54 protein-coding genes and 1 tRNA gene (2 of these 55 only partly in view) are annotated in these 54788 nt (G+C 73.4%); 23 read left to right on the top strand and 32 right to left on the bottom strand.

Going from position 1 to position 54788, the window contains the following annotated elements; translation table 11 throughout:
- A protein-coding gene (locus ACFWRT_RS11035; protein ID WP_380950712.1) for a FadD3 family acyl-CoA ligase crosses the window boundary here: on the bottom strand, positions 1 to 1533 show its 5' portion. 24 nt of this gene lie to the left of the window's left edge; only the first 1533 of its 1557 coding nucleotides appear in the window; its start codon is at positions 1531 to 1533; the stop codon falls past the left edge of the window.
- A gap of 104 nt (positions 1534 to 1637) precedes the next feature.
- Here ACFWRT_RS11035 and ACFWRT_RS11030 point away from each other — a divergent pair, with 104 nt between their 5' ends.
- The 3 genes from ACFWRT_RS11030 to ACFWRT_RS11020 are packed head-to-tail and all read left to right on the top strand — an operon-like array spanning position 1638 to position 4049.
- A complete protein-coding gene (locus ACFWRT_RS11030; protein WP_380950555.1) occupies positions 1638 to 2786 on the top strand; it encodes a lipid-transfer protein in 1149 nt (382 codons plus the stop codon).
- Between the two features lie 30 nt (positions 2787 to 2816).
- Positions 2817 to 3269: a Zn-ribbon domain-containing OB-fold protein gene (locus ACFWRT_RS11025; protein ID WP_380950556.1), complete on the top strand. Its 453-nt coding sequence runs from the start codon at positions 2817 to 2819 to the stop codon at positions 3267 to 3269.
- Between the two features lie 3 nt (positions 3270 to 3272).
- Positions 3273 to 4049 (top strand): enoyl-CoA hydratase/isomerase family protein, encoded by a 777-nt coding sequence (locus ACFWRT_RS11020; RefSeq protein ID WP_380950557.1) that lies wholly within the window; start codon positions 3273 to 3275, stop codon positions 4047 to 4049.
- A gap of 16 nt (positions 4050 to 4065) precedes the next feature.
- On the opposite strand, the gene ACFWRT_RS11015 is transcribed toward ACFWRT_RS11020, so the two are convergent.
- Positions 4066 to 4593, bottom strand: coding sequence for a hypothetical protein (locus tag ACFWRT_RS11015; RefSeq protein ID WP_380950558.1), 528 nt, complete (start codon positions 4591 to 4593; stop codon positions 4066 to 4068).
- A 234-nt stretch (positions 4594 to 4827) separates the two neighbouring features.
- On the opposite strand from ACFWRT_RS11015, the gene ACFWRT_RS11010 reads away from it, so the two are divergent.
- Positions 4828 to 5505, top strand: coding sequence for a hypothetical protein (locus tag ACFWRT_RS11010; protein WP_380950559.1), 678 nt, complete (start codon positions 4828 to 4830; stop codon positions 5503 to 5505).
- 133 nt (positions 5506 to 5638) lie between these two features.
- On the opposite strand, the gene ACFWRT_RS11005 is transcribed toward ACFWRT_RS11010, so the two are convergent.
- Together ACFWRT_RS11005 and ACFWRT_RS11000 are read right to left on the bottom strand one after the other, a co-directional pair.
- A complete protein-coding gene (locus tag ACFWRT_RS11005; protein WP_380950560.1) occupies positions 5639 to 8059 on the bottom strand; it encodes an outer membrane protein assembly factor BamB family protein in 2421 nt (806 codons plus the stop codon).
- A gap of 230 nt (positions 8060 to 8289) precedes the next feature.
- Positions 8290 to 9099 carry a VOC family protein gene (locus tag ACFWRT_RS11000; protein WP_380950561.1) on the bottom strand — a complete coding sequence of 270 codons (810 nt, stop codon included), beginning with the start codon at positions 9097 to 9099 and terminating at the stop codon, positions 8290 to 8292.
- A 433-nt stretch (positions 9100 to 9532) separates the two neighbouring features.
- On the opposite strand from ACFWRT_RS11000, the gene ACFWRT_RS10995 reads away from it, so the two are divergent.
- Entirely contained in the window at positions 9533 to 10180 is a 648-nt protein-coding gene (locus tag ACFWRT_RS10995) for a TetR family transcriptional regulator (protein WP_026241229.1), read from the top strand.
- A gap of 147 nt (positions 10181 to 10327) precedes the next feature.
- Here ACFWRT_RS10995 and ACFWRT_RS10990 read toward each other — a convergent pair whose 3' ends face one another.
- Positions 10328 to 10813: a nitroreductase family deazaflavin-dependent oxidoreductase gene (locus ACFWRT_RS10990; protein WP_380950562.1), complete on the bottom strand. Its 486-nt coding sequence runs from the start codon at positions 10811 to 10813 to the stop codon at positions 10328 to 10330.
- Positions 10810 to 12021, bottom strand: a complete 1212-nt coding sequence (locus tag ACFWRT_RS10985; RefSeq protein ID WP_380950713.1) for an acyl-CoA dehydrogenase family protein — start codon at positions 12019 to 12021, stop codon at positions 10810 to 10812. The genes ACFWRT_RS10990 and ACFWRT_RS10985 overlap by 4 nt, the downstream gene beginning before the upstream one ends.
- 236 nt (positions 12022 to 12257) lie before the next feature.
- Between ACFWRT_RS10985 and ACFWRT_RS10980 the strand changes: the two genes are divergently transcribed.
- The 4 genes from ACFWRT_RS10980 (at position 12258) to pspAB (ending at position 15858) form a co-directional block, all read left to right on the top strand.
- Positions 12258 to 13448, top strand: a complete 1191-nt coding sequence (locus ACFWRT_RS10980) for a thiolase C-terminal domain-containing protein (protein WP_380950563.1) — start codon at positions 12258 to 12260, stop codon at positions 13446 to 13448.
- Positions 13449 to 13492: 44 nt separating this feature from the next.
- Positions 13493 to 14251, top strand: coding sequence for a pyridoxine/pyridoxamine 5'-phosphate oxidase (locus tag ACFWRT_RS10975; RefSeq protein ID WP_380950564.1), 759 nt, complete (start codon positions 13493 to 13495; stop codon positions 14249 to 14251).
- A 90-nt stretch (positions 14252 to 14341) separates the two neighbouring features.
- Positions 14342 to 15250 carry a zinc metalloprotease HtpX gene (htpX, locus tag ACFWRT_RS10970; RefSeq protein ID WP_018510731.1) on the top strand — a complete coding sequence of 303 codons (909 nt, stop codon included), beginning with the start codon at positions 14342 to 14344 and terminating at the stop codon, positions 15248 to 15250.
- 23 nt (positions 15251 to 15273) lie between these two features.
- Positions 15274 to 15858, top strand: a complete 585-nt coding sequence (pspAB, locus tag ACFWRT_RS10965; protein WP_380950565.1) for a PspA-associated protein PspAB — start codon at positions 15274 to 15276, stop codon at positions 15856 to 15858.
- Between the two features lie 25 nt (positions 15859 to 15883).
- On the opposite strand, the gene ACFWRT_RS10960 is transcribed toward pspAB, so the two are convergent.
- From ACFWRT_RS10960 to fepB, 5 genes are all read right to left on the bottom strand, one after another.
- The gene (locus ACFWRT_RS10960; protein ID WP_380950566.1) at positions 15884 to 16306 is read right to left on the bottom strand and encodes a Zn-ribbon domain-containing OB-fold protein; all 423 of its coding nucleotides are present in this window, start codon (positions 16304 to 16306) and stop codon (positions 15884 to 15886) included.
- Entirely contained in the window at positions 16303 to 16755 is a 453-nt protein-coding gene (locus ACFWRT_RS10955; RefSeq protein ID WP_380950567.1) for a DoxX family protein, read from the bottom strand. The genes ACFWRT_RS10960 and ACFWRT_RS10955 overlap by 4 nt, the downstream gene beginning before the upstream one ends.
- An 84-nt stretch (positions 16756 to 16839) precedes the next feature.
- Positions 16840 to 17904: a FecCD family ABC transporter permease gene (locus ACFWRT_RS10950; RefSeq protein ID WP_380950568.1), complete on the bottom strand. Its 1065-nt coding sequence runs from the start codon at positions 17902 to 17904 to the stop codon at positions 16840 to 16842.
- Positions 17901 to 18932 (bottom strand): FecCD family ABC transporter permease, encoded by a 1032-nt coding sequence (locus ACFWRT_RS10945; RefSeq protein WP_380950569.1) that lies wholly within the window; start codon positions 18930 to 18932, stop codon positions 17901 to 17903. Before ACFWRT_RS10945 ends, ACFWRT_RS10950 begins: the two co-directional genes overlap by 4 nt.
- Before the next feature lie 2 nt (positions 18933 to 18934).
- Positions 18935 to 19945, bottom strand: a complete 1011-nt coding sequence (gene fepB, locus ACFWRT_RS10940) for a Fe2+-enterobactin ABC transporter substrate-binding protein (protein WP_380950570.1) — start codon at positions 19943 to 19945, stop codon at positions 18935 to 18937.
- 226 nt (positions 19946 to 20171) lie between these two features.
- Here fepB and ACFWRT_RS10935 point away from each other — a divergent pair, with 226 nt between their 5' ends.
- Together ACFWRT_RS10935 and ACFWRT_RS10930 are read left to right on the top strand one after the other, a co-directional pair.
- Positions 20172 to 21365 carry a flavin-containing monooxygenase gene (locus tag ACFWRT_RS10935; RefSeq protein ID WP_380950571.1) on the top strand — a complete coding sequence of 398 codons (1194 nt, stop codon included), beginning with the start codon at positions 20172 to 20174 and terminating at the stop codon, positions 21363 to 21365.
- 307 nt (positions 21366 to 21672) lie between these two features.
- Positions 21673 to 23283: a M28 family peptidase gene (locus tag ACFWRT_RS10930; protein ID WP_380950572.1), complete on the top strand. Its 1611-nt coding sequence runs from the start codon at positions 21673 to 21675 to the stop codon at positions 23281 to 23283.
- Between the two features lie 66 nt (positions 23284 to 23349).
- On the opposite strand, the gene ACFWRT_RS10925 is transcribed toward ACFWRT_RS10930, so the two are convergent.
- Positions 23350 to 24210, bottom strand: coding sequence for an NAD(P)H-binding protein (locus ACFWRT_RS10925; protein ID WP_380950573.1), 861 nt, complete (start codon positions 24208 to 24210; stop codon positions 23350 to 23352).
- Between the two features lie 122 nt (positions 24211 to 24332).
- Between ACFWRT_RS10925 and ACFWRT_RS10920 the strand changes: the two genes are divergently transcribed.
- Positions 24333 to 25295, top strand: a complete 963-nt coding sequence (locus ACFWRT_RS10920; protein WP_380950574.1) for an AraC family transcriptional regulator — start codon at positions 24333 to 24335, stop codon at positions 25293 to 25295.
- A 94-nt stretch (positions 25296 to 25389) separates the two neighbouring features.
- On the opposite strand, the gene ACFWRT_RS10915 is transcribed toward ACFWRT_RS10920, so the two are convergent.
- From ACFWRT_RS10915 to ACFWRT_RS10905, 3 genes are all read right to left on the bottom strand, one after another.
- On the bottom strand, positions 25390 to 26544 hold the full coding sequence (locus ACFWRT_RS10915; RefSeq protein WP_380950575.1) for an NAD(P)-dependent oxidoreductase: 1155 nt from the start codon (positions 26542 to 26544) through the stop codon (positions 25390 to 25392).
- A gap of 142 nt (positions 26545 to 26686) precedes the next feature.
- Positions 26687 to 27565, bottom strand: a complete 879-nt coding sequence (locus tag ACFWRT_RS10910; protein ID WP_380950576.1) for an NAD(P)H-binding protein — start codon at positions 27563 to 27565, stop codon at positions 26687 to 26689.
- Between the two features lie 139 nt (positions 27566 to 27704).
- Positions 27705 to 27778: transfer RNA gene (locus ACFWRT_RS10905), tRNA-Met, on the bottom strand.
- A 230-nt stretch (positions 27779 to 28008) separates the two neighbouring features.
- On the opposite strand from ACFWRT_RS10905, the gene ACFWRT_RS10900 reads away from it, so the two are divergent.
- Together ACFWRT_RS10900 and ACFWRT_RS10895 are read left to right on the top strand one after the other, a co-directional pair.
- Positions 28009 to 30237, top strand: coding sequence for an acetate--CoA ligase family protein (locus ACFWRT_RS10900; protein ID WP_380950577.1), 2229 nt, complete (start codon positions 28009 to 28011; stop codon positions 30235 to 30237).
- Positions 30228 to 31094 (top strand): enoyl-CoA hydratase/isomerase family protein, encoded by an 867-nt coding sequence (locus ACFWRT_RS10895; RefSeq protein WP_380950579.1) that lies wholly within the window; start codon positions 30228 to 30230, stop codon positions 31092 to 31094. The genes ACFWRT_RS10900 and ACFWRT_RS10895 overlap by 10 nt, the downstream gene beginning before the upstream one ends.
- A 19-nt stretch (positions 31095 to 31113) precedes the next feature.
- Here ACFWRT_RS10895 and ACFWRT_RS10890 read toward each other — a convergent pair whose 3' ends face one another.
- The 4 genes from ACFWRT_RS10890 to ACFWRT_RS10875 form a co-directional block, all read right to left on the bottom strand.
- Positions 31114 to 32328 (bottom strand): NAD(P)/FAD-dependent oxidoreductase, encoded by a 1215-nt coding sequence (locus tag ACFWRT_RS10890; RefSeq protein ID WP_380950580.1) that lies wholly within the window; start codon positions 32326 to 32328, stop codon positions 31114 to 31116.
- Positions 32325 to 32516 (bottom strand): ferredoxin, encoded by a 192-nt coding sequence (locus tag ACFWRT_RS10885; protein ID WP_380950581.1) that lies wholly within the window; start codon positions 32514 to 32516, stop codon positions 32325 to 32327. The genes ACFWRT_RS10890 and ACFWRT_RS10885 overlap by 4 nt, the downstream gene beginning before the upstream one ends.
- Positions 32517 to 32584: 68 nt before the next feature.
- Entirely contained in the window at positions 32585 to 33532 is a 948-nt protein-coding gene (locus ACFWRT_RS10880) for a pyridoxamine 5'-phosphate oxidase family protein (protein WP_380950582.1), read from the bottom strand.
- 47 nt (positions 33533 to 33579) lie between these two features.
- On the bottom strand, positions 33580 to 34035 hold the full coding sequence (locus ACFWRT_RS10875) for a VOC family protein (RefSeq protein WP_380950583.1): 456 nt from the start codon (positions 34033 to 34035) through the stop codon (positions 33580 to 33582).
- A 160-nt stretch (positions 34036 to 34195) separates the two neighbouring features.
- Here ACFWRT_RS10875 and ACFWRT_RS10870 point away from each other — a divergent pair, with 160 nt between their 5' ends.
- Both ACFWRT_RS10870 and ACFWRT_RS10865 read left to right on the top strand, forming a co-directional pair.
- Positions 34196 to 34780, top strand: coding sequence for a CGNR zinc finger domain-containing protein (locus tag ACFWRT_RS10870; protein WP_380950584.1), 585 nt, complete (start codon positions 34196 to 34198; stop codon positions 34778 to 34780).
- A 78-nt stretch (positions 34781 to 34858) separates the two neighbouring features.
- A complete protein-coding gene (locus ACFWRT_RS10865; protein ID WP_380950714.1) occupies positions 34859 to 35461 on the top strand; it encodes a flavin reductase family protein in 603 nt (200 codons plus the stop codon).
- Between the two features lie 37 nt (positions 35462 to 35498).
- On the opposite strand, the gene ACFWRT_RS10860 is transcribed toward ACFWRT_RS10865, so the two are convergent.
- On the bottom strand, positions 35499 to 36839 hold the full coding sequence (locus ACFWRT_RS10860) for an MFS transporter (RefSeq protein WP_380950585.1): 1341 nt from the start codon (positions 36837 to 36839) through the stop codon (positions 35499 to 35501).
- Positions 36840 to 37030: 191 nt separating this feature from the next.
- On the opposite strand from ACFWRT_RS10860, the gene ACFWRT_RS10855 reads away from it, so the two are divergent.
- Positions 37031 to 37363 carry a hypothetical protein gene (locus ACFWRT_RS10855; RefSeq protein WP_380950586.1) on the top strand — a complete coding sequence of 111 codons (333 nt, stop codon included), beginning with the start codon at positions 37031 to 37033 and terminating at the stop codon, positions 37361 to 37363.
- On the opposite strand, the gene ACFWRT_RS10850 is transcribed toward ACFWRT_RS10855, so the two are convergent.
- On the bottom strand, positions 37317 to 37754 hold the full coding sequence (locus ACFWRT_RS10850) for a ribosomal maturation YjgA family protein (RefSeq protein ID WP_380950587.1): 438 nt from the start codon (positions 37752 to 37754) through the stop codon (positions 37317 to 37319). The genes ACFWRT_RS10855 and ACFWRT_RS10850 overlap by 47 nt on opposite strands.
- Positions 37751 to 39073, bottom strand: coding sequence for an MFS transporter (locus ACFWRT_RS10845; RefSeq protein ID WP_380950588.1), 1323 nt, complete (start codon positions 39071 to 39073; stop codon positions 37751 to 37753). The genes ACFWRT_RS10850 and ACFWRT_RS10845 overlap by 4 nt, the downstream gene beginning before the upstream one ends.
- Before the next feature lie 83 nt (positions 39074 to 39156).
- Between ACFWRT_RS10845 and ACFWRT_RS10840 the strand changes: the two genes are divergently transcribed.
- Positions 39157 to 40149: a GlxA family transcriptional regulator gene (locus ACFWRT_RS10840; protein WP_380950589.1), complete on the top strand. Its 993-nt coding sequence runs from the start codon at positions 39157 to 39159 to the stop codon at positions 40147 to 40149.
- Positions 40150 to 40158: 9 nt separating this feature from the next.
- Here the strand turns inward: ACFWRT_RS10840 and ACFWRT_RS10835 are convergent, their stop codons facing one another.
- Entirely contained in the window at positions 40159 to 40830 is a 672-nt protein-coding gene (locus ACFWRT_RS10835; protein ID WP_380950590.1) for a TetR/AcrR family transcriptional regulator, read from the bottom strand.
- Between the two features lie 145 nt (positions 40831 to 40975).
- Here ACFWRT_RS10835 and ACFWRT_RS10830 point away from each other — a divergent pair, with 145 nt between their 5' ends.
- Positions 40976 to 41611, top strand: coding sequence for an SRPBCC family protein (locus tag ACFWRT_RS10830; protein WP_380950592.1), 636 nt, complete (start codon positions 40976 to 40978; stop codon positions 41609 to 41611).
- A 1-nt stretch (position 41612) separates the two neighbouring features.
- Here ACFWRT_RS10830 and ACFWRT_RS10825 read toward each other — a convergent pair whose 3' ends face one another.
- The 3 genes from ACFWRT_RS10825 to ACFWRT_RS10815 form a co-directional block, all read right to left on the bottom strand.
- A complete protein-coding gene (locus ACFWRT_RS10825) occupies positions 41613 to 42662 on the bottom strand; it encodes a Zn-dependent alcohol dehydrogenase (protein WP_380950593.1) in 1050 nt (349 codons plus the stop codon).
- Complete coding sequence (locus tag ACFWRT_RS10820) at positions 42659 to 43822, bottom strand: acyl-CoA dehydrogenase family protein (RefSeq protein WP_380950594.1); 1164 nt, start codon at positions 43820 to 43822, stop codon at positions 42659 to 42661. The genes ACFWRT_RS10825 and ACFWRT_RS10820 overlap by 4 nt, the downstream gene beginning before the upstream one ends.
- 245 nt (positions 43823 to 44067) lie before the next feature.
- Complete coding sequence (locus ACFWRT_RS10815) at positions 44068 to 45006, bottom strand: SDR family oxidoreductase (protein ID WP_380950595.1); 939 nt, start codon at positions 45004 to 45006, stop codon at positions 44068 to 44070.
- 84 nt (positions 45007 to 45090) lie between these two features.
- On the opposite strand from ACFWRT_RS10815, the gene ACFWRT_RS10810 reads away from it, so the two are divergent.
- The gene (locus ACFWRT_RS10810) at positions 45091 to 46017 is read left to right on the top strand and encodes a cyclase family protein (RefSeq protein ID WP_380950596.1); all 927 of its coding nucleotides are present in this window, start codon (positions 45091 to 45093) and stop codon (positions 46015 to 46017) included.
- A 28-nt stretch (positions 46018 to 46045) separates the two neighbouring features.
- Here ACFWRT_RS10810 and ACFWRT_RS10805 read toward each other — a convergent pair whose 3' ends face one another.
- From ACFWRT_RS10805 to ACFWRT_RS10790, 4 genes are all read right to left on the bottom strand, one after another.
- Positions 46046 to 46558: an ATP-binding protein gene (locus ACFWRT_RS10805; RefSeq protein ID WP_380950597.1), complete on the bottom strand. Its 513-nt coding sequence runs from the start codon at positions 46556 to 46558 to the stop codon at positions 46046 to 46048.
- A gap of 438 nt (positions 46559 to 46996) precedes the next feature.
- Positions 46997 to 48034 (bottom strand): acyl-CoA dehydrogenase family protein, encoded by a 1038-nt coding sequence (locus tag ACFWRT_RS10800; protein WP_380950598.1) that lies wholly within the window; start codon positions 48032 to 48034, stop codon positions 46997 to 46999.
- A gap of 6 nt (positions 48035 to 48040) precedes the next feature.
- Positions 48041 to 49198, bottom strand: a complete 1158-nt coding sequence (locus ACFWRT_RS10795) for an acyl-CoA dehydrogenase (RefSeq protein ID WP_380950599.1) — start codon at positions 49196 to 49198, stop codon at positions 48041 to 48043.
- A 10-nt stretch (positions 49199 to 49208) separates the two neighbouring features.
- Entirely contained in the window at positions 49209 to 50408 is a 1200-nt protein-coding gene (locus tag ACFWRT_RS10790) for an amidohydrolase family protein (RefSeq protein WP_380950600.1), read from the bottom strand.
- A 169-nt stretch (positions 50409 to 50577) separates the two neighbouring features.
- Between ACFWRT_RS10790 and ACFWRT_RS10785 the strand changes: the two genes are divergently transcribed.
- On the top strand, positions 50578 to 52161 hold the full coding sequence (locus tag ACFWRT_RS10785) for a class I adenylate-forming enzyme family protein (RefSeq protein WP_380950601.1): 1584 nt from the start codon (positions 50578 to 50580) through the stop codon (positions 52159 to 52161).
- Between the two features lie 66 nt (positions 52162 to 52227).
- On the opposite strand, the gene ACFWRT_RS10780 is transcribed toward ACFWRT_RS10785, so the two are convergent.
- Positions 52228 to 52755, bottom strand: a complete 528-nt coding sequence (locus ACFWRT_RS10780; protein WP_380950602.1) for an EF-hand domain-containing protein — start codon at positions 52753 to 52755, stop codon at positions 52228 to 52230.
- A 125-nt stretch (positions 52756 to 52880) separates the two neighbouring features.
- Entirely contained in the window at positions 52881 to 53255 is a 375-nt protein-coding gene (locus tag ACFWRT_RS10775; protein WP_073877301.1) for an STAS domain-containing protein, read from the bottom strand.
- A gap of 341 nt (positions 53256 to 53596) precedes the next feature.
- On the opposite strand from ACFWRT_RS10775, the gene ACFWRT_RS10770 reads away from it, so the two are divergent.
- Together ACFWRT_RS10770 and ACFWRT_RS10765 are read left to right on the top strand one after the other, a co-directional pair.
- Positions 53597 to 54190, top strand: a complete 594-nt coding sequence (locus ACFWRT_RS10770) for an RNA polymerase sigma factor (protein ID WP_380950603.1) — start codon at positions 53597 to 53599, stop codon at positions 54188 to 54190.
- On the top strand, positions 54187 to 54788 hold the 5' portion of the coding sequence (locus tag ACFWRT_RS10765; RefSeq protein ID WP_380950604.1) for a zf-HC2 domain-containing protein. The gene runs 937 nt beyond the window's last position; only the first 602 of its 1539 coding nucleotides appear in the window; the start codon lies at positions 54187 to 54189; its stop codon lies off the right edge, out of view. Before ACFWRT_RS10770 ends, ACFWRT_RS10765 begins: the two co-directional genes overlap by 4 nt.

The raw sequence follows: 54788 nt of genomic DNA, 5'->3' as shown, positions 1-54788 counted from the left end.
CTTCACCACCTTGCCGCTCGCGTTGCGCGGCAGTTCCGGGACGAATTCCACCGCTCTCGGGACCTTGAAGTTCGCCATCTCGCGGCGGGACCAGGCGATCAGGTCGTCCGCCGTCACCGTGGCGCCCCGGCGGCGGACCGCGTACGCCTTGCCGACCTCGCCGAGGCGGGGGTCGGGGACGCCGACGACCGCCACGTCGGCGATGTCCGGGTGGAGGCCGAGGAGCTGTTCGATCTCGGCCGGGTAGGCGTTGAAGCCGCCCACGATGAACATGTCCTTGATCCGGTCCGTGATCCGCAGGTTGCCCGCCTCGTCCAGGACGCCGACGTCGCCGGTGCGGAGCCAGCCGTCCGGGGTCAGCGCGTCGGCCGTGGTCTCGGGGTCCTCGAAGTAGCCGCTCATCACGGTGAAGCCCCGGACCTGGATCTCGCCGGGTTCGCCGGGGCCGCCGAGGACGCGGACCTCGGTGCCGGGGATCGCGCGGCCGGACGTGGTGGCCACGGTCTCCGGCGCGTCTCCCCGGCGGCACATCGTGACGATGCCGCTCGCCTCGGAGAGGCCGTACGCCGTGAGGACCGTGGCGATGTGCAGCTCGCCGCGCAGCCGCTCCACCAGGCGCAGGGGGACCACCGCCGCGCCCGTCACCACCAGGCGCAGGGCGGAGAGGTCGTGGGCGTCGCGGGCCGGGTGGTCCAGGAGGGACTGGTGGAGGGTGGGCGGCCCGGGCAGGACGGAGATACGTTCCGCCGCGATGTTCGCCAGCACCGTGTCCACGTTGAACACCGGCTGCGGAACCATCGTGGCCCCCCGCATCAGGCAGGCGATGATCCCCGCCTTGTAGCCGAAGGTGTGGAAGAAGGGGTTGACGATGAGATAGCGGTCGCCTTCGCGCAGGCCCGCCAGCTCGCTCCAGATCGCGTACGCGCGCAGCGTCTGCGCATGCGTGATCACCGCACCCTTGGGGGCGCCCGTGGTGCCCGAGGTGTAGACGATGTCGGAGGGGTGGGAGGGGCGGATGGCGGCCGCCCGTTCCCGTACGGCGGTGGACGGCACCCCCTCCCCCGCCGCCAGGAACTCCGGCCAGCTCGTGTAGTCCTCCGGGGCCGTCTCCGCCAGCACCACCACCCGCTCCAGGTCCGGCAGCTTCACCTCCGACCGGCGCAGGGACGCCACGTACGAGGTCCCCAGGAACGTGCCGGTGACGAAGAGCAGCCTGGCCCGGCTGCGGCGCAGGATGTGGGCTGCCTCCGTCCCCTTGAAGCGGGTGTTCAGGGGCACCAGCACCGCTCCGGCGCTCACGGCCCCGAGCGCGGCGACGATCCAGTCCAGGGTGTTCGGGGCCCAGATCGCGACCCGGTCTCCCGGCACCACCCCGGCGGCCATGGAGGCGGCGGCGGAGCGCTCCACCCGGTCGCCGAGTTCCGCGTACGTCAGGCGGGTGCGGCCCTCGACCACCGCCTCCGCCGGGCCGTACCGCCGTGCCGCCTCCCGTACCAGCCCCGGGATGGAGCCCCACTCCTCGTCGCCTCGCATCACGCGCCCGCCTTCCCTGCCGCCGCCGCAGTAGCTGACTATCCGTCAGATTAGCGGTAGCCTCTGCCGCTGTCAGCAGGCGCGGGACTGCGGGAGGTTGGCGGATGGCGACACTCAAGGACGCGACGGCGATAGCCGGGATCGGGCAGACGGCGTTCGCGAAACGGCTCCCCGAGTCCGAGAAGACGCTCGCCTGCCGGGCGATCCTGGCCGCCCTCGACGACGCGGGCATCGCGCCCTCGGAGGTCGACGGCTTCGCCTCGTACACGATGGAGGAGACCGACGAGGTGGAGGTCGCCAAGGCCATCGGCGCCGGGGACGTCACCTTCTTCAGCAAGGTGGGGTACGGGGGCGGCGGCTCCTGCGCCACCCTCGGCCATCTCGCCGGCGCCATCGCCACCGGGCAGGCCAGTGTCGGGGTGGCCTGGCGGTCACGGAAGCGCGGGTCAGGCCCGCGACCGTGGAAGAACACCGCCGTGCAACTCCCCACCCCCGCCCAGTGGACCCGCCCCTACGGGCTCCTGCGCCCCGCCGACGAGATCGGGATGCTGGCCCGTCGCTACATGCACGAGTACGGGGCCACCCGCGACCACCTCTTCAACGTCGCCCTCGCCTGCCGCAACCGGGCCAACCAGAATCCGGCCGCGATCATGTACGACCGCCCGCTGACCCGCGAGATGTACATGACCTCCCGCTGGATCAGCGAACCCCTCTGCCTCTTCGACAACTGCCTGGAGACGGACGGGGCGTTGGCCTGTGTCATCGTCTCCGCCGAGCGGGCCCGCGACTGCCGGCAGCGGCCCGTCTACCTCCACTCCGTCGCCCAGGGCCTGCCCGCCCAGCACCACGGGATGGTCAACTACTGGAACGACGACCCGCTCACCGGACCCGCCTGGACAGCGGCCCGACAGCTGTGGAAGCAGGCCGACTTCGGGCCGGACGATGTCGATGTGGCCCAGATCTACGACGCGTTCACCCCGCTCGTCCCGCTCTCCCTGGAGGGGTACGGCTTCTGCGGGCGCGGCGAGGGCGGCGCGTTCACCGAGGGCGGGGCGCTGGAGAGCGGGGGCCGGCTGCCGGTGAACACGGGGGGCGGCGGACTGAGCGAGGCGTACGTCCACGGGTTCAACCTCATCACCGAGGGCGTCAAGCAACTACGCGGCACCTCCACCGCGCAGGTGCCGGACGCCGCGACCTGCCTGGTCACGGCCGGTGAGGGCGTACCGACGTCGGCCGTCCTGCTGCGGAACTGAGGAGTTGAGGAGTTGAGGAGGGTGGAGGAGATGAGCGTGAACGATTCCTTGCTGCTTCCCGTCGCCGACGAGGACGGTGCGCCCTTCTGGGAGTACGCCGCCCGGGGCGAGCTGCGCGTCCAGGCCTGCGCCTCCCCCGCCTGCGGCGAACTGCGCTTCCCGCCACGGCCCTGCTGCCCGCACTGCGGCTCCTTCGACAGCGAGTGGCGGGCGATGAGCGGACGTGGCCGGCTCTGGTCGTACGTGATCCCGCACCCGCCACTGCTCCCCGCCTACGCCGAACAGGCCCCGTACAACGCCGTGTTGGTGGAGCTGGTGGAGGCCCCGCACCTCCGGCTGGCCGGGAACGTCGTCGCCTCCGCCGACGCGCCGCTGAACTCGGTGGACCCGGGCCGGCTGCGGATCGGGGCGCCGGTGCGGGCGGTGTTCTGCCCGGTGGGACCCGACGGTTTCCCGCTCGTACGCTGGCTGTTGGAGCGGTGAGCCGTGGCCCTGCGCATCGAGCGGGACGGGGAGCGCGGGGTCGCGCTCGTCGTCCTGGACCGGCCTACGAGGCTCAACGCGATCGACCTGGAGACGGCCGGGGAACTCGCCTCGCTGTGGGGGGAGTTGCGGTACGACGAGTCGGTGCGGGCCGTGGTCCTCACCGGGGCCGGCACCCGCGCCTTCTGCACCGGGATCGACCGGGGCGTGGAGGTCCCGCAGCCGCCGTCCCCGTACGCCATCGATGATCCTCTCCTCCGGATCGGGCCGAAGGCGAACGACCTGTGGAAGCCGGTGGTCGCGGCGGTGGAGGGGATGGCGTGCGGCGGGGCGTTCTACCTGTTGGGCGAGGCGGAGTTCGTCGTCGCCTCGCGGGAGGCGACCTTCTTCGACCCGCACACGACGTACGGGATGGTCTCGGCGTACGAGGCGATCGCGATGGCCCAGCGGATGCCGTTCGGGGAGGTGGCCCGGATGGCCCTGATGGGCACCGCGGAACGGGTGAGCGCCGAGCGGGCGTACGCGGTCGGGCTGGTGAGTGAGGTGACGGAGCCGGGCGGCGCGGTGGCGGCGGCGCTGCGGGCGGCGGCGGTGATCGCCTCGTACCCGACGGAGGCGGTGCAGGGGACGGTGCGGGCGGTGTGGTCGGCGAAGGAGGCCGCCCGTGCACAGGCGATGGCCCAGGCCCCGGCGCTGATCTCCCTGGGCAACCTGCCCCCGGACCAGCAGGCGGAGCTGTTCGGGGCGCGGCGCGGGGGCGGGGAGCCTCGGGTGCGGTGAGCGGGTGATCGAGCGGTCAGACCGCCCTGGCGGTCACTTCGCAGCGCTTGACCCGGGACACCTTGCCGGGGCTGTCCATCCGCACGGTGAGGGTGTCCTCCTCGCCGACGTTGAGGATCGTGGTGGCCTCGGCCGTGTCCACGGTGTTGCCGCGGGCGTCGACGAACCGCACGTCGATCTCGTACGCCTGCGTGCCCGGGTAGTTCGAACGCACCTCGAGCAGCGACGAGGTGACCGCCTTGCGCTTGCCCTTGCGCGGGGCGGCACAGCGGATGACCCGGACGACGAGGGCTTCGTCGGACGCGGTGGGCGTCGGGGTCGAATAGGAGCCGGACGAACCGGACGAGCCGGAGGACGAGGAGTCGTCCGTGTCGTCGTCGCTGTAGTCGCGGTAACCGCTGTTGCTCTTCTTGGAGTTGGAGCAGCCGCCGCCGCCCGAACTGCTGCCCTTGCTCTTGCCGCCGCTGGTGGACGTCGAGAACCCGGTGAGCGCGAGCACCACCACGACCAGGACCGCCGCGAGCTTCATCTGTCGCCGCATCATGGATGCAGCCCCCCTTGTTGTCGTTGCTCATGTGTTGCCGTACCTCGTGCCCGGCGTCCCCCAGCATGACGGATGGCCTCGGCATGTAAGTCATGGCCCTGTCACGGTCCGGTCATGGTCTGCGGGGCGGGGCATCCTCACGGCGGTCGGCGGCGTCCGCGTGGCGGGGGTGATCGTCCGGGCGTAGCGTCGGCCGTGCGGGGGGTGTTCGCCGTACGCCGTTGGAGGCTGACGATGATCCGCAACATCCTCGGCTCACTCGTCGCCCTCGCCGGGGCGGCTTCCGCCGTGCTGAGCCCGTTCCGCGACTGGTACGACGGGCGGGCGGGGCGGGACTACCGGGTGCGGGACCTCTTCGAGGGCATCACCGCCACGGAGTCGGGGGTGCTGGTCTCGATCCTGCTGCCGTTCCTGTTCGCGGCGCTGCTGGTGATCGCGGGGGTGGTGCTCCGGTCGCGGATCGCGGTCGCGCTCGCGGGGTTGGTGGTGCTGGGCTTCACGATCCTGTGGATGGTCCGCCAGGGGCAGGCGGCGGGGTCGCTCACGGTGGGTGGGGACGGGGCGGGGGTGCAGGTGGGGGTGGTGAACGCGGCTGCGGGTGGGGTGCTGATGTTGTTGGGGGCGGTGTTGATGACGGGGCGGGGCCGGGGTCGGGGGCGCCGGGGGCGGGAGCGGGCGGCGGTGGAGCCGTATGCCGCGCCGCCGGCGGATCAGGTGGACACGTGGCCGCCCACGCAGGAGCCGGGGATGTCGACGAACACGTCGCCGTGGCCGGAGCCGGAGGTGGACCCGTACACGGGGCCCGATCCCTATGACCCCCGTACGCGGTCGTATCCGCAGGCCCCGCCGCCGGGGCGGCCCGGGGACCCTCGGGATCCGGTGCATCCGCCGCGCCGGCCGCCGGAGGGGTGACGGTCGCCCCGTCGAGGGTTCCGTCCTCAAACGCCGGACGGGCTGGGATTTCCGGGGCGCCGGCCCCCTTCGAGCTGACCGGCCACCCCGTCAACGGTTCCGTCCTCAATCGCCGGACGGGCTGGGTGGCCGCTCAGGTGCGGGCCCTGTTCCCCGTTCCCGTGCCCTTCAGGGCGTCCAGCGCGTACACGCAGCGGTCCTTGCTGCACGCGTACACCACCCCCGCCCGCGCCACCGGCGAACCCGTGATCTCGCCGCCCGTGGCCAGCTTCCAACGGAGTTGGCCGCCCGCCGCGTCCAGCGTGTAGAGCACGTGGTCCGCCGAGCCGAAGTGGACCCGGCCGTCCGCCACGACCGGCGCGCCCACCACGTCGCCGCCCGCCGCGAAGCGCCACTTCGGGGTGCCGGTCACCGCGTCCAGGGTGTAGAGCGCGCTGCCGCTGCCCACGTGGACGTTGCCCACCGCGACCAGCACCGGCTCGATCGAGGCGCGGGCCTCCGTGGCGATGCGCCAGCGGTCCTTGCCGGTCGTCGCGTCGAGCGCGTACACCGTGCCGAGGTAGTCCGCGAGGTAGACCCCGCCCCCGGTCACCGCCGGGCCCGGCGCGAACGCGGGCGGGGACAGGAAGACCGCCGGGGACTCGAAGTGCCACCGCACCCGGCCGGAGACGATGTCCACGGCCAGCACCCGGGTGCCCGCCGCGATGTAGACGTAGCCGTCGGGGGCCGGGGTCACCCGGACGGGGACGCCGCCGCAGGAGGCCGCGTCGCCGATCGGGTACGACCAGCGCTCCAGCCCCGTACGGGCGTCAAGGGCGCGCAGCCGGGCGTCCTGCCAGACGTAGACCGTGCCGTCGTGGATGACCGGCGCGGCCTCCGGCGTCTCGAAGTCGCTCTGGGCCCCGGTGATCTCCCACAGCTTGTCGCCGTTGGACGCCTCCCACCCCTGGACACCGCCGCCCCGGGTCGCGGTCAGCACCGTGCCACGGTCGGCCTTGAGCGCGTACACCCAGGCGTCCGTCCGGACCCGCCACTGCTCGGTGCCGCCCGCCGCGTCCAGCGCGTACAGGGACGGGCCGTCCGAGGCGTGGATGCGGCCGCCCTCGACGGCCATCGCCCACGCCACGTCCCGGGTCTTGAACTGGCGGCGCCCGTTGCCGACGTCCAGCGCGTGGATCTCGAAGGAGGTCACGTACAGCAGGTCACCGGAGACGACGGGCGTCCCCCACACGTCGTTGGACATGCGGAAGCGCCACGGCCGCCACCGGTCGGGCGCCGCGGGTGCGGTGTCCGGGGCCGGTCCCGGAGCCGGTACGGGTGCCGTGGGCGCCGTGGACGTGCCGGCCGTACCGGCGGCCGCGCCGTTCAGGCCCGCGGGCGGGCGGACCCAGCCCGTCGCGGCGGCCGGATGCGCGGCGGCGGGTCCCCGGACCTCCCCCGCACGCGGTCCGGGCCCGATCGGCGCCTTCGCCCCGGGCAGGTGGACGGGCCCGCTGTCAGGTGCCGGGGGCGAGGAGGAGAGCGGGGACGGCGAGCGCAGGTCGTTGCCACCGCGCCATTCGGGTCCACGATCGGGACCTCGGTCCGGCGCGCGCTCCGGGGCGCGTGGGGGCTGCGAAGGGCGCGGCGGGGGCGCGGAAGGCACGGGCGGTGCGGTGCGGCCGCCTCCCCGGCGCCGTTCGATCATGGCGGTGGCCGACGTGGGCAGCCAGGCCGACGCCGTACCGCTGTCGTCGCTGCCGGAGGCGAAGAGGTGCGGGGCGAGCTGGGCCTGGAGGTCGGCGGGGCTGGGCCGCTGGGTGGCGTCCATCTGCATGCAGGACTCGATCAGCGGCCGCAGGTCGGCCGGCAGCCCCTCCAGGTCGGGCCCCTCGCGCAGCAGCATGAACACCGTCTCGACCGGATTGGCCCCGTGGTAGGGGGCGTGGCCGGTGGCGGCGAAGACGAGGGTGGAGCCCAGCGAGAAGATGTCGCTGGCCCCGGTGACGCTGCGGGAGTCCCGGGCCTGCTCGGGCGACATGTACGCGGGCGTGCCGACGGCCACGTTGGTCATGGTCAGGCGGGTGTTGGAGACGCCGGAGGCGATGCCGAAGTCGATGACCCGGGGGCCGTCCTCGACGACGAGCACGTTGGACGGCTTCAGGTCGCGGTGGACGAGCCCGGCCCCGTGGATGGACTGGAGGGCCTCGGCGATCCCGGCGGCCAGCCAGCGCACGGCCTGGGTCGGCATCGGGCCGCACTCGTTGACGATCTCTTCGAGCGAGGGCGCGGGCACATAGGCGGTGGCCAGCCACGGCACGGCGGCCCGGGGGTCGGCGTCGACCACGGCGGCCGTGTAGAAGCCGCTGACCGCGCGGGCCGCCTCGACCTCGCGCGTGAAGCGGACCCGGAAGAGCTGGTCCTCGGCGAGCTCGGTCCGCACCGTCTTGATCGCCACCCGCCGGCCCGACGCCGACCGGGCGAGATAGACCAGCCCCATGCCGCCGGCCCCGAGCCGTCCCAGCACCTCGAACGGGCCGATCCGTCTCGGGTCGTGCTGCGTCAGCTGCTCCATCACGTGCCTGCCACCTCCCCGTACGGACCTCAGGAACGAAGCCCGCGAATGTCCCGCCCGTTACCGCCCGGTGCGATTTCCGGCCTGCGCGGCGTCTCACCGCTGGGCACCACCTGGCGGTGCGCACCCTGATTCTTCCTGGCTCGGGCGCCGGTTGCGAACCCGGGGGCGGATGTGGGTGTCTCATGTCACTTCGGCCGATTCTCGCCCACAACGGGTACGCGACGGGGTCAGGGAAGCAGTTCGCTCGGCTGGAGCACCGCGAAGAGCGCTCCCTGGTCGTCGACGAGGACCGCCATCCGCCCGTACGGGATGTCGAAGGGCGGCGCGGAGACCCGGCCGCCGAGCTGGACGGCGAGTTCGGCCGCCGCGTCGCAGTCGGCGACGGTGAAGTAGGTGAGGAAGTAGCTGGGCAGCTCGGCGGGGAACGCGTCCGTGATCACGCTGCGGCCGCCGACGGCGGTGTCCGGGCCGGGTTCCGCGCCCTCGGGCGACCACATCCGGAAGTCGACGAGCGCCTCGGCGTCGCCGGAGACGTCGTTGCCCGCCTCGTCCAGGTCGGTGCCCCGGAAGCCGAAGACCTTCTCGTAGAAGGGGTCCACCGTCTCCGGCTGCCGGGTGTGGACCTCGGTCCAGCAGAAGGAGCCGGGTTCGTTCTGCTTCTCGAAGCCTTCCCGCTCCTCCGGCTGCCAGAGCCCGAAGACCGCGCCCCCGGGATCGGCCGCCTGCGCCACGATCCCGGCCTGCCCGGCCCGTACCGGGTCGGTGATGATCTGGCCGCCGTGCTCGCGGATCGCGGCGACGGTGGCCCGGATGTCGTCGGTGGCGAAGTAGACGCCCCAGGCCGTCGGCATCCGCCCGTCCTTCTTGGCGGCGAGCGCGGCGACGAGCCTGCCGCCGCTCAGGGCGTCCGCGAAGGGCATGCCGTCGCCCGCGCGGAAGGTCCAGCCGAAGAGGCCGCCGTAGAAGCGCTTGCCCGCTTCGAGGTCGGAGAGCTGCACGTCCACCCAGCACGGCGCCGAGTGCGCGAATGCGGCCATGGGGCCCGGTCCTTCCGTCGCAGTGACGCCTGTCACAGTCAACGTAACGGCGTGCCCGGTCCGCCGCGCCCCGAGCGCACCCCGAGCGCACCCCGAAGCCCCCCATAGGGAACATTTGCTCGGATAATGAAGGTGTGGTCACCATGTGGACGAAAGTTGTCCACCGAAGTTGTCCACAGGCTGTTGATAACACTATTGCCGGGGAGCGGTGACGGGCCGCGCGGCCGGAAAGCGGCCCCGGTCCTGTCCCGGGGCCGTCCTGGGACAGGACCGGGACAGGACCTCGTACGCACCGCCACCACATCGGCCGAAAATGGTCGCCCCCCGACCCCCCGCACCCCGCCGGACCTCGCCGGACCCCGCCTTTCCTGCGGCGTTCCCCATTTGCAGTCGGCCGAATCGCGCTCCCATCGGCCCTCGGTAAGCTGACGGCATGACAGGACAAGTACGTACCGTCGACGGCCGCGTGGCCGGTCGACGCGGTCAGGCGACGCGGCAGAAGCTGCTCGACTGCCTCAGCGAGATGCTCAGCTCCTCGCCGTACCGGGACGTCAAAGTCATCGACGTCGCCCGGAAGGCCGGGACTTCACCCGCGACTTTCTACCAGTACTTCCCCGATGTGGAGGGCGCCGTCCTCGAAATCGCCGAGGAGGTCGCCAAGGAGGGTGCCGGACTGACCGAACTGGTCGCCGGACGCCCGTGGGTCGGCAAGGCCGGCTGGCAGACGGCCGAGGAACTCGTCGAGGGGTTCCTCGACTTCTGGCGCCGCAACGACGCGATCCTCCGCGTGATCGACCTCGGCGCGGCCGAAGGGGACAAGCGGTTCTACAAGATCCGTATGAAGATCCTGAACTCGGTCACCAACTCCCTCACCGATTCGGTGAAGGAGCTCCAGGCCAAGGGCAAGGTCGACAAGGACATCAGCGCCGCCGCGATGGCGGGCTCCCTGGTCGCGATGCTGGCCGCGGTCGCCTCGCACCAGAAGGGGTTCACCACCTGGGGCGTGAAGCAGGCCGAACTGCGCCCGAACCTGGCGCTGTTGGTGCACCTGGGCATCACCGGCAAGAAACCGACCAAGTAGCCGACGGCCTCATACGTCATACGTCGTACGTCGTACGTCCTACCGGCACGTCCTGTCTCACCGACGGCGGACCACCACGCACTCTGCCGGTGGTCCGCCGTCGGTGTTCCCGGACACCACGGCGGAACGGCTCCGGTGAACGGCGAACTACCGCCGCTCCAGCCGGAAGAGCCGGATCTGCCGCTCCAGCCGCGCCTGGTACGCCGCGTACGGCGGCCAGAACGTCAGCGCCACCCGCCACACCTCCTCCCGCTCCGCCCCCTCCAGCAGCCGCGCCCGCACCGGGATGGACCGGCCCCGCCAACTGATGACGGCCTCCTCCGGGCGGGCCAGCAGATTCGCGGTCCAGGCCGGATGCCCGGTCCGGCCGAAGTTGCTGCCGATGAGGATCCAGGTGCTCTCGGACTCCCCCTCCGGCATGCAGGCCAGCGGGGTCACCCGGAGCCGCCCGCTGCGCGCCCCCGGCACCGTCAGGACGAGCCCCGGCAGCATCCGCGCGCTGGGCAGCACCTTGCCCCGGGTGAGCCGGTGGACGGTGCGGTCCAGGACGGGGACGACGTGCGGGGCGATGCGGGCGAAGGCGCGGGTCGAGGAGACCTTCTGGATGAGCCGGGCGCCACGGGTACCGGTCATCGGACGGCCACCCCGTGCGCCAGACCCTCCGGCGTCACGTCCCCGAACAGCCCGGCCTGCCCCGCCGCGTGGTCGCGCAGCCGGTGTACGGGCCCGAAGAGCAGCTCGTCGCCCGCCGCCCGCTTCACGTACAGGTGCGCCTCGTGCTCCCAGGTGAAGCCGATACCGCCGTGCAGTTGTACGGCCTCCCCGGCCACGGTCCGGGCCGCCTCCAGCGCCTGGGCCAGTGCGAGCGGCCCCGCCGCCGGGTCCCAGGCGGCGTGGTACGCGGCGGAGCGGGCCGCCTCCACCCGTACGTACAGGTCGGCGAGGCGGTGTTTGACGGCCTGGAACGACCCGATGGCCCGGCCGAACTGCTCGCGCTCCTTCACGTACGCCACGGTCCGCTCCAGCGCGCCCGCCGCCGCCCCGACCGCCTCGGCGGCGAGGACGGCGGCGGCGGTGCGCCCGGTGGCGGCGAGCGCGCCGCAGACGTCCGGGGCCACCCCGTCCTCCCCCAGGAGCTCGGCCGGAGTGTCGCGCAGTTCGACGCGGGCGACGGGCCGGGTCTCGTCCATGGAGGTCAGCCGGGTACGGGTGAGCCCTTCGGCCTCGGCGTGGGCGAGGAAGAGGAGCGTCCGGCTCCGCGGGTAGCCGCCGGTGTGGGCCGCGACGAGGAGGAGTCCGGCGCTGTGGCCGTCGAGCACCCGTTCGGCCTCCCCGTAGAGCCGCCAGCCGCCGCCTTCGGGGTCCCGCCGGGCCTGGACTCCCCCGGCCCGCCCGCCGCCCGCCCAGCCTCCGATGCTGTTGTCGGCGGTGAGGCCGAGCGCGGCGGCCATGGACCCGCCGGGGGCGACGAGGGCGGCGGTGAGGGCCCCGTCGGCGATCCGGGGCAGCAGGCCGGCGCGCTGGGCCGGGGTGCCGAGCGCGGTGATCAGGGGGGCGGCGAGTACGGCGGTGGCGAGCAGCGGGGAGGGCAGCAGGGCGCGGCCCGTCTCCTCGCAGGCGAGGGCGAGCTCGGTGGCCGTGCAGCCGGCCCCGCCGTACTCCTCGGGCAGCGCGAGCCCCGGCAGCCCGAGCTCCTGGGCGAGCCGGCGCCACAGGGCCGGGTCGTGGCCCTCGGCGGTCCGCACGGCGGCGCGGACCTCGCCGGGACCGCTGTGGCGGGCGAGCAGGTCGCGCAGGGTGCGGCGGATCTCGTCCTGTTCCGCGGTGAAATGGGCCGGCAAGGTGCAGTCGGCGTTCGCGGTGAAGTCGGTGTGCGCGGTGAAGTCGGTGTGCGCGATGAAGTCGGCGTCCATCGTCGGACTCCTCCCTTCAGGAACCGGAGCGGCCCCCGATCTGACGGCTCGTCATATTAGGTCCAGGGCAAGCCGATTCCCAGAGTCCCGCACGCACGCGGAGGTACGGAAGTCACGCGTACGAGCCGGTTGCGGGCACCCTTATCTGATGTACCGTCAGATTCATGCCTGCCTCCTCCTCCCCCTCGCCCGGCCTCCCCCGCAAGGTCGCTGTCGTCGGCATCTCCCTCGCGGACTGCGGACGCGTCGACGACGCCACCCCGTACGCCCTGCACGCCCAGGCGGCCCGGCGTGCGCTGGCCGACTCCGGCCTGGACCGCTCGGTGGTCGACGGCTTCGCCTCGGCCGGGCTCGGGACGCTGGCGCCGGTGGAGGTCGCGGAGTACCTGGGGCTGCGGCCCACCTGGGTCGACTCCACGGCGGTGGGCGGCGCGACCTGGGAGGTGATGGCCGCCCACGCGGCGGACGCGATCGCGGCGGGTCGGGCGCGGGCGGTGCTCCTGGTCTACGGCTCGACGGCCCGGGCCGACATCAAGGCGGGCCGGCGTATGTCGAACCTGTCGTTCGGCGCGCGGGGGCCGCTCCAGTTCGAGGTGCCGTACGGGCACACGCTGATCGCCAAGTACGCGATGGCCGCCCGGCGCCACATGCACACGTACGGCACGACCCTGGAGCAGCTCGCCGAGGTGGCGGTGACGGCCCGGGCGAACGCGGCGGCGAACCCGGAGGCGATGTTCCGGGACCCCATCACGGTCGACGAGGTCCTCTCCGGCCCGATGATCGCGGACCCGTTCACCAAGCTGCACTGCTGCATCCGCAGCGACGGGGGGTGCGCGGTGCTGCTGGCGTCGGAGGAGTGCGTACCGGACACCGCGAAGGCGCCGGTGTGGATCCTGGGCACCGGGGAGTCCGCGTCCCACTCCACGATGTCGGGGTGGGAGGACTTCACGGTCTCCCCCGCCGCCGTCTCGGGCCGCCTGGCCTTCGAACGGGCCGGGGTGCGGCCGGCGGACATCGACCTGGCGGAGATCTACGACGCGTTCACGTACATGACGCTGGTGACGCTGGAGGACCTGGGGTTCTGCGCGAAGGGGGAGGGCGGCGCGTTCGTGGAGAAGGGCCGCACGGGCCTGCGCGGCGAGCTCCCGGTGAACACGGACGGCGGCGGCCTCTCCGCCTGCCACCCCGGGATGCGCGGCCTGTTCCTGCTGGTGGAGGCGGTACGCCAGTTACGCGGCGAGGCCGGGGAGCGCCAGGTCCACAAGGCCGGGGGCCGCCTCCCGGAGCTGGCCGTGGCGTCGGGGACGGGCGGCTGGTTCTGCTCGTCGGGGACGGTGGTGCTGGGGCGGGGGTGAGTCCGGCTGGCTCTCCGTAGCCGGAGACCGATGGAATGGGCTCCATGAGCGACACCTCCACCCCGCGCCCCTTCACCGACCTCCTGCACGCCCAGCGCGTCTGGGACACCGAGCTGCCGGGCTTCGACCCGGCCACCGCACCGCCCGCGCCCCTCCCCCTCTTCCACGCCTGGTTCGCCGGCGCCGTGGCGGCCGGGCAGGTCGAGCCGCACGCGATGAGCCTGGCCACGGCGGACGCCGACGGCCTGCCCGACGTACGCACCCTGCTCCTCCACGGCGCCGACGAGCGCGGCTTCCACTTCGCCTCGCACGCCACCAGCGCCAAGGGCCGCCAGCTCGCCGCCCGCCCGTACGCCGCGCTCGGCTTCTACTGGCCGGCACTGGGCCGCCAGGTACGGGTCCGGGGCCCCGTCCTCCGCTGCACCCCCGCCGAGAGCCACGCCGACCTGCACGCCCGGTCCGCCGGAGCCCTCGCCGCCGCGCTGACCGGGGCCCAGAGCGAGGTCGTGGAGTCCGTGGACACCCTCCACCGGACGGCGGACGCGGCCTGGGAGCGGGCCCAGGCGGAACCGGACGCCGAGGCTCCGACCTGGACCCGCTACGTGGTCGAGCCGGCCGAGGTGGAGTTCTTCCAGGGCGACGCCCGGCGCCGCCACATCCGGCTCCGCTACCGCCGCACGGAGACCGGTGCGGGGGCCGGTCCGGAGGCCGGTGCGGGGACCAGTCCGCAGGCCGGCACGGCAACCGGATCGTCGGCCGGCCCGGAGACCGGCGGCTGGACGCGTGAGCTGCTCTGGCCCTGAGGCGGCCCCGCCGGCACCCCGCCGACCCCTTAACCCGGTTTCAACAAGAAAAGGGCACTATGGGAGGAAGGCGAGTCGCTGGAGGTACCGATGCCACGAGCCCGTTCCCGCTACGCCCCGGACCGGGGCCTGACCGGTCGCATGGTCACCACCATGTTCCTGATCGGACTGCTGTACGTCGTCTTCGTGGGCGTGCTCCTCGCGGCCCTGCGCGGTTCCTGGCCGATCATCCTGATCATCACGGGTGGCCTGTTCATCGCCCAGTTCTGGTTCAGCGACCGCATCGCGGCGTACGGCATGGGCGCCCGCGAGGTCACCCCCGAACAGGCGCCCGAACTGCACGGCACCATCGACCGCATCTGCGCGCTGGCGGACATGCCGAAGCCCAAGGTGGCCATCGCCGAGAGTGACGTACCGAACGCGTTCGCCACCGGCCGCAGCGAGAAGACCGCCCTGGTCTGCGCCACGACGGGCCTGCTCCGCAGACTGGAGCCGGAGGAGCTGGAGGGCGTCCTCGCGCACGAGATGTCGCACGTCGCGCACCGGGACGTGGCCGTCATGACGATCGCCTCGTTCCTCGGCGTGCTGGCGGGCATCATCACCCGCATCGCGCTCTGGGGCGGCTTCGCGCGCAGCCGGCCGGGCAACGACCCGGCCGGCATCCTGCTCCTGCTCATCCCGCTGATCAGCGCCGTCGTCTACGCGATCAGCTTCCTGCTGACCCGGTTGCTCTCCCGCTACCGCGAGCTCTCCGCCGACCGCGCCGCCGCCCTCCTCACGGGCAGGCCCTCCGCCCTCGCCTCGGCCCTGACGAAGGTCAGCGGGCAGATGGCCCGCATCCCGACCGAGGACCTGCGCAAGGCGGAGCCGTACAACGCGTTCTACTTCATGCCCGCGTTCTCCGCGAAGGAGTCCCTGGGCCGGCTGTTCTCCTCACACCCGACGCTGGAACAGCGCCTGGACCAGCTCTCCCGCATCTCCACCGACCTGTCCCGGTAAGTCGCCTTCAAGGAGTTACGCCCGTGGGCCTGCTCGACGCCATCCTCGGCCGCAGCAAACCCGTCCGCCCCGACCTCGACCAGCTCTTCGCCGTCCCCTCGGCCGCCCTCACCCTCCAGGCCGCCACCGGTTTCACCCCGACCGGCCTGGGCTCGGTCTGCTTCGCGGGGGTGGAAGGCGGCGGCTTCGCCCGGCTCCAGGAGGACGTACGGGAGCTGCTCGACGCGGACACGGAGCGCGGCGGCATCCCGGTGGAGTTCAGCCGGGACCCGTACGGCTATACGTGGCTCCTCGCCACCCACCCGGCCGACGACACGGCGGGCCTGGTCAACGACCTGCACGCGGTGAACACCCTGCTCCAGGACGGCGGCTTCGGCCCGCACCTGCTGTGCTCGCTGATCGGCTTCCGGGACGCGGAGGGGCGTGCGCTGGCGCTCGTCTACCTGTACAAGCGCGGCACGTTCTACCCGTTCGCCCCGCTCCCCGGCGGTGCCGAGAAGCGGGACAACCAGCTCGAACTCCAGGTACGCGGCGCCCTCGGCGACGACCTCCGGGTGGAGAAGGACCTGTCCCGGTGGTTCCCGGTGTGGGGCGCGCCGGGGCTGTGATCGGACGCCGGAGGAGTGAACGGGTTCAGCCGGCGGGCCGGAAGACCGGTACGGCCTCCCCCGCCTCCCGGAACGTGACCGTCAGCCCCATACCGATGCGGAGGTCGGCGTGCGCGCACTCCACGACCTCCGTCATCATCCGCGGCCCCTCGGCCAGGTCGACGACGGCGGCCACGTACGGGACCCGGTCCCCGAAGGGCGGCAGGTCGTTGCGGTGGACGACGGACCACGTGTAGAGGGTCGCCCGACCGCTCGCCCGCTCCCAGCCCACGTCCTCGCTCCAGCAGTACGGGCAGAACTCGCGCGGGTAGTGATGAGCCCGCCCGCACCCGCCGCACCGCCGGATCAGCAGCCGCCCCTCCCCCGCCGCGTCCCAGTACGGCCGGGTGAACGCGTCCGGCTCGGGCAGGTCGAAGCGCGGGCCCTCAGCCACCCGGTCGGCGCTCACAGGAACAGCCCGAACGCCGCGTCCAGCGACCACGTCTGCCAGGCCATCGCGAACAGGGCCACCAGCGAGATCAGGGCCATCATCGCGTTCTGCCCCTGCTCGGCCCAGTCGTGGATCATCAGGACCAGGTACAGCAGGTTGAGGAGGAGACCGGCGACCAGCGCGATCGGGGTGAGGAAGCCCGTCACCAGGCCCAGACCCAGGGCCAGTTCGGCGTAGACGACGACGTACGCGATCAGCTTCGGGCGCGGTTCGACGACCCGCCGGAAGCCGGTGCGCACCACACCCCACCGGTGCTTGCCCGCGACGTCTGCCGCCCAGGCGATCCCCGTACCCCGCTCGAACCAGCCTTTCCTGTCCTTGTGCCGCCAGCTCTCCAGCCACCACAGGCCGAGGCCTATGCGGAGGACGGCGAGCCACTCCGCACCGCTGAGCCAGATCGTCCGCATGGGGCAGCCCCTCCGGTCGCTCGTATCTGACGATACGTCAGTTCACCGGATCCGGGCCACTCGCGCAAGAGGTCCGCACTCTTCTCAGCGCCGCTGCCCGCGCCCCAGCAGCCACGCCAGGTAGACCCCGCCCAGCGCGCCCGTCACCACCCCCACCGGCAGCGGGCCCGCCGTCGGCAGCGTGATCGCCACCAGGTCGGAGGCGGAGAGCAGGAGCGCGCCCATCGCGGCGGCGGGCAGCAGCCCCGTCCCCGTACCGCGGCTCAGGCGGCGGGCCAACTGCGGTGCGCAGAGCGCCACGAACACGATCGGGCCCGCCACCGAGACCGCCACCGCGCTGAGCCCGACCGCGATCAGGAGGACGACTACGCGCGTCCGGCCCGCGTCGATCCCCAGGCCGCCCGCCGCCTCGTCGCCCATCTCCAGCAGGTCCAGGCGGCGGACCAGTGGGAGGGCGAGCAGGAGCAGGGCCGCCAGGGCGAGGAGAGCCGGGAGGATCTGGTGGCGTTCGGTGGAGCCCAGGCTGCCGATCAGCCAGAGTTGGGCCGACTGGGCATGGTCGAGGGCGGCCCGGGTGAGCAGGTACGCGTTGACCGAGGTCAGCAGTGAACCGACCGCGATCCCGGCGAGGATCAGCCGGTTGCCCCGGAACGAGCCGCGCCGGGCCAGGAGTTGGACGATCACCGCCGTGGCCAGACCGCCTCCGGCCGCGCCCACCGCCACGTACGCCGGGTCTCCGTGCAGCAGGACCAGCAACGCACCGGTAGCCGCACCGGAGTTGAAGCCGACGATGTCCGGGCTGCCGAGCGGGTTGCGGGAGAGCTGCTGGAACAGTGCTCCGGCCGCACCCAGTGCCGCGCCGACGGCGAGGCCGAGCGCCACCCGGGGCAAGCGCAGCTCCAGCACCACGAACGCGGCCTGCTCCGAGCCCGCCCCGAACAGCGCGCCCAGCACCTCGGCGGGCGGTACGAGACCGTCCCGGGTCAGCGCGAGCGCGCCGCTGCCCGCCGCGAGGAGGGCCAGGAGGAGGGTGATGGCGAGGGGGCGGGGGCGTACGCGGAGGGAGAGGCCACCTAGGGCCCGGCTCCGTACCACCGCGGTTCGGGTCAGGGCTGCTCGTACCACCGCGGTTCGGGCCGGAGCGCTCATGCCGCCGCCACCGCCTTCCTCGATGCGGTCCGGTTGCGGCCGATCAGCCAGATCAGGACCGGCGCCCCCACGAACGCCGTCACGATGCCCACCTGGATCTCGGCGGGCCGCGCGATGACCCGGCCCACGATGTCCGCGACGAGCAGCAGGCCGGCGCCGATGAGGACCGCGTACGGCATCAGGCGGCGGTGGTCCGGGCCGGTGAGCAGGCGGGCCAGGTGCGGGGCGACCAGGCCGATGAAGCCGACCGGGCCGATCGCGGCCGTCGCGGCTCCGCTGAGGAGCACCGTGGCGAGCGTGCCGAGCAGCCGTACGCGTCCGGGGGCGACGCCCAGCGCCCGGCCCGCCTCGTCGCCGAGGGCGAACGCGTTGAGGGCGGGCGCGACGGCGAGCGCCAGCACCGCGCCGGCCAGGAGGAACGGCAACACCGCCCACAGCACCGGGAGTTCGCGGCCCGCCAAGGTGCCGACGGACCACATGCGCAGGGTCCCGTACGCGTCCGCGTCCAGCACCCCGAGGCCGCTCACCACCGCCCCGAGCACCGCCGTGACGGCCACCCCCGCCAGCACGAGCCCCTCGGGGGTGCCGCGACCCGCGCCCCGGCCGCCGAGCAGGTACACGACCACCACCGCGACGGCCGCCCCGAGCAGCGCCCACCAGACGACGGCCTGGAGCGAGCGCGTACCGAGCAGGACGGTCGCGGCGACCACCGCGCAGGCGGCCCCGGTGTTGACGCCGAGGATGCCGGGGTCGGCCAGGGGGTTACGGGACATGCCCTGCATCACCGCCCCGGCCAGGCCCAGCGCCGCCCCGGCCGTGACGGCGAGCAGCGTGCGCGGCACCCGGACCTCGCGGACCAGGGAGGCGTGCGGGGCGTCCGGGTCGAACAGTGCGGCCAGCACCTCGGCCGGGGGCACGGGCTGCGCGCCCACGGCGAGGCCGCCGGCCACGGCGAGGGCCAGGAGGAGCAGCCCCGCCGTGAGCACGGCGGCGTACCGTACGCGTACGGCGGGTTCCTTGCCGGTCACCGTCAGCCGAAGGCCTTCTCGATCTTGTCGATCAGGTTGCCCGCGCTGTAGTAGTCCAGCCGGAAGGTGTCCAGGCCGAGGTCGTACACGCGCTTGTCCTCGACGGCGGCCAGGTCCTTCCAGACCGGGCGCGCGGTGGCGGCGGTGATCTCCTCGGGGGTGTGGCTGACGAAGAGGAGCGAGCTGTCCTTCGCGGTGTCGGCCACCTTCTCCTGGCTGAACTCGGCGAAGTCCGAACGGCCGCCCTGCGTCTGGCCCTTGCCGGCCGGCGGTTCGAGGACGGTGAAGCCGAGCGAGGTGAGCAGCCGGCCCTGCGCGGACTCGGGGGTGAAGACGGTCATCGCGGACTGGTTGTCGCGGACCAGGGCGGCGGACTGGGTCGGCACGGTGATGGCGGCCTTGACCTCGCCGACCCGCTTCTCGTGGGCGGCGACGACCTCACTCGCGCGCTTCTCCAGGCCGAGGTCCTTGCCGAGGCGGGCGGTCAGGTCCTGCCAGGAGACGTCGTCGTGGCGGTAGAGGAGGGTGGGGGCGACGACGGAGAGCTTGTCGTAGAACTTCTCGGCGTTCTCCGCGCCGGAGGAGGCGCCGATGATGAGGTCCGGCTTCAGCGCCAGCACTTTCTCCACGTCGGGCTCGAAGCCCTGGTAGGCGACCTTGACGCTGTTCTTGGCGGCGGCGTCCGACCACTGGGTGAAGAAGCCCTGCTTGTCGGTGATGACCGAGGGCGGGGTGGCCTGGGAGGCGATGACCGGGGCGTCGAGGGCCAGCAGGTGGCCGGTCATGGTGACGCTGACCGAGACGATGCGCTTCGGCTGGGCGGGGACCTTCTCCGTCGTACCGGCGTCGTGCTCCACGGAGCGGGTGGTGGCGGCCGCCTTGTCGCTCCTGCCGTTCCCGGCGCCCTTGTCGGCCGCCGTGTCGCCGCCGCCACCGCAGGCGGTGAGCGCGAGGAGCCCGGCGACGGCGACCGCCGCCCCCTTGAACCGGGTCCGGAGCTGTCTGCCGTTCATGTACGTCCCACCCCTTCGACCGCCGGGCGGGCGCGCGGCACCGTACCGCGCGAGGGCCCCCCGATGGTCACCTCACATCAACCGAAGCAAGGTTAGCCTTACCTTAGATGGGGCGAGGGGCGCGAAGGGGAGGCAATCACCGCATCCCGCCTCCCGTGATCAATTCGCAATCGTTTCCCACCTTGACCGAGACCCATCAACAGAGCGGGCTATTACGCTCCGAACCATGCCCAACACCCCTTCCCCCACCGGCCGTACCGATGTCGTCGCCCTCACCGACCGGACGGACGACCGGCCCGTCTACGTCATCGGCGGCGGGCCCGGCGGCCTCGCGGCCGCTGCCGCGCTCCGCGACCGGGGCGTCCGCGTGGTGGTCCTGGAGAAGGCGGACCGGGTCGGCGCGTCCTGGCGCGGCCACTACGACCGGTTGCACCTGCACACCACGCGGCGGTGGTCGGCGCTGCCGGGGCTGAAGATGCCGCGCAGGTTCGGGCGGTGGGTGGGCCGGAACGACGTGGTGCGGTACCTGGAGAAGTACACCGAGCACCATGAGCTGGAAGTGGTGACAGGCGTCGAGGTGAACCGGATCGACCCGGCGCCCGACGGCTCCGGCGACTGGCAGCTCACCGCGACCGGCGGCCGGGTCCTGCGGGGCCGCGCGGTCGTCGTCGCCACGGGCTTCAACCACACCCCGCGCATCCCGCGGTGGCCGGGCCGCGACACGTTCACCGGGGAGCTGCTGCACGCGGCGGAGTACCGTAACCCGGCCCCGTACGCCGGCCGGGACGTCCTGGTGGTCGGCATCGGCAACACGGGGGCCGAGATCGCGGCGGACCTCGCGGAGGGCGGGGCCTCCCGGGTGCGGATCGCGGTGCGTACGGCCCCGCACATCGTGCGGCGCTCCACGGCGGGGTGGCCGGCCCAGGCGACCGGCATCCTGGTGCGCCGGCTGCCGGTGCGGCTGGTGGACGGGGCGGGGGCCGTGATGGCGCGGATCGCCGTACCGGATCTGTCGGAGAAGGGGCTGCCGCGGCCGGGGACGGGCCTGTACTCGCGGGTGCGGGAGGGGGCGATCCCGGTGCAGGACGTGGGGTTGATCGACGCGGTGAAGAACGGCACGGTGACCCCCGTGGCGACCGTCGCCTCCTTCGACAAGGACGCGGTGGTGCTGGCCGACGGCACCCGGCTCACCCCGGACGCGGTGATCGCGGCGACCGGCTACACCCGTGCCCTGGAGCCGCTGGTGGGCCACCTGGACGTGCTGGACGCGCGGGGCCGGCCGGTCGTCCACGGGGGCCGGACCCCGAAGCAGGCCCCGGGCCTCTACTTCACCGGGTTCACCAATCCGATCAGCGGGATGCTCCGCGAGATGGCCCTGGACGCGCGGAAGATCGCCAAGAGGGTGGCGCGGGCGCGCTGAGCGCACTGAGCGCACTGACGTCCCGCAGCCGCCTCCAGGTCCGCCCCTACGTCGGCCTCCAGGCCCGCCCCAGTTCGAGTCGACGCCGGCCACGGGGGCGACAGCATCTCGGCCCTGACCGAGGTGCTCAGGAGCCCGGCGCGCCCGGCGTGGACCACACCTGCGTAGATCAAGGTCACGCAGGAGTGACTACGGCGACATGATGACAACTGTGTGATTAATGGCGTGCGTTGTGGCGCATCTGTTCCCAGGGGGATGCGTTGATCGCTAGCTTCCCCTCAACTCGTCCGTACCGGGAAGGACTTCTGTGAGCTCCTCCGTTCGAAGATCCGTCGCCGCCCTGGCCGCCACCGCACTCGTGGCCCCGCTCCTGCTGGCCTCGGCATCACCCGCCTCCGCCCAGAAGGGCAGCCAGAGCGACAGGGCGGCCCAGGATGCCGCCGCCTTGTCGCGGGCGCTGGTGCGTGACGCGTCCGCCAAGGACGCGAGCAAGCACCTCGTGGCCTTGCAGGCGATAGCCCGGGCGACGGGCGGCCACCGGGTCGCCGGATCGCTGGGACACGACATATCCGCCGCGTACGTGCAGACGCTGCTCACGGCGGCCGGATACCGCGTCTCCTCCCAGAAGTTCGACTTCATCTACACCGAGACGCTGGCCGAGAAGCTCTCCGCCGTCTCCCCCACCCCGTTCGACGCCGAGATCAAGGCGCTCACCTACACGAAGTCGACGCCGGCCGGCGGGATCACCGCCCAACTGGCCGCCCCGCCCATCGACGCGGACGGCACCACCGGCTGCGAGCCGGGCGACTACGCGGCGGGCGCGTTCACCGGGAAGATCGCGCTGATCAAGCGCGGCGGCTGCGCGTTCGGCGTCAAGCAGGAACAGGCCGCCGCGGCGGGCGCCGCCGGGGCCATCATCTACAACAACATCGACGCCGGGTACGGTCCGCTCTCCGGCACCCTCGGCGACCCCGCCACCGTGAAGATCCCGACGGCCGGGCTGTCCAAGCCCGACGGGGACCGGCTCGCCGCCGACCTCGCCCAGGGACCGGTGACGATCTCCTTCGAGGTCCGCCAGCTCCAGGAGACGCGCACCACGAAGAACGTCATCGCCGAGACGCGGGGCGGCGACGCCGCCAACACCGTGGTGCTCGGGGCGCACCTGGACTCGGTGAAGGCGGGCCCGGGCATCAACGACAACGGATCGGGTTCGGCCGGTCTGCTCGACGTCGCGCTGAAGCTGGCCAAGAAGGAGAAGCAGCCGCGGAACAAGGTGCGGTTCGCCTGGTGGTCGGCGGCGGAGAGCGGCCTGTTCGGCTCCGCGCACTACGTCGACGCCCTGCCCCCGGCCGAGCGGCAGAAGATCAAGCTCTATCTGAACTTCGAGAACCTCGCCTCGCCCAACTACGGCCTGTTCGTCTTCGACGGCGACAACTCCGACGGCCTCAACTTCCCCGCCGGACCGACGGGTTCGGCCCAGATCGAACGGGACATCACCACGTTCCTGGGCGACCGGGGCCTCCCGACCGCCGGAACGCCCTTCATCGGGCGCTCGGACTACCACCCCTTCGTCCTGGCGGGGATCCCCTCCGGCGGTACGTTCTCCGGCATGGAGGCGCTGAAGACACCGGCCGAGGCGGCGAAGTGGGGCGGCGAGGCGGGGGTCGCGTTCGACGTGAACTACCACGCGGCCGGGGACACGCTCAAGAACATCAACACGAAGGCGTTCGACATCAACATCGACGTCATCGCCAACGCGGTGGGCACGTACGCGCACGACCTCGGCGCGCTGAAGAACCCGCCGGCCGCCGGGCGGCAGGCAGCACCGGCGTACGTGACGGGCGCGGACGCGGAGGCGGACGCGCGCACGGACGCCACGACCGGCACGAGTACGGACACGGGCACGAGTTCGCGGTGACCGCGTAGTACGGCGTCAGGGCCCCGGGCCTCCCGTAGCGGAGGCCCGGGGCCCCGACTGGCTCCCCTACGCCCACACCCCGCGTGCCGCGACGCTCCGCGCCCACGGTTCCAGGTCGGCCGGGGCGCGGCCCAGGACCCGGCGGACGTCGTCGGTCACCTCCGAGGTGTGGCCCGCCCGGTGCAGGGCGAACAGGGCGCCCAGCGCGTCGGCCACCTCCTCGGGCCAGCCCTCGGCGAGGAGTTCGGCGCGGTACGCGGCCGGGGTGAGCTCCTCGTAACGGATCGGGCGGCCCGCGGCGCCGGCGATCACGCGGGTGGCGTCGGCGAAGGTGAGCGCGCGCGGACCCGACAGCTCGTAGACGCGTCCCGCGTGGCCGTCCCCGGCCGCGGTGAGGACCGCCGCCGCGACCTCCGCCACATCCTCGGCGTCGATGAACGGTTCCGGCATGTCCCCGATCGGCAGGCCCAGCCGGCCGGCCCGGAGCGGGGGCAGCCACAGGTCCTCGTCGAAGTTCTGGAAGAAGTTGTTGGGGCGCAGGAGCGTCCACGCGGCCCCGGTCTCCTGGACCGCTGCCTCGGCGGCCGTCATGCCCTGGCCGAAATCCTCCCCCGCCTTCTCGATGCTGCGGCCGGAGAGCACCACGAAGCGGCGTACGCCCGAGGCCGCGGCCTGCCGCACGAACTCCCTTACGGGGGAAGGGTCGTCGGGCGCCACGAGGTAGAGCGCGTCGGCCCCCGCGAGGGCGCGCTCCCAGGTGTCGGGGAGCGTCCAGTCGAACCGGACCTCGCTGGAGCGGGAGGCGGCCCGGACCGTGACCGGCCCGGAGGCGCGCAGCCGGGCCACGACCCGGCGGCCGGTCTTGCCGGTGGCGCCGAGGACGAGGACGGTGGGCGGGGTGCGGTGCGTGCCGGTCTTCGCTGTCATGGGGCAAGTCCACCGCGCGGCCGCCACGGCGGCCATGGGCGCCCGTCCGCCGTGCATAGGTGAGCGTCCGGCCGCTGGGTGAGCGGTCCGGGGCGGGCTGCTTCTCTGCCTATCGTGGCGCCATGGACGTGTTCGACGAGCTGTTGCGGGGCGTGCGGGGCAAAGGTGCGGTGTTCGGGCGGTCGGTGCTGTGGTCGCCCTGGTCCCTGCGCTTCACGGACGGGGCCTACCTGACCCTGTGCCTGCCGATGCGGGGGGCCGGGTGGATCGTGCCGGAGGGCGGGGAGCCGCTGCGGCTGGCTTTCGGGGAGGCCGCGATCGTCCGGGGGCCGGCCCCGTTCACCTTCACCGACGACCCGGCGGGCGGTACGGGTGCGGAGGTACGGGAGGTGCGCTGGGACGCCCGGACGGCCCCCGCGCCCGAACTGGCCGCCGTCCCCGACCTGGGGCCCGAACTGGACGGGACCACCGTTCTGTTGGCCGCCGCCTACGACGTACAGGCGCAGGTTCCCCAGCAGCTGCTCCGGGCCCTCCCGCCGGCTCTCGTCGTACCCGACGAGGACGACTGCGCACCGCTGCGCGACTACGTGGTCGCCCAGATCGGCGGCGCGCGGCCCGGGCACCAGATCGTGCTGGACCGGCTGCTGGACTGGATGCTCGTCTGCACCCTGCGGGACTGGTTCGACCGCCCGGAGGCCGAGCCGCCGGGGTGGTACGGAGCTCTCGGCGACGAGGTCGCGGGCCCCGCGCTACGGGCGATGCACGAGGACCCCGCGCACCCCTGGACGACGGCGGAGCTGGCGGCCCGGGCCGGGGTCTCGCGGACCACCCTGGCGAAACGGTTCACCGAGCTGGTCGGGGACGGCCCGGTGGCGTACCTGACCGAGTGGCGTATGACCCTCGCCGCCGACCTGCTGACCCGCCCGGAGCTGACGGTGGCGGCGGTGGCCCGGCGGGTCGGCTACGCGGACGCGTTCGGCTTCAGCGCGGCGTTCAAACGGCTCCGGGGCGAGAGCCCGAGCGCGTACCGGCAGGAGGCCGCCGCGACCGGGCGCGCACCGGGGCGGGCGACTCCGGCGGGGTGAGAGCGGCGCGCGGCGGGGGTGCTCCGGGAGGCTCCTGGGGCTCCGGGAGAGCTCGGGGCTCCGGGGGTGCTCGGGGGGCTCCGGGGCGGTGCCGTTACGCCGTGACCACCGGGACGCCTTCCGGCCGCCCCGCCAGCAGGGCCGCGATGTGGTCCGCGCAGCCCAGGGCGGCCGCGGCCATGGCGGTCCTGGTCATCCCGGCCACGTGCGGGGTCAGCAGCGCGTTCGGCAGGCCGAAGAGCGGCGAGGCGAAGGCCGCGTGCTCGTGCTCGAAGGTGTCGACGGCCGCCGCCGCGAGGGGATGCGCGGGGTCGCGCAGGGCTTCGGCGAGCGCGTGCTCGTCGACGATCCCGCCCCGGGCGGTGTTCAGGAGGATCGCCCCCGGACGCATCAGCGCCAGCTCGCTCCGGCCGACGAGCCCTCGGGTCTCCGGGGTGAGCGGCAGGTGGAGGGAGACCACGTCACTGGTCGCGAGCAGGCCGGGAAGGGTGAGGGCGGGGCGGATGACGGCGGGGCGGGGGGCCGGTGCTGGTGCTGATCCCGGTGCCGTTGCTGGCGCTGATGCTGGTGCTGGTGCTGGTGCTGGTGACAGCTGTGGTGCTGATGTCGTCCCCCGGTGCCGCGCGAGCACCTGGACGTCCATGCCCAGCGCACCCGCCCTCCCCGCCAGGGCCAGCCCGATCCGGCCCGGTCCCACGATGCCCAGCGTCAGTTCCGACAGCTCCGCCGGCGGGACCGTGGGCGCCCGCCACTCCCCCCGGTGCGCGGCCTCGTCGTACGACCTCAACCATCGCGTCAGCGCAAGCAGTTGGGCCAGGGCGAACTCGGCGACCGCAGCCGCGTTGGAGCCGGGCGTGTGGGTGACCGCGACCCCGTACCGGGCGGCGGCCGCCAGATCGACGTGGTCGGTGCCCGCGCCGGCCCGGCCGATCACGCGGAGCGGGTGGGCCAGTCCGGGCCGGGTGGCCCCCGCGAGGAAGGCGGCGCGCAGCGGCACCCCGGCCCGGGACTTGACCGCGTGGTGGCCGATCCCGCCGCGTACCGTCCCGGCGAGCAGGGCGGCCTCGTCGAAGGGGTCGAAGTCGGTGAAGTCCACCCGGCCACCCCAGTCGGCCCGGGCCCCGGCCGGATCGGCCACCCGCCGCAGGTTCAGCGTGACGGCCAGGCCGTGGCCGAGCAGCCGCTCCAGCTCGCGGCCGAGCAGCACGCCGGGGGCCGCGTCCACCAGCAGCACACGGAACCGTTCCACGTGGCACTCCCGTCCGGTAGGCAGGCCCGGCCCCCGTAAGCCCCGAACCCGCTGTACGGACCCTACCTCGCGACCTGGGATGGCCCTCCCCGCACCATCGGCAGCGACCCGGGCCGGTGACCCGGACCGCTGACCCCGCGCCTCACCCCCAGGCCCCCTCCGCCGCCGCGTCCCGGAAGACGTCGGCCACGTCGCGCGGGGAGCGGCCCAGGGCGCGGCGGACGCCGTCCTTCAGCGGGGCCTCCCGGCTCGTGCGGATCGGGTCCAGCGCGGCCGTCCAGAGCTCGGCCTCCACCTCCGACATGCCCCGCACGACCAGCCCGTCCCGGAACGCGGCCTCCTCCAGCGGGACGTAGGAGGCAGGCGCACCCCCGGCCGCCTTCGCGATCTCGTCCAGTACGTCGGCGATGCTTAGCGCGCGCGGGCCCGACAGCTCGTACACCTCGCCGTCGTGGCCGTCCTCGGTGAGCGCCGCCACCGCGACCGCCGCGATGTCGTCCGCGTCGATGTACGCCGCCCTGCCGTCCCCGACCGGGAGGGCCAGCTCCCCGGCGCGTACGCCGTCGAGGAAGACGCCCTCGCTGAAGTTCTGGGCGAACCAGCCGGGCCGCAGGATCGTCCAGCCCAGGCCGGAGTCGCGCACGGCCTGCTCGCCCTTCAGGTGGGGGCCGCCGTCGAGGACGGAGTCGCCGAAGTACCCCGGTACGTCGACACCTCGGGCCGAGAGCAGCACCAGCCGCCGCACCCCGGCGGCGACGGCCCGCTCCACGAAGGCGGGCGTCGGGGAGGGCTCGGTGTCCAGGGGGACGATGTAGGCGGCCTCGGCACCCTCCAGGGCGGGCCCCCAGGTGTCCGGGGACTCCCAGTCGAACGGGGTCTCGCCGGACCGGGAGGCCGCCCGGGTCTCCACCCCCAGCTCGCGGAGGCGGGCCACCACGCGGCGGCCGGTCTTGCCGGTGCCGCCGGTCACCAGGATGGGGGACGAGGTTCGTTCCGGCGTCGCGTCTTCTGTCTTGGTCATGGATCAAGCCTCGCCGAGGCCCCCGCACCCCGCCATGGCTCAGCGTCCGGGAGGGATGTCCGACCGTCCGGCACCCGGGGCGGCGAAAACGCCTGAGGCCCGGATCCAGGGGATCCGGGCCTCAGATGCACTTCATCAGTAGCGGGGACAGGATTTGAACCTGCGACCTCTGGGTTATGAGCCCAGCGAGCTACCGAGCTGCTCCACCCCGCGTCGGTGAACCCCACCCTACGCCACTGTGCGCCCCGCCGTGACCAGCGGCAAGCCGCCGCCCCGGGGACGCGCGGGGCCTCTGCCCGCACGACCCGGGGCCGCGCGGAGCCTTTGCCTGCACGACCATTCCTGACGGGCCGTCAGTTCAGTAACCTGACAGAGCGTCAGCCAACCGCAGGATCATCGAGCAGGGCCATCGAGCAGAACCATCGAGCAGGAGTGGCGGAACGATGCTTGGATCGACTCACGGCACCCTCACCACCGACTTCCGCGCCCGGGTGGTGGCCTGCGGCGAGGAGCCGCACGCCTCCGTCGTCAGCCTGCCCACCGCCACCCGGCAGGGCGGGCTCGATGTCAGCGGCCGGCCGCTGCACCTGGCCGTGCCCGACCTGGACCGCTTCTTCCGGCCGCGCTCCGTGGCCGTCGTCGGCGCCTCCGACACCGAGGGGCGCCCCAACACCGGCATCACCCGGCAGCTCATCGCCTGGGCCGAGCGCGTCGGGGCGCGGCTGCACCCGGTGCACCCGGCCCGGAACGCCGTCTTCGGGCGGCCCTGCGTGCCGAGCGTGGCCGCGCTGCCCGACCCTGTCGACCTGGCGGTCCTGCTGGTCGCCGACCCGCTCCCGGTCATCGAGGAGCTGGCGGAGGCCAAGATCCCCTTCGCCGTGGCCTTCGCCTCCGGGTTCGCCGAGACCGGGGAGGCGGGCGCGGTGGCGCAGGCCCGGCTGGCGGCGGCCGTGGAGCGGTCCGGCGTACGGCTGCTCGGGCCGAACACCAACCTGAACGCCTTCGAGGAGTTCCGGGACGACCTGGAGGGCCCCGCCATCGCCCTCATCACCCAGTCCGGCCACCAGGGCCGCCCCCTCCACGCCCTCCAGGAGCTGGGCATCCGGCTCTCGCACTGGGCGCCCACGGGCAACGAGGCCGACCTGGAGACCGCCGACTTCCTCGCGTACTTCGCCCAGCGTCCCGAGGTGGGGGCCATCGCCTGTTACGTGGAGGGGCTCAAGGACGGCCGGTCCTTCCTCCTCGCCGCCGACCGGGCCGCCCGCGCGGGGGTGCCGGTGGTGGCGGTGAAGGTGGGGCGTACGGAGGCCGGGGCCGAGGCCGCCGCCTCGCACACCGGGAAGCTGACCGGGGCGGACCAGGTGGTGGACGCGGCGATGCGGCAGTTCGGGGTGGTCCGGGTGGACGGCCTCGACGAACTCCAGGACACCGCCGCCCTGTTGGCCCGGGCCCGGCCGCCGCAGGCCGAGGGCGTCGCCGTGTACTCCATCTCCGGCGGCACCGGCGCCCACTTCGCCGACCTGGCGACGGCGGCCGGACTCCCGCTGCCCGCCCTCTCCCCGGCCAAGCAGGACGAGCTGCACACCTGGATACCCGGCTACCTCAACGTGGCCAACCCCATCGACAACGGCGGCCACCCGGTCGGCGACGCGCGCGGCCGGAAGATCATCGACGCGATCCTGGCCGACCCCTCCGTCGGGATCCTCATCTGTCCGATCACCGGCCCCTTCCCGCCCATGAGCGACCGCCTCGCCCAGGACCTGGTGGACGCGGCCGAGGCCACCGACAAGCTGGTCTGCGTGATCTGGGGCTCCCCCGTGGGCACCGAGGACGCCTACCGCACCACGCTCCTGGGCTCCTCCCGCGTCGCCACCTTCCGTACGTTCTCCAACTGCGTCACTGCCGTGAAGGCCTACCTGGACCACCACCGCTTCGCCTCCGGCTACCGCTCCCCCTTCGACGAGGCCCCCCGCACCCCCTCCCCCTCCTACCGCAAGGCGCGGGGCCTGATGCGCCCGGGGCAGCAGCTCAGCGAGCACGCGGCGAAGCAGCTCCTGCGCGCGTACGGGATCCGGGTGCCGCGCGAGCAACTGGTGACGAGCGCGGCGGGCGCCGTCCGGGCGGCCGGTCCGGTCGGCTACCCCGTCGTGATGAAGGCCTCCGGGCCCCGCCTCGCCCACAAGACGGAGCTGGGCCTGGTGAAGGTGGGCCTGACCTCAGCCAGTCAAGTGCGGGACGCCTACCGGGAGTTGACTGACATCGCCCGGTTCGAATCCGTCGACCTGGACGGCATCCTGGTCTGCCAGATGATCGACCGGGGCGTCGAGATGATGGTCGGCGTCACCCACGACGCCCTCTTCGGGCCGACGGTGACGGTCGGTCTCGGCGGGGTCCTGGTGGAGGTGCTGCACGACACGGCGGTACGGGTGCCTCCCTTCGGCGAGAAGGACGCCCGGGACATGCTCGGCGAGCTGCGCGGCCGGGCCCTGCTGGCCGGGGTGCGGGGCGGGGCGCCCGTCGATGTGGACGCGCTGGTGGAGGTGGTGCTGCGGGTGCAGCGGATGGCCCTGGAGCTGGGCGACGACCTGACCGAGCTGGACGTCAACCCGCTGGTGGTGCTGGGGCGCGGGCAGGGCGCGGTGGCGCTGGACGCGCTGGCGGTGTGCCGGTGAACGCCGGACACGCCGGCGGTGCGCCGGTGAACGCCGCGCCACTACCGGAAGCCCCCGCCTCCGTCGGGCCCACCGTCCTCCACCGCACCACCCCCGACGGCGTCTCCTGGATCACCCTCAACCGGCCCGAGGCCATGAACGCCGTCACCTGGGAGCAGCGCGAGCAGGTCATCGCCCTGCTGGCCGACGCATCCGCCGACCCCGCCGTACGGGCCGTCGTGCTCACCGCCACCGGCCGGGGCTTCTGCGCGGGCGCCGACCTGCGCGGCGCCCCGGCCCAGACCCGCGAACGGCTCCCCGGGGACGTCGCCCGGACCATCCGGCTCGGCGCGCAACGGCTCATCGCCGCCGTGCTGGACTGCGAGAAGCCGGTGATCGCCGCCGTCAACGGGACCGCAGCCGGGATCGGCGCGCATCTGGCGTTCGCCTGCGATCTGGTCCTGGCGGCCGACACGGCGACGTTCATCGAGGTCTTCGTCCGCCGGGGGCTCGTCCCGGACGGCGGCGGCGCCTATCTGCTGCCCCGGCTGGTGGGGCCGCAGCGAGCGAAGGAGCTGATGTTCTTCGGGGACACCCTGACGGCGGCGGACGCGGAACAGATGGGGCTGGTCAACCGCACTGTCCCATCAACGGAGTTGGAGGCCCTCGCCGCCGCGTGGGCCGGGCGGCTGGCCTGCGGGCCCACCCGGGCCATCGCCCTGACCAAGCAGCTCGTGAACGACTCGCTCACCGCCGACCGGGCCACGGCGTTCGCGGCGGAGGCGGCCGCCCAGGAGATCAACATGACGACACGGGACGCGAACGAGGGGGTCGCCTCGTTCGTGGAGCGGCGGACGCCGGAGTACCGGGGGTTCTAGGGATGGCCGGGCACCCCCACTACACCCCGTACTCGGCCAACGTCCGCCGGTAGGCCGCCAGTCGGGAGGTCCGGCCGATGGTCAGGGCGCCCACCAGGCGGCCGTCCAGGTGGTAGCTGACCTCCAGGCGGCGGGCCTCGCGGTCGCACTCGTGGACCTTCGCCGTGTCGCCGAGGGCCGGGAGGCCCACCGAGCGGAGCCGGACGCCGTGGAGGTCGGACCAGAACGAGGGCACCTCGGCGAAGACCGGGGCCGCCTCGCCCCGCAGCAGCGTACGGGCGGCCGCCGCACCCTGCTCCACCGCGCCGGACCAGTGCCCGAGGGCCGGGGCCGCGCCGTCCGCCAGGGGCTGCGGGACCCGGGCCGCGTCGCCCGCCGCGACCACGCCGGGTACGGTTCTGCCGTCCGGGAACAGGGCCCGCAGCCGGGAGTCGGTGGGCACCCCGCCGGCCGCCTCGATCCCCGATCCGGCCAGCCATCCGGTGGCCGGGACCGCGCCCAGCGCCAGGACGGCGACGTCGGCCGCGACGGTCCGGCCGTCGGCCAGCCGGGCCCCGGTGAGCCTGCCGTCCGGTCCGGTCCGGTAGGCGGCGACCGTGGTGCCGGTGCGCAGATCGATGCCCGCCTCCCGGTGCAGCGTCCCCACGAACGCACCCGCCTCCGCGCCGACCGCCCGCTCCAGCGGTACGGCCCCGGCCTCCACGAGGGTGACGTCGAGCCCCAGCTCCCGCCCCGCGGCGGCGACCTCGCCCCCGAGGAACCCGGCGCCGACGACGAGCAGCTTCCGCCCGGGGGTGAGCGCGGCCCGCAGCGCCGTCGCGTCGTCCCGGCCGCGCAGGGTGAACACGCCCTGCTCCGGGCCGGGTCCGCCGGGCACGCCACCGGACCGGGCGGCGGCTCCGGTGGCGATCAGGAGGCCGTCGTAGGGCAGGCCGGTGCCGTCGGCGAGGGTGACGATCCTGCTGTACGGGTCGAGCCGGACCGCGGCCCGCCCCAGCCGCCAGCAGGCCCGGAGGCCGTCGGGGACCGGGAGCGCGGTGTCGGCGGCGGGAGCCTGGCCCGTCAGGAAGCGCTTGGAGAGCGGCGGGCGGTCGTAGGGGGCGTGCTGTTCGGCCCCGACGAGGGTCAGGCTCCCGGTGAACCCCTCGGCGCGCAGGGTCGTCGCGGCCCGCAGCCCCGCCAGCGAGGCCCCGACGATCACCACATCGCGGGGATGACGGCCGGTGGCGCTCATGGGGCGGCCACGGTGATGGCCCGGACCGGGCAGGAGGCGGCGGCCTTCTCGGCGTCCGCGCGCAGCCCGTCGTCCGGCGTGGCTTCGTACAGGAGGTAGTCGTCGTCGTCGAACGAGAAGATCTCGGGGGCGGCGAAGACGCAACTGCCGTGGCTCTCGCAGAGGTCCAGGTCCACGGTGATCCGCATGGTGACTCCGTCACGGGTAGGCACGACGGCCGGGCGGCACGTCAAGGAACGTCGAACGTCAGGGCGCGTCAGGCGGCCGTCGGCGGGTTGAAGCGGGAGTAGGCGGGCGCGGACCAGCGCAGCGGGGAGGCCGACGCCACTTCCCGTACGGCGGTGATCTCGAACTCCACCAGCCGCTGGGCCCCGGGGGTGCGGGCCGCCTCCGCCTCGTCCCACACCGTGCGGGCCGAACCCGTCAGGTGGAGCGAGGTGCCGGTCTCCCAGCCGGGAACGAGGAGACCGGCGGTCGGATTGAGTTCGAGGTTGCCCAGGGTGAGGAACATGGCGTTGCCGGCGTAGTCGGGCCAGCGCAGGAGCCGGGGCGAGAGGACCTGGACGAAGCCGGGGTTGCCGCCCCGGTGCGAGGCGTCGGCGTCGCCCCGGTCGGAGGCGGTGGCGACGAAGAAGGTGTCGGCGGCCCGGAGCGTCCGCTGCTGCGCGGGGCTGAGCTCCGTGCTGTCGACGGCCGTACGAGACACCGGAGCCCCCGCCGCGGCCGGGTGGTGGTGGTCGCGTTTCTGGATGTACTTGGGGCAGTTGGAGATGACCTGGTCGAGCTCGACGCGCAGCCCGTCGCCGTCGCGGACCGCCCGGCCGTTCATCCGCATCCGGCGCCGGGTGGCCGGTTCGATGCCGATCAGGCCGATGGGGACGGGCGCGGGGCCGGAGCCGGATCCGCTTTCCACCCCGGCCCCGTTCAGGAGCGCGGCCAGCGGGTCCTCCGGCGGGGGCAGCGTCCCGATCCTCAGGGTGTGCGGCCCGGGCACGGTCAGGAAGCCCGGCTCCCCGGTGAGCTGGGTCGCCCAGATCCGGCCTCGCTGGTCCGCGGCCCCGGCCACCAGGTGGGGCTGCTGGGCGAGGAAGGCCACCGCCACGTCGGGGACGGTGTTGCCGATGGCGCCCTGCGCCTGACCGGCCTGACGGGCGAAGCCCGCCCGTTCCTGCACGGCCCTCTCGCCGCGGTGGTAGCCGCCCATGGTCCTGCCTTTCACCGGGGGTGCAAGCGGTCGTCCTCGACCGCCGCCTAGAAGAAGCCGCAGGTGGGAGCGTTGGAGGTGGGGGCGTCGGCCGGGTCGGCGCCGGTGGAGGCGTAGATCTCCAGGCGGATGCCGTCGGGGTCGGAGAAGAAGATGCCGCCCGAGGTGCCGGTCTCCCCGTGCGGTACGACCCCGTCGTAGGCGAACGTGGCGCCGAGCGAGCGCAGGACCTCCTCGGTGGCCCGGATCTCCTCGACGGTGTCCACCTGGAAGGAGAGGTGGTGCAGGCCGGGCAGCGCGGGGGCGAACGTGCCCTCGCTCTGCTGCCACAGGGTCACCACGAGCCGGGAGTCCCGCCCGAGGAAGGCCCAGCGGCGGTCGCCGTCCTTGCCCTCGCCCAGCAGCTCGAAGTCGAAGACCTCGCGGTAGAAGGCGATCGAGCGGTCCAGGTCGGTGACGTTGAGGCCGATGTGGCCGGTCCGGAGATTCTTCGCCTTGCTCATGGTCGGTCTCCACGCTTTCGGTCGTCCGATCGGCGCCGCGAGTTCCCTCGCAACCAGTGAAACCGAATTTAAAGGTTAGAACGGGGACCGTCAACCGGTGAAAGCCTCTTGTCCGGTTAGAATCGAAGGAGAACGCCTCGCGACGGAAGGACCCACTGCCGTGCCGCACCCCACCGGGCCCGACCCCCGGCCGCTGACCGGCGAACCGCTCGCGCTGGATCTGCTCAACACCCGCTGGATCGGCGCGGAGGGCCCGCGCGACCTGCTGGAATCCGAGAACGGCCTGGCCATCTGGCTGCACAGCGAGCCGGTGCGCACCCACACGGCCCCCCTCCCGCCACCCGTCGGCCGCGCCACCCTGGACCGGCTGCTGGAGACCCGTACGGCGCTCGAAGCGCTGGCCGCCTCCGCCACCCGGCAGGAGCAGGCCGCACCCGCCACCGCGGCCGCGCTCAACGAGGTGCTCTCCCACGGTCGCATCCGCCGCACCCTGGGGGCCGACGGGCTGCCGGAGTCGGCGGTGGAGCTGGACGACCCGGCCTGGGGGCCCGCCTGGTACGCGGCCGAGAGCTGGCTCCACCTGGTGGCCGACCGGCCCGACCGCATCCGCCCGTGCGCCAACGACACGTGCGTCCTGCACTTCTACGACATCTCCAAGAACGGGACCCGCCGCTGGTGCTCGATGGCCGGCTGCGGCAACCGCGCGAAGGCACAACGCCACTACGCGCGCCGCACCGGCGCGTGAAGCGGTCATATCCGCCGCACGCGGGTTCACATCTGACGATGCGTCAGCTCTAATGGCCGGGTGATGGGACACGCAGGCATGGCCGCCACCGCCGTCCGGTACCTCAGGTCCGTCGGCGCCGCCACGACCGCACAGCAGCCGCCGGCGCCGCTGGAGGCGCTGCCCCGGCCCGACCTCAGGGCCGTCCGGGACGGCGAGCGGCTCCCCGTCGACCCGGCCGAGTTCCGCCGCGTACTGGGCCACTTCGCCAGCGGCGTCACGGTCGTCACCGCGCGCGACGCGGACGGGCCGACGGGCTTCGCCTGCCAGTCCTTCGCCTCGCTCTCGCTGGACCCGCCGCTGGTCGCCTTCATGGTCGCCCGTACGTCGACGACCTGGCCGCGCATCGCCCGCGCCGGGGCCTTCTGCGTCAACATCCTGGGGGCCGGGCAGGACACGCTGTGCCGGGGGTTCGCGGTGAGCGGGGCGGACAAGTTCGCGGGGGTGGCGTACGAGGACGGCCCGGCGACCGGGTCACCGCTGCTCGACTCCGTACCGGCCTGGGTGGACTGCCGCGTCCACGCCGTCCACACCGGCGGCGACCACCTCATCGTGGTGGGCCGGGTGGAGGCGCTGGGAGCGGCGGCGGAGGGAGAGCCCTTGCTCTTCCACCGGGGCCTGTTCGGCCGGTTCAGCCGCTGAGGGCCTCGGTGACGGTCCGGCCCGGCGGATCACCGGTTCAGCCGCTGGCGGTCACCGAAGCCGCCCTCGCCCGCCGGATGACCAGCGACATCAGCGCGGCCACCGCGCACAGCGCCCCCGACGCGTACCAGACCACGTCGTAGCTGCCGAACACGTCCCGCGCGACCCCGCCGAGGAACGCCACGACCGCCGCGCCCACCTGGTGCGAGGCCAGCACCCAGCCGAAGACGATCGCGCTGTCCTCGCCGTACTGCTCGCGGCAGAGCGCCAGCGTCGGCGGGACCGTGGCGACCCAGTCGAGCCCGTAGAACACGATGAAGAAGACCATCGGCGGCCGCACGTCGGGCGCCATCAGCATCGGCAGGAACAGCAGCGAGATCCCGCGCAGCGCGTAGTAGACGGCGAGCAGGCGGCGGGCGTCGAAGCGGTCGGTGAGCCAGCCCGAGAAGATCGTGCCGATGACGTCGAAGACCCCGATCACCGCCAGCAGCGAGGCGGCGGCCGTGATCGGCATGCCGTGGTCGTGGGCGGAGGGGACGAAGTGGGTGCGGATCAGGCCGTTGGTGGAGGCCCCGCAGATCGCGAAGGTGCCCGCCAGCAGCCAGAACGGGCCGGTGCGGGCCGCCTGGAACAGCACCGCCACCGTGCGGCGCGCGGCACCCCGGGCGGGGGCGGGCTTCGCGACGTGCACACCGCCGTACGGGGCGAGCCCCACATCGGCCGGGTGGTCGCGCATCAGGAGCCAGACGAACGGGACCGCCACCAGGGCCGCCAGGGCGACGGTGACGGAGGCGGGCCGCCAGCCGTGCTCGTCGACGATCCAGGCGCAGAGCGGGAGGAAGACGAGTTGCCCGGAGGCGCCGGCCGCGGTGAGGATGCCGGTGACCAGGCCGCGGCGGGCGACGAACCAGCGGTTGGTGACGGTCGCGGCGAACGCCAGCGCCATGGACCCGGTGCCGAGGCCGACGAGCAGCCCCCAATAGATCATCAGCTGCCAGGAGGCGGTCATCCAGACACTGGCGAGCGCTCCGGCCGCCACCAGACTCAGCGCGGCCGCCACGACCCGGCGGATGCCGAACCGGTCCATCAGCGCGGCGGCGAACGGCGCGGTCAGGCCGTAGAGCGCCATGTCGATGGAGACCGCGAGCCCGATCTCCCCGCGCGACCAGCCGAATTCGGTGTGCAGCGGGTCGATGAGCAGGCCGGGCAGGGAGTTGAAGGCCGCGCCGCCGATGATCGTCACGAAGGTGACGGCGGCGACGATCCACGCCCGGTGGATACGGGGGCGGCGGAGGCGGCGCGGGCCCGCCTCGCGCGGCTGCCGCCGGTCGTCGTCCTGGGCGGCGCTTTCGATGGTCTCGGTCACGTGGACCAGCATCTTGGCCCGCGCGTTCGCCCACGAGTGGCCGGAAGGACATGGTTCGCAGGAATCGGGCCACCCGTGCGCGGCCCGGCGCCCGAGCCCGGCGCCCGAGTCCGGTGCCCCCTGCACGTACCATCGCCGTCGGTCAGCGCGCGGCCGTCCCGGCCGGGCGCCTCGCACGCAGCGCAACGGATCCGGGGGATCTCATGCAGTGGGTCGCACGTCAGCAGTTCCATCGCACCTCGACGTCGATGCAGACCTGGGGGGCGGTTCTGCTGCTCGCCGCCTGCGCGTTGTGGGTGCGGCTGGCGTTCCTGCTGGTGGAGCAGTCGGGCGGGTCCTGCTACGGGGAGACGCAGAACTGCGACCTGATCGAGGCCTGGCCCGGGCAGTTGACGCTCCTGGCGGTCTCGGTGCCGGTCTCGGTGCTGGGCGTGGCGCTGTTCGTCGCCGGTACGGTCCGCCGGCAGGCCACCGCCCACGTCCTGGAGGTCATCGAGATGCAGCGGGCCGAGGCGCGGCAGAGGAAGAAGGCGTAGCGAGCCACCGGGCCCCCGCGTGGCCGCCCCAGGCCGCCGCCGCGCCCACCGCGTACCAGAACAGGTCCGGCGCGTTGAACGTCGAACCGAGCACCAGCCGGGCGGCCGTGCTGTGGGCGGAGAGTCCGGCGGGCACCCCGGTGAGCTGGAGGAGCTCGACCGCCCAGCTCAGGGCGAGCGCGGTCCCGGCCACGGCGACGGGCCGAGCGCAGGGCGCGCAGAGGGCGACGAGGGCGCAGAGCAGCACCGTATAGAGCGCGCTCCCGGCGTACTTGGCGAAGGCACCGTCCGCCCCGGCACGCACCCCGAGCCCGGCGGCGACGGTGACGACGGCGGCGCCCGCCGCCACCACGCGGGCCCGGAGCGCCGCATCCCGCACGGGAGACCTCACCCGAGCCCCACCCTCCTCAGCCGCCGGATCGGCCGGGCCACCAACAGCACCGCCACCACACCCACGTTGACCACCGCCGCCGCCACCAGCAACTCCGGTGCGCCCACCGCCTCGGCCACCGGACCGGCCAGGGCGCGGCCCGCCGCGACCATCAGGAGCGAACCGGCCACATCGTAGGCGTGCAGCCGGTTCAGGGCCTCCGGCGGGACGTGCGTCTGCACGGTGGTGGACCACATGACCAGCCAGAAGGCGGCACCCGCCCCCGCCAGCAACTGCCCGGCCGCCAGCACCGGCAGCGGCATCCCGAGGGCCAGCACCACCAGGCTCACCGCGACCAGGGGCAGCGCGATCGCGCCCGCCGCGAGCGGGTGGGACGGCCGCAGCCGCAGGGCCATGAGTCCGCCGACGACGCTGCCGGCCCCGTTGACCGCCATCAGCATGCCGTACGCCCCCGAGCCGTGCGCCTGGGTGACCAGGACGGCGGTGAGCGGGAGCATCGGGCCGAGGACCGCGAAGCCGTAGACGGTCCAGACGGCGATCACACCCCAGAGCCAGGAGCGGGCGCGGAACTCCCGCCAGCCGTCGACGAGTTCGGCGGTGAAGGTGCCCCGTACGGCGTCGTCGTGCGGGGCGGGGGCCAGGCGCATCAGGAAGAGGCAGGCGCCGGAGACGGCGAAGGTGGCCGCGTTCGCCGCGTAGACGGCCCCGGCGCTCGCCAGCCCCACGAGCACGCCGGCGAAGGCGGGGCCCGCCATGGTCATCAGCGCCTCGGCGACTCGCAGGACGGCGTTGGCGCGTTGGACGTCGGTGGAGACCCGGGGCACGGTCGAGGCGACGCCGGGCTGGAAGAGCGCGGCGCCGACCCCGGCGACGGAGCTGAGGAGGTAGACCGACCAGAGCGGCGGGTTGCCCAGCGCGAAGGTGACGGCGAGCACCGAGGCGCCGACCAGCCGCAGCACATCAGCGATGATCATCATGCGGCGCGGGGTGAACCGGTCCGCGAGCACCCCGCCGAACAGCACGAACACCGCCAGCGGCCCCATCCAGGCGGCCAGCGCGAACCCGACGGAGGAGGCGGGACGGCCCGCGCCCAGCAGCCCGGCGGTGAGGGCCACGGGGATCATGCCGTCGCCGAAGAGCGCGACCGTACGGGCCACGAAGAAGTAGCGGAAGTTACGGTTCCAGAGCCCGCCGGAACCGAGCGGCCCGAGCGACGGGAGCGGCGGGTGCGGACCGAGCGGCGGGAGCGGGGGCAAGGGCGGTCGGGTGTCACGTGAGGCGTCGGGAAGGGACGCGGTCTCTGTCGGCTTCTTCGTCACGTCGCTAACCTGTATCAGCCCGTGGTCTATACCAGCCAGTGAGTTTCAGCCGGTACGAGTTCCCCGTTTCGAGGAGGCCCGCCATGCCGCACCGCGTCGCCGTCCTGGCCCTGGACGGACTGCTCCCGTTCGAGCTGGGCATCCCGGCCCGGATCTTCGGCCGCTCCCTGAACCCCGCACCGGGCAACAGGGGCGGCAAGCTGTACGAGGTCGTGACCTGCTCGATCCGCCCGCCGGGACCCGTACGGACCGACTCCGACTACGCGATCCTCGTGGAGCACGGCCCCGAGGCGCTCGCCACCGCCGACACCGTGGTCATCCCCGCCTCCTACGAACTGGGCCCGGTCTTCGAGGAGGGCAGGCTCACCGAGGAGCTGGCCGCCGCCCTCGCGCTGATCCGGCCGGGCACCCGCATGGTCTCCATCTGCACCGGCAGCTACGTCCTGGCCGCCGCCGGATACCTGGACGGCCGCCCGGCCACCACGCACTGGTCCTCCGCCGACCATTTCCAGCGGCTCTTCCCGCAGGTCCGCGTCGACCCGGACGTCCTGTTCATCGACGACGGCGACGTCCTCACCTCGGCCGGGGTCGCCGCCGGGATCGACCTCTGCCTCCACCTCGTGCGCCGCGACCACGGGTCCGCCGTCGCCAACGAGATCGCCCGACGCACGGTCGTGCCTCCGCACCGGGACGGCGGGCAGGCCCAGTACATCCACCGCCCCGTCCCCGAACCGCAGTTCGCGACCACCACCACGGCCCGCGCGTGGGCGCTGGGGCGGCTGGAGAAGCCGATCCTGCTGCGGGACATGGCCCGGCAGGAGTCGATGAGCGTACGGACCTTCACCCGCCGCTTCCGGGAGGAGGTGGGGGTCAGCCCCGGCCAGTGGCTGACCCAGCAGCGGGTGGAGCGGGCCCGCCACCTGCTGGAGTCCTCGGACCTGTCGATCGACCAGGTGGCCCGCGACGCGGGCTTCGGCACGCCGACCTCCCTGCGCCAGCACCTCCAGGCGGCGCTGGGCGTGCCGCCGACGGTGTACCGGCGCACGTTCCGCCGGACCTCGGCGGACACCCCGTAGGCAGGGCCGTTACGCGGTCCGCTGCCGCAGCAGGTCGTCCAGCTCGGCCGCGAAGAGCTGCGCCGGGTCGAAGCGCATCCCGGTGAAGTGCCCGGCCAGCTCCAGGGAGAGGACCCCGTGCATCCGGGTCCAGAAGCTCATGGCCAGGTGCAGGGCGGCGGGCGGGGCGGGGTGGTCACCGGCCCAGTCGCGGTGCTTTTCGAGGTGGGCGGCGAACGGGGTCTCGCGGGAGGCATCCGACGTGAGCGCCGCGCAGGCGTCGAGCAGGGTCGCCATGATCTCGGCGGAGATGGCGGTGGTGTCGTCGGGCGCGTGGTAGCCGGGGACGGGGGTGCCGTAGAGGAGGAAGTACCGGTGCGGGTCCTCCAGCGCCCAGCCGCGCAGCGCGTGCGCCAGGCCTGACAGGTCGGCACCCTCGGCGGCGGCCGTACGCAGGGTGTCGGCGAGGCTGCGGTACCCGTCCCGGATCAGCTCGGTGATCAGCTCGTCGCGGCCGGCGAAGTAGCGGTAGAGCGCGGGGCCGCTCACGCCCATCCGCTTGGCGATCGCGTTGAGGGAGAGCGCGGAGGCGCCGGCCGTGGCGATCTGCTCCCAGGCGTGTTGCTTGATCTCCGTACGGACCTGGGCGCGGTAGCGCTCGCGCGGGGTCGCGGCGTCGGACGTGGCGCCGGACTTCGCCATGGTGTGCCACCTTCCCCCAGCCGTGAGACTACGTACTCAAAGTTTCGTTAGAAGCTATCACGAAAACCGTTGACCCTTCAGTTCGCCATGCGTTACAACTTCTAACGAACGAACGATGCTCTAGCTTGAGCTGAAGGAGACGCCCATGTCCCGCACCCGTACCGCCGCCCTCTTCACCGTCCCGCTCGTCGTCGCCGGGGTCCTGGCCACCGCCACTACCGCCGCCGCCGCGCCCGCCGGCGCCACCACCCCGCGCCCCGGCCCGTCCCTCACCTGCCAGGGCAAGGGCGTCGACGCCAAGGCCCTGGTCCGGGCTCGGGCCGAGACCGTCATCGACGCGTCGCCGGCCACCATCTGGAAGCTCCAGACGGACGTGGAGCGCTGGCCGGACTGGCAGGCCCACGTCACGGACGTGGACCGCGTCGACCACGGGCCCTTCCGCCCCGGTTCGGCGTTCCGGTGGACGACGCCGATCCCGCCCAACCCGGCGACTCCCGCCACCAGCCTGGACATCACGTCCACCGTCAAGCAGCTGAAGCGCGACTCCTGCATCCGTTGGACCGGCCCCGCCGTCGGCGAGGGGCTGCACATCGACGGCGTCCACGTCTGGAGCTTCACGAAGGTCCGGGGCGGGGTCCTGGTGCGGACCGAGGAGACCCACACCGGGGAGCAGGTCGACGCGAACGTCCCGTTCGCGACCGAGATCCTCCAGCAGGGGCTGGACGCGTGGCTGGTGGACCTGAAGAAGGCCGCCGAGGCCCGGCCCTGCCCCCGCCGCTGACTCAGAAGACCAGGACCCCCCGGGCCACCCGCCCGTGGTGCGCGTCGTCGGCGGCCTTGGCGAAGTCCTCCACCGGGTACGTCTCCGTCACCAGCTCGTCCAGCAGCAGCCGGCCCTCCCGGTACAGGTCCGCGTACAGGGCGATGTCGCGCTGCGGCCGCGAGGAGCCGTAACGGCAGCCGAGGATCGACTTGTCCAGGTACATCGAGGAGACGGTGAACGACGCCTCGGCGCTCGCCGCCGGTACGCCGAGCAGGACGGCCTGGCCGTGCCGGTCCAGCAGGTCGATCGCCTGGCGGATCAGCTCGGTGCGGCCGACGCATTCGAAGGCGTGGTCGGCCCCGTCGGGAAGGATGTCCCGTACGCCGTCGGCGGAGGTCAGGAAGTGCGTGGCGCCGAACTGCCGGGCCACCGCCTCCTTCGCCGGGTTGCTGTCGACGGCGACGACGGTGAGCGCACCGGCCAGCCGGGCGCCCTGGAGCACGTTGAGGCCGATGCCGCCGGTGCCGATGACCACGACGGTGTCGCCCCGGTCGACCTTCGCCCGGTTCAGTACGGCCCCGACGCCGGTGAGGACCCCGCAGCCGATCAGGGCGGCGGAGGTGAGGGGGAGGTCGGCGGGGATCTTCACGGCCTGGACGGCGCGAACCAACGTCACCTCCGCGAAAGCGGAGTTGGAGGCGAACTGGAAGAGCTTCCCGCCCCCGCGCGAGAACGGCCGCCCGGGCCGCCCGATCGCCTTCCGGCACATGGTCGGCCTGCCCCGGTCGCACTCCGCGCAGGCCCCGCAGTTGGCCAGGGTGGACAGCGCGACATGGTCCCCGGGCCGTACGTGGCTGACGCCGGGGCCGACGGCCTCCACCACGCCCGCGCCCTCGTGGCCGAGCACGACGGGAACGGGGAAGGGGATCGTGCCGTCGATGACGGACAGGTCGCTGTGGCAGAGACCGGCGGCGGCCACCGCCACGAGCACCTCGCCGGGGCGGGGGTCGCGTATCTCCAGGTCGTCGACGACCTCGGTCCGTGTGCCGTCGAAGACGACGCCTCTCATCTCGGCTCCCTCGGTAGGCCGAGCACCCGCTCGGCGATGATGTTCCGCTGGATCTCGTCGGAGCCGCCGTAGATGGTGTCGGCCCGGGTGAAGAGGAACAGGCGCTGTGCGGTGGTGAGGTCGTACGGGGTCGTGGCCGACCAGGGCTGTGGGCCGACGGCCCCCGCCTCGCCGCTCACCTCCACCGCCAGCTCGCCGAGCCGCTGGTGCCAGCCACCCCAGAGGAGCTTGGCCACACTGGGGGCGCCCGGGTCACCGGGGGTGCCGAGGGTGCGGAGGGCGTGGCGGCGCATGGTGACGAGTTCGGCCCACTGGCGTACGAGCCGGGCTCGGAGGACCGGGTCCTCGGCGGCCCCGGTCGCCCGAGCGGCGGCGATCACCTGGTCCAACTCCTGGGCGAACCCGATCTGTTGGGCGAGGGTGGAGACGCCGCGCTCCAGGGCGAGCAGCCCCATGGCGACGGCCCATCCGTTGCCCTCACCGCCGACCGCCTCGGCGGCCCGGGCCCCGTCGAAGAAGACCTCGTTGAACTCGCTGGTCCCCGTCATCTGCCGGATCGGCCGCACCTCGATCCTGCCCGGCTGGTCCATCTCCACGAGCAGGAAGGAGAGTCCGTGGTGGCGGGTGGAGCCGGGTTCGGTGCGGGCGAGGACGAAGCACCAGTCGGCGTCCTGGGCCAGCGAGGTCCAGATCTTCTGCCCGGTGACGGTGTAGCCGCCGGTGGTGGTGTCCGGGGTGGCGGTGGTGCGGATACCGGCGAGGTCGGACCCGGCGCCGGGTTCGCTGTACCCCTGGCACCAGAGGGTCTCGCCGCGGGCGATGGGGGGCAGGTGGCGGCGCCGCTGCTCCTCGGTGCCGTACGCGATGAGGGTGGGGGCGAGGAGGTTCTCGCCGATGTGGCCCATGCGGGGCGGGGCGGTGGAGCGGGCGTACTCCTCGGCCCAGATGACCTGGTGGGTGAGGGGGGCGGGGCGGTTGCCGTACCTGTCGCCGTCCTCGCCGTCCCGGCCGGGCCACCCGATCCCGATCCACCCCGCCTTTCCCAACTCGCGTTCCCACGCGCGGGGGTGGGGGGCGGGGGTGTCGGCGAGGCGGCTGTCCAGCCAGGTGCGGGCGTGGGTGCGAAAGGTGTGGTCGTCCTCGGTGAACCGGAAGTCCATACGTGCCTCCTGTCGTCCTGAGGGCTCCGCCCCGAATCCAGCCCCTCCGGCGTTTGAGGAGCGGGGTCCGGGGCAGCGCCCCGGGGGGGGGGCCCCCCCCCCCCCCCGGGAACCCCCCCCCCCCCCCGCGGGGGGGGGGGGGGGGGGCCCCCCCCCACCCCCCCCCCCCCCCACCCACCCCCCCCCCCCCCACCCCCCCCCCCCCCCCCCCCCCCCCCCCCGGGCTCCGCCCCCAGACCCCGGGTTCAATCGCCGGACGGGCTGGAGGGTGCGTTCGGCCGGGCCCCGGACTTCGCCGCCGCCGCCATCTCCTCCACCCGCGCCAGCATCGGCATCGGGTCCGTCCCCACCGTCCCGGGGAGGAAGGCCGCGATCCGTTCCGGGGTCCAGGCCGCCCCCTCCGCGTACCCCGCCCGCAGCTCCCTCGGCTGGGCCCAGACCGCGATCTTGGGCCCGGCGATCGTGTACACCTGGCCGGTGATCCCCGCCGCCCGCGCCCGCTCGCTCAGCAGGTAGACCACCAGCGCCGCCACATCCTCCGGCTCCCCGATCTCCGCGAGCTCCATCGGCACCCCGGCCGACATCCGGGTCCGGGCCACCGGGGCGACCGCGTTGGCCGTCACCCCGTACCGGTGCAGGCCCAGCGCCGCGCTGCGGACGAGCGAGATGATTCCGCCCTTCGCCGCGCTGTAGTTGGCCTGGGACACGCTCCCCTGGTGGTTGCCGCTGGTGAAGCCGACCAGCGTCCCCCCGCCCTCCTGCTTCCGCATCACCGCCGACGCGGCGCGGAAGACCGTGAACGTGCCCTTCAGGTGCGTCGCGAGGACCGGGTCCCACTCCTCCTCGGACATGTTGAACAGCATCCGCTCCCGCAGGATCCCGGCCACGCACACGACCCCGTCGAGCCGCCCGTACTCCGCCAGCGCCGTGTCCACGATCCGCTGCCCGCCCGCCATCGTGGAGATGTCGTCGGCCACCGCCACCGCCGAGCCGCCCGCCGCCTCGATCTCCTCGGCCACCGACCGGGCGATCTCGCTGGTGGGCTCGGCCCCCTCCACCGAGACGCCGTAGTCGTTGACGACGACCCGCGCCCCCTCCGCCGCCGCCGCGAGCGCGACCGCCCGTCCGATCCCCCGGCCGGCCCCCGTGACGGCGACCACCTTGCCTGCCAAGAAGTTCCCCATGCCCGGCCCCTTCCCGCGGTTTCTGACGGACCGTTAGATTTTACGGGCAGTCGGATACCCCGGCACAAGACCCAGGAGGTCCCCATGTCCCTGCCGGCCGAGTTCCACGAACGCGCCGAGCGCGTGAACAACTGGGGGCGCTGGGGCGAGGCCGACGAGCGCGGGACGCTCAATCTGATCACCGACGCCGTCGTACGGGAGGCCGCCGGCGCCGTCCGGAGCGGTCGCCGGATACCGCTCGCGCTGCCGCTCCGGCACGGCGGCGTGCAGAGCGGGTTCATCCCGGGGCGGATCGACCCGCTGCACACGATGGTCCAGATCAACCAGGAGATGTTCGGCCCGGGGACCGTCGCCACCAGCGATGACACCGTCACCATGGGGCTCCAGGCCGCCACCCACTGGGACGCCCTGACCCACGCCTCGCACGGCGGGCGGATCTACAACGGCCGGGCCGCCGACACCATCACCGCGCACGCCGGCGCGCAGTTCTCCTCCATCGCCGCCGTGAAGCACGTCGTGTCACGGGGCGTGCTGCTGGATGTCGCGCGCGCCCGGGGCGTGGACCGGCTGGCCGGCGATCACGCCGTCACACCGGAGGACCTGGAGGAGGCCGAGGAGTTCGGAGGCGTACGCGTACGGGCCGGGGACGTCGTCCTCGTACGGACAGGGCAGGTGCAGGTCCTCCTGGCCGGGGACCGGCACGCGTACGGCTATCCATCGCCCGGGCTGTCCGTGCGCACGCCCGAGTGGTTCCACGCCCGGGACGTGGCGGCGGTCGCCAACGACACCCTGACCTTCGAGATCTTCCCGCCGGAGATCGAGGACCTGTGGCTGCCCGTGCACGCCCTCCACCTCGTCGAGATGGGGATGCTCCAGGGCCAGAACTGGGACCTGGAGGCGCTGTCCACCGCCTGTGCGGAGGAGGGCCGGTACGCCTTCCTGCTCACCGCCGCGCCGGAGCCGTTCACCGGGGCCACCGGATCTCCGGTCGCCCCGGTCGCGGTGCTGTGATCCCGTAAGCCCCGCTGCGTGCAGACGCTCAGGCCAGGCCGGTCGCGTTCGTGAAGACGCAGGAGGGCGGTTCGCACACCTCGCCGCCCTGCACGACGACCTTCGGCGGCGCCTCCTGGACCACCACCGCCGGAGCGCCCCGGTCCACCTCGCACCAGATCTGCTTCCCGGCGCCCTCCCGCTGCCAGCCCCAGCGGTCCGCGAGGCCGTCCACCAGCTCCAGGCCCCGGCCGCCCGTGTCCTCGCCCTCCGCGTGACGCGGGCGCGGCGGGCAGTCGCTGGCGTCGGCGACCTCCACCCGGACGGTCCCGGCGTCCCCGGCACCGCCGCCTCCACCGAACAGCATCCGCAGCACCGCCGGGCAGCCCGTGTGGACGACCGCGTTGGTGACCAGCTCCGAGATGAGCAGGATGAGCGTCTCCGCGAGCGGCTCGTCATCCCCTATCCCGGAACCGACCAGACGCGACCGCGCCCACCGACGGGCCCGCCCCACCTCTGCGGGATCCGGACCGACCTCCAGCTGAACCTGAAGCACCTGCACCGCTCACACCATCCGAACCGGCGGACACATCGCCTCGCGCCTCCTCAGGGTCACGGAACGTGATTCCCCTACGCGACAGCATGGTTGACGTACAGTCACCGCAACAAGCGCTTCGGGCATATTCCAGCGCGAAGGAGTACGCGTGGTGCATACTGTGCGACGCACGCTGCGGGGAGTCGAACAGGAGCGCGCAGAGACCGCGAGAAACGCTCTTCGGGCAGGCCCGGCACATCTCCGGCAAGAGCCCTCGCCCCGGACCGGAGCCGCCGCACAGGCCGCCCCCGGATCGCCCGGTTCCAGAACCACTCGCATCCCACGGAGCGTACCCGAGCGCGGCGCCGACTCCACCCGGTGACGAATCACGCAAAGGACACAACCCGGTATCGACGCCGACCGGCTGCACTGAGTCACCCTCCGCCCCCTGCTTCGCCCGGCACGTCAACCGAGGGCCGCTGAACCGCCGTACAGCGGCCGTACGGGGCCCAGATCGGCGGCCAGGACCTCCTCCGCCTCGACCGCCGTGAGCCACCGGGCCGCCCGGAGCCAGGCCCGCTTCAGGTGGAGGTGAACATCTGCCTCCCAGGTGAAGCCCATACCGCCGTGGATCTGGAGGCAGTCCCGCGCGTTACGGACGGCCGCCTCGTCGGCGAGCAGCTTGGCCGCCGCGATCTCCACCGGGTCGCCGGTCACCGCCGCCGCGTACACGGCGCTGCGGGCCGGTTCGGTGCGGGCGAGCATGTCGGCGCAGAGGTGTTTGACCGCCTGGAACGAACCGATGAGCGAACCGAACTGTGCGCGCGAACGGGCGTGTTGAACGGCCATCTCGGTGGTGCGCGCGGCGCTCCCGAGCTGTTCGGCAGCAGTGAGGAGCGCCCCTTCGCCGCGGAATGCGCCGGGGTACGCCTCCCAGGCGCCCGCAAGCCCCATGGTGCGGTGCAGCGGGGTCAGGGGATCCATCGACCGTACGGGAACGGCCCCCGCCACGAACGCCTCCAGCTCCTCCCCCGTGAGCACCCGCGCGCCGCCCGCCACCAGCACCGCGTCCGCGCCCCCCAGGTCCGCCACCGCCCGGCCGCCGCCCTCCGCGACCGTCACCACCGCCTCGCCCTCCGCGGCCCCCTTCACCAGCCCCGCCGCCAGGTGCGTCGCCACCAGCGGCCCGGGCAGCAGCGCCCGGCCCGCCTCCTCGAAGAGCAGCACCGCCTCCGGCAGCCCGAGCCCCACCCCGCCCGCCTCCTCCGGCAGCCGCAGGACGAAGAACCCGGCGGCACCCAACTCCCGCCACAGCCCCCGGTCCACCCCACCGCCCCGGCCCACCCCGCCGGCCCGGTCGCCCCCACCGGCCCGGTCCATCCCACGGTTCCGGTCACCCCGCTCCACCGCCGCCCGCATCCGGTCCCGGTCGAACACCGCACCGAGCAGGTCCCGCATCCCGGACCGCAGGGCCCGCTGGTCGTCCGAGAGCTGGAAGTCCATGGCGGGTCAGCGCCCCTTCGGGAGGCCGAGGATGCGCTCGGCGACGATGTTCCGCTGGATCTGCGAGGTGCCGGCGGCGATCGTGTACGCGAGGGAGGAGAGCCGGTCCAGGGCCCATTCCCGGTCCAGATCGAAGGCGTCGACGCCGCCGAGCACCTCCGCCGCCGCCTCGTACAGCTCCTGGCGGACCCCGGAGTAGCGCAGCTTGAAGACCGAGCCGCCGATGCCCGGGACCCCGCCCGTCCGCTCGGACTCGCTCACGTTCGCCTGCGTGAGCCGCCACAAGGCCCGGAATTCGGCGTTCAGGCGGCCGAGCCGCCGACGCAGCACCGGGTCGTCCCACCTCCCCGTCCGCCGGGTCTCGGCGGCCAGCGCCTCCAGGGTGCGGCGGCAGGCGACGACCTCGCCGACGAAGGCCGTACCGCGCTCGAAGGAGAGGGTGACCATGGTGACCCGCCAGCCGTCGTTCTCGGCGCCGACCCGGTTCCGTACGGGCACCCGGACCTCGTCCAGGAACACCTCCGCGAACTCCGTCGACCCGGCCAGCGTCCGCAGCGGCCGGACGGTGATCCCGGGGGCGTCCATCGGCATCGCCAGCCAACTGATCCCCCGGTGCTTCGGCGCCCCCGGGTCCGTCCGCACCAGCAGCTCGCACCAGTCGGCCACCTCCGCGTGCGAGGTCCAGATCTTCTGCCCGCTCACCACGTAGTCGTCCCCGTCACGCACCGCCCGCGTCCGCAGCGCCGCCAGGTCCGAGCCCGCGTCCGGCTCGCTGAACCCCTGGCACCAGATCTCGTCGCCGCGCAGCACCGGCGGCAGCCAGCGGGCGCGCTGCTCGGCCGTCCCCTCGGCGGCGATCGTCGGCCCGGCATGCAGCAGCCCGACGAAGTTCGCCCCGACGTAGGGCGCCCCGGCCTTCTCCGTCTCCTCCAGGAAGATCAGGTGTTGCGTCGGGGTGGCGCCCCGCCCGCCCGCGTCCACCGGCCAGTGCAGGCCCGCGTACCCGGCGTCGTACAGCATCCGCTGCCACGCCGTGTCGTACGCCCGGCGCGCGGGCCAGTCGTCGGGCGAGGGCTTGGGAGGCATCCCGGGGAGCACGGCGGCCAGCCACTCCCCCAGCCGCCGCCGGAACTCCTCCTCGGCCTCCGTGTACGCGAGATCCACCGCCGGGCCCCTACCGGTCCAGGTCCAGGCCGAGCATCCGGATCGCGTTGCCACGCATCAGCTTGTAGACCGTCTCGTCGTCCAGGCCCGTGACGTGGTCGAGCGCGACCTCCTTGGTGTGCGGGAAGGTCGAGTCCACGTGCGGGTAGTCGGTCTCGAAGGTGGCGTTGTCCCGGCCGACGACGTCCAGCGAGGCGATGCCGTGCTTGTCGCGGAAGAAGCAGCAGAACATCTGCCGGTAGTAGTACGTGGACGGCGGCTCGGGGATCAGATCGCGCACCCCGCCCCACGCCCGGTGCTCCTCCCACACGTCGTCGGCGCGCTCCAGGGCGTACGGGATCCAGCCCATCTGCCCTTCGCTGTACGCCAGTTTGAGCGTCGGGAACTTCACCAGCACGCCGCTGAAGAGGAAGTCCATCATCGAGGCCATCGCGTTGTTGAAGGAGAGCGAGGCCTGCACGGCGGGCGGTGCGTCCGGCGAGGCGGCGGGCATCTGGGAGCTGGAGCCGATGTGCATGTTGACGACGGTGCCGGTCTCCTGGCAGACCGCGAAGAACGGGTCCCAGTAGCCGGTGTGGATGGACGGCAGGCCCAGGTAGGTCGGGATCTCGGAGAAGGTGACCGCGCGCACGCCCCGCGCCGCATTCCGCTTGATCTCCGCGACGGCCAGGTCGATGTCCCAGAGCGGGATGATGCAGAGCGGGACCAGGCGGCCTCCGCTGTCGCCGCACCACTCCTCGACCATCCAGTCGTTGTAGGCGCGTACGCAGGCGAGGGCGACCTCCTTGTCGTGCGCCTCGGCGAAGGTCTGGCCGCAGAAACGCGGGAAGGTCGGGAAGCAGAGCGAGGCCTCGACGTGGTTGAGATCCATGTCCTTGAGGCGTTCGGCGGGGTCCCAGCAGCCGGGCCGCATCTCGGCCCGCGTGATGCCTTCCAACGTCATGTCGTCGCGGTCGAAGCCGACGGCGGCGATGTTCCGCTTGTACGGGAACCTCAGGTCCTCGTAGATCCACCAGTCCGTCGGCGGCCCGTCCGGGTCCATCGTGATGACGTACTTCCCGCCCGTGTACGCCAGCTCCCCGATGCCCGCCGTCAGCGGCTGCGGGCCTCGCTCGCGGTACTTCGCGGGCAGCCAGGTGGAGAAGAGGTGTGCGGGCTCGATCACATGGTCGTCGACGCTGACGATCCGAGGCAGTTCCGTGTCCGTCATGGTGGGTCCGTCCCCTCCGGCGCGCACCCCGACGATCTCCGGGCGCTTTCTGATGGTCCGTCAGATGCGGTTGCGGCCATCAGGCTAGCCCCGCACCCCTGGACCGACAAGGCGCGGAGCCCTACGCTCTCGTCACTATCTGACTGGCCGTCAGTTCGGAGGGACCCCTGTGACCGCCGTGAACGACGTGACCGCGACCGCCCACGCGCTGGGCGCCTCCCGCACCTTCTGGGAGCTGATCGACGCCCGCGCCGCCCTCACCCCCGACCGCCCGGTCCTGCTCCAGGGCGACCGGTCCCTGACCTTCGGGGAGCTGCGGGACCGGGCGGAGCGGGTGGCCGCCGGGCTGTACGGGATGGGGGTGCGGGCGGGGAGCGTGGTGGCCTGGCAACTGCCGACCCGGCTGGAGACGGCCCTGCTCTCCTTCGCCCTGACCCGGCTCGGGGCCGTACAGACGCCGGTCATCCCGTTCTACCGGGACCGTGAAGTGCGGTTCGCGCTACGGGAGTCGGGGGCCGCGTTCTTCGCAGTGCCGGGGGTGTGGCGGGGCTTCGACCACACCGCGATGGCCGAGCGGATCGCGGCCGAACTCGCCGACCCGCCGCAGGTCTTCGAGGCGTACGAGGACCACGACCTCCCCGACGGCGACCCGTCGGTCCTGCCGCCTCCGCCGGAACTTTCATCGGGTGAGGAGGTCCGGTGGATCTACTGGACCTCCGGCACCACCTCCGACCCCAAGGGCGTCCTGCACACCGACCGCTCCCTGATCGCCGGCGGCTCCTGCCTGGCACACGCGCTGACGCTGAACGCGGACGACGTGGGGTCGATGGCGTTCCCGTACGCGCATGTCGCCGGGCCCGACTACACGGTGATGCTGCTGCTGTACGGGTTCCCGGCGGTGATGTTCGAGCAGTTCGCGCTGCCGGAGGCGCTGGACGAGTACCGGCGGCACGGGGTGACCGTGGCGGGCGGGTCGACGGCGTTCTACGCGATGTTCCTGGCCGAGCAGCGCAAGGCCCCGGGCCGGCCGCTGATCCCGTCCCTCCGCCTCCTCGCGGGCGGCGGGGCGCCGAAGCCGCCCGAGGTGTACCACGCGGTGGTGCGGGAGATGGGGGTCCAGCTCACCCACGGGTACGGGATGACCGAGGTCCCGATGATCACGATGGGCGCGCCGGACGACACCCCGGACCATCTGGCCCTGACCGAGGGGCGGCCGCCGGAGGGGATGGAGATCCGGATCACCGACGAGCACGGCAAGCCGGTCCCGCACGGCGTGGAGGGCGAGGTACGGCTGCGCGGGGAGGCGGTCTGCCGGGGCTATCTGGACGCCTCCGCGACCGGGACGGCCTTCGACACGGACGGGTTCCTGATCACCGGGGACCTCGGCCGGCTCCAGGAGAGCGGGCACCTCACGCTCACCGGGCGGCTGAAGGACATCATCATCCGCAAGGGCGAGAACATCTCCGCCAAGGAGATCGAGGACCTGCTCCACACCCACCCCGCCGTCGCCGACGCGGCGGTCGTCGGGCTCCCCGACGCCGAGCGCGGCGAACGCGTCTGCGCGGTGGTGGAGCGGGCGCCGGGCGTCCCGGCACCGACCCTGCCCGAGCTGGCCGCCCACCTGCGCGGCGCCGGGCTCTCCGTCCACAAGGTTCCGGAGCAACTGGAGGTGCTGGACGCCCTCCCCCGCAACGAGACGCTGCGCAAGGTGCTGAAGTACCGGCTGCGGGAGCGCTTCGGCGGGGGTGCCTGAGGCAGTTACGGGGGTGCCTGAGGGGTTACGGGGGTGGGCGCGCCACCCCCGTACGGCGTCGGGCGGTTACGTGGCGTCGGGCTCGATCACCGTGAAGTAAACGGCGAGCGCGGAGACGACATCGCTCTCGGCGATCAGCCCGTCCCGGTCGGTGTCCAGGCTCTGGGCCGCGATGCCCGCGATCTCGGCGCTGGCCCCGAGCACCTTCAGCGCCCGCTCCACGGAGGCCACCGAGGCCCGGCCGCCGTTGCCCTCGCTGTCGGCCACGGCGATCGCCGCCCGCAGGAAGGGGCGGGCGATCTCCGCGAACCGCTCGGGATTGTCCCGCAGCCGCTTCACCGCCCCGCCGACGAACTCCTCGCGGGTGACCCGCTGGTCCCCGTCCACATCGGCGATGCCCGCCATGCCCTGCCAGAAGGCCTCGGCCCCGGTGTAGAGGGCCTGGCCCTTGTCGCAACGGGCCGTCGTACCGAACTCGGTGAGCAGACGGGCGGCTGCGGCGTTGAAATCGGCGCGATCGATGGTGCCGTTGCCGTCCTGGTCGAAGGCGGCGAAGCGGTGCGCGATCTTTCGCTCGTACTCTGCGCTGTCCATGCGGGGAGCGTACGTCGCCCGGAGCCTTCACGTGTCACCGAGCGACGCCTCCTGTGTGACAACCTCGCTTCAGCACCGAACGCTTTCGGCCGGTCACACCCTGCGGCGCACCCGTCCCGTGCGCCTCAGGCCGTCAGCGGCTCGCACGCCTCGTCGACCGCCGACACCGTGTCCGGGTAGACGTCGAAGAGCCGGCGCACCCCCAGCGCCCCCAGCACCTTGTTGACGTGGGAGCCGTCCTCGGCGCCCCGGGCCGGGAGGATCAGCCGTAGCCGGCCGCCGCAGGACTTCATCAGGCGGCGTGAGGCGATCAGCACCCCCACCCCGCTGGAGTCGCAGAAGAAGACCTCGGACAGGTCGAGCACCACGTCGTGCTGCCCCTCCGCCACCGCGTCGTGGACGGACTGACGCACGACGGGTGAGCTCACGAGATCGAGTTCACCGCGTATCCGCAGCACGGTCCAGTCGCCCTGCTCGGTCTCGTCCACCTTCAGCGTCACGCGACTGGACCTCTCGTTCCGGGGCTCCCGGCAATCCGGAAGTTTCCGTTCCTCCTCGCGGCTGCCCAACCGCGCATCCATGAAACACCGCGTGCGCCCCCGACGCCCAGGGGGTTTCCGGTGGAAATGATCACTTCGGCCGGTTTTCCCTGCTCAGGGAAGCCGGGGCGGCAAGAACGGCCGAAAGAGATCGGTACGGTCGGGGGCTGGTCAGCGGCTTCCTCACACCGGACAGTTGCGGCAAAGGCAGGTGCGGGGCCCGCGCGGACGACTACATTCGGACAGCGAGGGCAAAGGCCGGATCACGTAGCTGGGCACAGGGCCGGGGGCTGGGGGGTTTCATGGCGAAGGACGCACCGCCCCGCTGGGACCGCAGGATGCAGCAGAGGCTGGCCTGCGGTGAGGCGGCGGCGCTCGGCGAGCTGTACGACCGGTTCGCCGCGCTCGTCCACAGCCAGGCACACCGGATGCTCGACGACGAGGACGCCGCCGACCTGGTGACCCGCGAGGTCTTCGCCCAGGTCTGGGAGAACCCCGAGGCGTTCGACCCGAAGCAGGGCTCGATGCGCTCCTGGGTGGCCCGGCTCACCCACCGCCAGTCCGTGCAGCGGCTGCGGCGGGCGGCCGCCGTCGCGTACGCGGAGCAGCACGGCGAGGGTGCCGCGCCGGACCCGGAGGAGCTGGAGCGTCGGGTGCGCAGCGCCACCGCGGCGGCCCGGGCCGACTACATCGTCTCCTCGATGCCCGCCTCCCTGCGGCAGGCCCTGGAGCTGGCGTACAACCGGCGCCGGGACTACCGGCAGACCGCGGCCGACCTCGGGGTCACCGAGGACGAGGCCCGCCGCCGGCTCCGGCTGGGGCTCCAACTGCTGTCCACGGCCAACACCCGGCCGCTCGAAGGGTCCTCACCACCCGGTTACGGACGCGTCCGGTGAACGGCGACGGGCGCGAGGGCGGCCGGCGCGACGACGAGGTGCGGGGCGCTCGCCGCATACCGGGCCCGCGCGGCGCGGTGGACGACCTCGACCTGGAGACGGCGGAGCGGCCGGTGCTGCCGCCGCCGGGTTCCGCCGCGCCGGAGGGGGCGGTGCCGGAGCAGGGGGTTCCGGAGGGGGAGGCCGGGGACGCGGAGGAGGCCGTGCCTGAGGTGGGTGCGGCGGACGAGGCCGAGGACGCCGTACACGAGCCGTGTGAACCGTACGCACCAGATGAACCGGACCAGCCGGAGGAGCCGGACGAGGCGGGGCCCGCGTTCGAGCCCGTCACGCCCCACGCCGTGACCGCCGACGCCTCCGCCCCGAGCCTCTCCCACCGGGTCCTCAAGGCCCTCCTCGGCGCCTGGGCGCTCTCCGCCTGCTCGGCCGAGGAGACCGCCGCCGTCGAGGACCACCTCACCGGGTGCGCGCCCTGTGCGGACGAGGCGCTGCGGCTGCGGGACGCGGTGGGGCTGCTGCACACCGACGGCTCGCTGGACCTCGACCCGACCCTGCGGACCCGGGTGCTGGACGGCTGCCTGGGGCGCCGCCCGGCCCG

Source organism: Streptomyces cyaneofuscatus (genome assembly GCF_042718795.1).
GTDB classification, from domain to species: Bacteria; Actinomycetota; Actinomycetes; order Streptomycetales; family Streptomycetaceae; genus Streptomyces; species Streptomyces cyaneofuscatus_A.
Note: the sequence above shows the minus strand (reverse complement) of the source record. Positions and strands in the feature narration are given on the sequence as shown.

Coding starts and splice junctions, on each gene's coding strand:
- ACFWRT_RS11030 (WP_380950555.1), top strand. CDS start 1,638: ATGGCGACACTCAAGGACGCGACGGCGATAGCCGGGATCGGGCAGACG.
- ACFWRT_RS11025 (WP_380950556.1), top strand. CDS start 2,817: ATGAGCGTGAACGATTCCTTGCTGCTTCCCGTCGCCGACGAGGACGGT.
- ACFWRT_RS11015 (WP_380950558.1), bottom strand. CDS start 4,593: ATGATGCGGCGACAGATGAAGCTCGCGGCGGTCCTGGTCGTGGTGGTG.
- ACFWRT_RS11010 (WP_380950559.1), top strand. CDS start 4,828: ATGATCCGCAACATCCTCGGCTCACTCGTCGCCCTCGCCGGGGCGGCT.
- ACFWRT_RS11005 (WP_380950560.1), bottom strand. CDS start 8,059: ATGGAGCAGCTGACGCAGCACGACCCGAGACGGATCGGCCCGTTCGAG.
- ACFWRT_RS11000 (WP_380950561.1), bottom strand. CDS start 9,099: ATGGCCGCATTCGCGCACTCGGCGCCGTGCTGGGTGGACGTGCAGCTC.
- ACFWRT_RS10995 (WP_026241229.1), top strand. CDS start 9,533: ATGACAGGACAAGTACGTACCGTCGACGGCCGCGTGGCCGGTCGACGC.
- ACFWRT_RS10990 (WP_380950562.1), bottom strand. CDS start 10,813: ATGACCGGTACCCGTGGCGCCCGGCTCATCCAGAAGGTCTCCTCGACC.
- ACFWRT_RS10980 (WP_380950563.1), top strand. CDS start 12,258: ATGCCTGCCTCCTCCTCCCCCTCGCCCGGCCTCCCCCGCAAGGTCGCT.
- ACFWRT_RS10975 (WP_380950564.1), top strand. CDS start 13,493: ATGAGCGACACCTCCACCCCGCGCCCCTTCACCGACCTCCTGCACGCC.
- htpX (WP_018510731.1), top strand. CDS start 14,342: ATGCCACGAGCCCGTTCCCGCTACGCCCCGGACCGGGGCCTGACCGGT.
- ACFWRT_RS10955 (WP_380950567.1), bottom strand. CDS start 16,755: ATGCGGACGATCTGGCTCAGCGGTGCGGAGTGGCTCGCCGTCCTCCGC.
- ACFWRT_RS10950 (WP_380950568.1), bottom strand. CDS start 17,904: ATGAGCGCTCCGGCCCGAACCGCGGTGGTACGAGCAGCCCTGACCCGA.
- fepB (WP_380950570.1), bottom strand. CDS start 19,945: ATGAACGGCAGACAGCTCCGGACCCGGTTCAAGGGGGCGGCGGTCGCC.
- ACFWRT_RS10935 (WP_380950571.1), top strand. CDS start 20,172: ATGCCCAACACCCCTTCCCCCACCGGCCGTACCGATGTCGTCGCCCTC.
- ACFWRT_RS10925 (WP_380950573.1), bottom strand. CDS start 24,210: ATGACAGCGAAGACCGGCACGCACCGCACCCCGCCCACCGTCCTCGTC.
- ACFWRT_RS10920 (WP_380950574.1), top strand. CDS start 24,333: ATGGACGTGTTCGACGAGCTGTTGCGGGGCGTGCGGGGCAAAGGTGCG.
- ACFWRT_RS10910 (WP_380950576.1), bottom strand. CDS start 27,565: ATGACCAAGACAGAAGACGCGACGCCGGAACGAACCTCGTCCCCCATC.
- ACFWRT_RS10900 (WP_380950577.1), top strand. CDS start 28,009: ATGCTTGGATCGACTCACGGCACCCTCACCACCGACTTCCGCGCCCGG.
- ACFWRT_RS10890 (WP_380950580.1), bottom strand. CDS start 32,328: ATGAGCGCCACCGGCCGTCATCCCCGCGATGTGGTGATCGTCGGGGCC.
- ACFWRT_RS10885 (WP_380950581.1), bottom strand. CDS start 32,516: ATGCGGATCACCGTGGACCTGGACCTCTGCGAGAGCCACGGCAGTTGC.
- ACFWRT_RS10880 (WP_380950582.1), bottom strand. CDS start 33,532: ATGGGCGGCTACCACCGCGGCGAGAGGGCCGTGCAGGAACGGGCGGGC.
- ACFWRT_RS10875 (WP_380950583.1), bottom strand. CDS start 34,035: ATGAGCAAGGCGAAGAATCTCCGGACCGGCCACATCGGCCTCAACGTC.
- ACFWRT_RS10865 (WP_380950714.1), top strand. CDS start 34,859: ATGGCCGCCACCGCCGTCCGGTACCTCAGGTCCGTCGGCGCCGCCACG.
- ACFWRT_RS10860 (WP_380950585.1), bottom strand. CDS start 36,839: ATGCTGGTCCACGTGACCGAGACCATCGAAAGCGCCGCCCAGGACGAC.
- ACFWRT_RS10855 (WP_380950586.1), top strand. CDS start 37,031: ATGCAGTGGGTCGCACGTCAGCAGTTCCATCGCACCTCGACGTCGATG.
- ACFWRT_RS10840 (WP_380950589.1), top strand. CDS start 39,157: ATGCCGCACCGCGTCGCCGTCCTGGCCCTGGACGGACTGCTCCCGTTC.
- ACFWRT_RS10835 (WP_380950590.1), bottom strand. CDS start 40,830: ATGGCGAAGTCCGGCGCCACGTCCGACGCCGCGACCCCGCGCGAGCGC.
- ACFWRT_RS10830 (WP_380950592.1), top strand. CDS start 40,976: ATGTCCCGCACCCGTACCGCCGCCCTCTTCACCGTCCCGCTCGTCGTC.
- ACFWRT_RS10825 (WP_380950593.1), bottom strand. CDS start 42,662: ATGAGAGGCGTCGTCTTCGACGGCACACGGACCGAGGTCGTCGACGAC.
- ACFWRT_RS10820 (WP_380950594.1), bottom strand. CDS start 43,822: ATGGACTTCCGGTTCACCGAGGACGACCACACCTTTCGCACCCACGCC.
- ACFWRT_RS10815 (WP_380950595.1), bottom strand. CDS start 45,006: ATGGGGAACTTCTTGGCAGGCAAGGTGGTCGCCGTCACGGGGGCCGGC.
- ACFWRT_RS10810 (WP_380950596.1), top strand. CDS start 45,091: ATGTCCCTGCCGGCCGAGTTCCACGAACGCGCCGAGCGCGTGAACAAC.
- ACFWRT_RS10800 (WP_380950598.1), bottom strand. CDS start 48,034: ATGGACTTCCAGCTCTCGGACGACCAGCGGGCCCTGCGGTCCGGGATG.
- ACFWRT_RS10790 (WP_380950600.1), bottom strand. CDS start 50,408: ATGACGGACACGGAACTGCCTCGGATCGTCAGCGTCGACGACCATGTG.
- ACFWRT_RS10780 (WP_380950602.1), bottom strand. CDS start 52,755: ATGGACAGCGCAGAGTACGAGCGAAAGATCGCGCACCGCTTCGCCGCC.
- ACFWRT_RS10770 (WP_380950603.1), top strand. CDS start 53,597: ATGGCGAAGGACGCACCGCCCCGCTGGGACCGCAGGATGCAGCAGAGG.